Here is a 57,671-nt window from a genome sequence, read left to right on the forward strand (position 1 = left end):
ACATTTTTTATACTCGCTGTGATGGGGACTTGTCCTTGCGACAGCACAAAGCCCCTTGACCTATCAAAGATGTGTCAAGGGGCTTCGCTTTATGGTTGTTCTTCTATCTGAAGAGAACCTTAGGAAATTTTAACCAACGGAGGAAGTTCCAGCTGAACCTTTTGCATTCCCCTGTGAACCAGGGCAAGTGCCAGTAAGAACGCTCTGATCATTTCGAGCATCAGAATTAGGGTTAATAATTTGCCCATTGAATTCGAGCTGGTCGTTGTGCGATTTTGGCGTGTTCTGGAAGTTAGACCACTGAATGGTTGGGTAGCAACCCCCATTGATAATAACAGGCGTACGACGACGGTCATTAACACTAGTACCGAACCGACGAGGCGTAGTGAACCCGAGGTTGTAACTTCCACCCGCGCTAGAGGAATTGACAGTGATATTTGTCTTAGGACGAACATTTGCTCCACCGCCAGTCCAAATGAGACGGACTACGCAACTAACCTCACTTACTGGAATCTCAACATTCGCAGTCAGAGTAACGGTGAAAACGCAACCACCATTGGTGGAACCGCCAACCTCATTTACCTCTAATGACCAGCGTCCGTCCTTTGAATAGTTAGTCTCAGGCATGCTACCAGCTTCAGCTGTTACCTGCCATGTAACAGTTTCACCAGGCTTCATGGTGTCATCACCGGAGTTAACCGCAAGGTAAACACTGGTGGTCTGCATGTTAACATTTCCACCACCAAAGAACAGGCTACATACGGTACCGTACGGCTCCTGACCTGGTACTCGAGGGGTAGGAGAAGTTGCATAAGCGGGAACAACAGCAGAAGCAGCTACAACAGGAGCTGCCCATGCTGCACCCTTAGCCAGGGTACGGCGTGAAATTTGAGTCATAAGTATATTTCCTTCTCAAAAAGATGCTAAGTGAGGATAATCGGGATACGTCACCAGTTGCGCCCTCTACCTAGAGAATACGAATATGCACTAGGTGCATACTCTTTGAGACCTGCATGAGCAGGGCACTCAGCTATTTAGGGGACAGAACTGGTTTCTGACTAATAATATCAGCGAATCCCCAGAAATAAAGAGGTTCATTCTGGAAATATCCCCCGAACGGCCGATAAAAATATAACTTTTAAGAAGAATGCCGCCCCCTAAAAACCCACAACCTAGAGCGTTGGAAAGTGGGTTTTTGTAGAGAGGTTTGAGTTTATGTTAAGTATGAGCACGTCAAACGATAGAAAACCTGATGTTTAACACTGAAAGAAATTTGGGTTCAAGCACAAAAGCCGCTCATAGCACCATGGTTTACAGCGTGCTATGAGCGGCTTTGTGATTTTAATATCATTTTGGGTAGGGGTGGGTCGAGAGGCCTGGTGTTCTCTCGTTGTCTGCTTTCAGTAACCTGTTATTAAGTTCTACTATCGAAGAAGTTTTAGACTCGGCCGTCCTGATTTGGGTCCCATTTTGACGCACCGCGACGCTTGTCGGGAGAAGCCCTGTCGATAGAGTCGTAGTCTACAACCAAAGTGTCTCCTTGATATCCGCGAACAATGACCTTGTCTGCGCGCCTGTTTCCAGGGAGGAGTCCTGTAAGGCCTGTGAAAATTTTGAAACCCACGCTCAGTGTTCCGCGCTTTGCGCCACGCTTATCAACAAACTCCGGGGTGTCAAACGTAATGGTTTCTACGCCAGTCTTTGAATCGTATTGAACTGGTGAGACGTTGGTACGTGGAAATTCAGTAGGAATCGCCGATCCTCCACCGTCTCCCGCAAGGTCTTCAATCTTAAAATCACGCTTTTTGGTGATGGTCTTATCGTCATCGTTTGGCACTGGAACGATAGTAACTTCCCAGCGCATGGGTGGAATTGTTGACCCTACGGGGATAAGGAAATGGAAGTTTCCTTCTCTAATGGACGAGTGTGAGCCTGCATCTCGCTGGTCAATATAGAAAGGCCCGCATGAGCCGTCTAATTGGCATGTTGCAAGAATATTTGAACTTGCTGCGTATTGTGGCACTCCGGTTGAGTCGCGCACAGTAGGTGCTGCCCAAGCGGGGGTGGTGGCGACGGCAAGGGGTGCAGCAAGCGCTGCACCTTTTGCGAGAGTTCGTCGCGAAATGTGATGAGTCATGGTGTATTCCTTAGGATGCTCTCATTAGCGGTGCGGAAATATAAAATAATCAATAATATATTGAAATAAATATGAAATTATGGTGCATGTTATCTGTTGTTGTCGCGCGTTGTTGAGTGATTCATATACTGTCCCTTAAATATGAGTACCCTATTTGGTGGACAACGATAACACCCTCAACGCTAGTGAAGTTCTCCTCGACATTCAGCCTATTTCGTGCTTATTACGCAAGACTTAAGGGATTTTTTAATAAAAAGCAGTCTCTTTTTAGGGGACAAGTTTTCAATATAGAAAATAGTGATTGAAAATTAATATTAAGTTTCTGTGAGAATCCTCAACGTAAGTAGTGAAAAAGCATTTAAAGAATATGTAATATGTGTAAAAAATATGCATTTTTACGAAAATAAATATAAAAAATAGACTAAAAATGTATCTTTAATTACACTCATGTATATTGATTTTTGACATTGACAGCGTTAACTGGCGAATCCTGCAGCGATGACAAAGGGAAGCCTCACAAAACTCCCGCCACAACACCAAAGCGCGCTACATTAGAAAAATGGCAGAAAAACCCGCACTAGCACTCCTCGATGAATCTGGTCCCGTCATCGGAACACGTATCAAGCACCTTATCGCCGAACTACAACAGTTCCGTAGAACCGTTCACCAAAACCCAGAACTCTCCTTTAAAGAACACCACACCACAGAACGAATCATCACCCGATTACAAGTCGCCGGCATGAGCCCCCAGTGCTACAAAAACACCGGATGCTACGTAGACATTGGAGAAGGTGCCATCGCCGCCGCGCTACGGGCAGATATTGACGCCCTACCCATCAACGAATACACCGGCTTAGACTACAGCTCCACCCGCCCCGGCATCATGCACGCCTGCGGTCACGACATTCACCAAACCGTCATGCTCGGAGTCGCACTAACACTCTGGGAAATACATCAACAAAGCCCGCTCTCTCGGACTATTCGCATCATCTTCCAACCAGCTGAAGAACAACTCCCCGGCGGAGCCGTAGAAGTTATCGCTCAAAATGCTTTAGAAGGAGTCCCACGCGCCTTCGCTTTACACTGCGAACCAAAAGTGGATGTCGGAAAAATCGGAACCCGAATCGGCCCCATCACTTCAGCCTCAGATACCATCAAAATACGACTCACGGGACGCGGCGGACACACCTCACGCCCACACCTCACAGAAGACCTCATCTACGCGATGAACCAAATCGCTATCAACGTCCCAGCAGTTCTCTCGCGACGAATCGATGTGCGCTCAGGTGTACTCCTCGCATGGGGGCAAATTCAAGCAGGTGTTGCACCCAACGCCATCCCCTCTGAAGGCTACCTTGCAGGAACGATGCGTTGCCTCGACGCCCAAGCATGGTACCAAGCCGGAGAAATCCTCGATGAGGTCGTAGAACAAGTTGCAGCACCCTACGGCGTCACCATCGAACTAGAACACATCAAGGGAGTGCCGCCAGTTGTAAACACAGAAGATGAAACAACCATGGTCGAAAACGCGGCACGAGCAGAACTTGGCGAAGACTCCGTCGTCCTCGTCGAACAATCTATGGGCGGAGAAGACTTCGCATGGATGCTTCAAGAAGTTCCCGGAACTATGATACGACTAGGAACAAGAACCCCCGGCGGTATCACCTATGACCTTCATCGAGGAGACTACAACCCCGATGAAAGAGCTATCGGGTACGGGGTACAGGTTATGGCATCTACTGCACTACGAGCCGTACGCTGGGAAATCGCAAAACGTTCTGCCGAACAATTCCGAACGAGCAACACCTACTAAATAACTACAGAAAATAAGTGTTACAGGAAGAAAAAATTGAACCAGAAAAGAGATAGTGGCTAGGCTAAACCTTGAACACTCACCAACGCGGACAAATGACAGTGCCCCGCCCCACGGAGTGTGATACGACATAACCACGTGTGAGCCATTACTATATAACGTATATACCGCACTCTCATCCTCAACAGAGCTAGGACGGCAGAACCTTTCTGGCACACCATGAGTGCACCCCCACTCAACACATCATGAAGGGACGACGATGACCAATCGTAAACGTTTTGCAGCAACAGGTTCAGTCTTGGGCATCTCAGCTATGCTTCTTGCAAGCTGTGGCGCAGCACCCGAAGCATCCTCCGGCGACTCACAAGCTAAAGACTCCAACTTCAAAGGTTGCATCGTCTCTGACTCCGGCGGATTCGAGGATAAATCCTTCAACGAAAACTCCTACGCTGGACTCAAAGCAGCAGAAAAAGACTACGGCATCCAAACTGCGCAAGCAGAATCAAACTCCGATTCTGAGTTCGGACCTAACCTCACCAACATGGTCCAAGCAGGTTGCAATATCATCGTCACCGTTGGATTCTCACTAGCAGACGCAACCAAAGAATACGCAGAACAGAACCCTGATATCGACTTCACCATCGTCGACTACGGCGACATTGACGTCAAAAACGTTCGCCCCATTGTTTACGACACAGCACAAGCTGCATTCCAAGCAGGTTACCTTGCTGCCGCTCAAAGCAAGACCGGCAAAGTCGCAACTTACGGCGGTCTAGAAATCCCCACCGTGACCATCTTCATGGACGGCTTCGCTCAGGGTGTCAAATACTACAACGAACAGAAAAACGCTAACGTTCAGGTTCTCGGCTGGGACCATGATGCGAAAAGCGGAACCTTCACCGGAGACTTCACCGACCAGACCAAAGGTAAAACCAACACCCAGAACTTCCTCGACCAAGGTGCAGACATCATCCTTCCTGTCGCAGGACCTGTAGGTGCCGGTACTCTTGACGCGGTCACCGAATACAACTCAAGCCACCAAGATGCACCCGCATCCGTAATCTGGGTAGACTCCGACGGCTACGAGACCAACCCGAACTACCAGGCCATCATCCTCACCTCCATCCAGAAGAAGATGAAAGAAGCTGTAGAATCCACCATTCACGACAGCCTCGAAGGCAAGTTCACCTCCGAAAAATACGTTGGAACCCTCGAAAATGATGGTGTTGGACTCGCTCCATTCCACGACTTCGAATCCAAAGTCTCTGACGAAACCAAGTCTGAACTTGGCACCATCAAAGACAAAATCATTTCTGGTGAAATCACTGTCAACACCGACGGTACACCACAGAAATAAAACCTTATAAGGCTCAGTGGCTGGCACTAAGAGGGCAACCTCCTCGTGCCAGCCGCTCAGCACTTAAAACTCCACCACATATTCACACGGATAACCCCCGCTCATACGCTTAAGAGAACTACCCCACATCCCTCAACAGCAGAGTCTGAGCAATGACAAGAAAGCGCATCGATGAAACTCGAACTGCGAAAAGTCACAAAAAAATTTGGTGATTTTACCGCAAATGACAGCATTGATTTAGTCGTAGAACCAGGTACCGTTCACTGCCTCCTCGGCGAAAACGGTGCCGGAAAATCGACACTCATGAACGTCATCTACGGACTCTACGAACCTACTGACGGGCAAATCCTCATCGACGATAAGCCAGTCGAATTTTCTGGGCCCTCAGACGCTATGGCCGCTGGCATTGGCATGGTACACCAACACTTTATGCTTGTACCCGTCTTCACCGTTGCCGAAAATATTGCGCTCGGATCAGAAGAAACGCGCGGAACCATCCTCAACCTTGAAGCAACCCGCACCAAAATCCGTGAAATCTCTCAACGCTACGGGTTCGACGTAGACCCAGATGCCGTCGTTGAAGACCTCCCCGTAGGTGTACAACAGCGCGTAGAAATCATTAAAGCTCTCGTACGAGACGCCGAAATTCTCATTCTTGACGAACCCACTGCAGTGCTCACACCAGCAGAAACTGACCAGCTGCTAGGCATCATGGATCAGCTACGCAAAGACGGAAAATCACTGCTATTTATCTCCCACAAGCTACGAGAAGTACGTGAAGTATCAGACCATATCACCGTGATTCGGCGAGGAAAAGTCGTTGGAACAGCTGACCCTAGCGCAACCACCGACGAACTGGCATCACTTATGGTCGGAAAAGCCGTCAAACTTGTCGTCGAGAAAGACGCCCCACAACTAACTGACGCAAACTTCATCGTTGAAGACCTCAACCTCATCTCTGAACAAGGCGTGCCACTTCTCAAAAACGTCAGCTTTAACGTTCGCGGAGGCGAAATCCTCGCTATCGCCGGTGTGCAAGGAAACGGGCAGACTGAACTCGCTGAAACTATCATCGGGCTACACCCTAAAGCACACGGTTCGATGAAACTAGGAGAGACCGAACTCCTCGGAAAAAACACTCGACAAGTACTCGACGCCGGTGTCGGATTCGTCCCAGAAGACCGCAACGTCGACGGGCTAGTAGGTTCCTTCTCTATCGCAGAAAACCTCATCCTAGATCTTTATAACCGTAAAGAATTCTCACAATACGGCACACTGCGTAATAGCGAAATCGCTCATAATGCAGAAAGAGCCATTAAAGAATTCGATATCCGAGTCGGTTCACAATACGATGCAGCCTCAACGCTCTCTGGCGGTAACCAACAAAAAATCGTCGTTGCACGAGAACTCACACGAGATCTCAAACTCTTTGTCGCATCACAGCCAACTCGCGGTGTAGACGTTGGCTCCATCGAATTTATTCATCAAAGAATCGTTGAAGAACGAGACAAAGGCGTACCCGTCATCATTATCTCTACAGAATTGGACGAAGTGCACGCCTTAGCAGACCGTATTGCTGTCTTCTTCCACGGAGAACTCATGGGCATCGCACCACCGGAAACGCCACGTAACGTCTTGGGTATGATGATGGCTGGAACACCCTACGAAGAAGCCCTCAAAGCATCGGGGGAAAGCTCCACAACAGATATCAATACCCCTCAACCTCAAACCCCTGAAGCAGAAAACATCCCCTGGGCAGAAGGAGACCAAGCATGAGCGCCGAAGGAAAATCCACCGTCGCAGAAGCCACCGATACCGTGCTCACTGCCTCCGAAACCGTACCACCGGCACACACACAACCCTCCGAAAAAGAAAAACTTCCTGTACTGACTCGTATACTATCCGGCTCCGTCAGCTTGTCCTTTTTTGCACTACTTGCTGCACTTATCGTCGGCGGTATTCTTATCGCGGTCACTGACCCTGCAACACAAAAAGCCTCACGCTACTTCTTCGCCCGACCGCTAGATACACTTAGCGCCGGCTGGGACGCAGCGACCAACGCTTACCTCGCACTATTTAGAGGCGCTATTTTCAACTATGAAGCGAGCACCTTCACTAAAGCGATATATCCGCTGACTGAAACTCTCACGGTAGCAACACCCCTTATTTTTGCTGGTCTTGCCGTAGCTATCGCATTCCGTACCGGACTCTTTAACATCGGCGCACAAGGACAAATCATCCTTGGCGCAATCGTTGCCAGCTACGTTGCCATCAACTGGCACCTACCCAGCTACTTACTACTACCTTTTATCGTTCTTGGCGGTATTCTCGGCGGTAGCCTCTGGGGTGGTTTAGTCGGATTACTCAAAGCAAAGACTGGTGCGCATGAAGTCATTCTTTCTATCATGCTCAACTACATTGCTGCGAACCTACTTCTTTTCCTCCTCAAAACACCACTATGGCAACGCGAAGGAAGCTCAAACCCCATTTCACCTGTACTAGCAGATGAAGCAATCTTCCCCAGAATCTTTGGACAAAGCTTCCGTCTTCACGCAGGATTCATTCTCGCCTTACTAGCAGTATTTTTTGTTTCGTGGCTTATCAACCGTTCAACTATCGGATTCAAACTTCGAGCAGTAGGGGCAAACCCTCATGCTGCAAAAACTGCGGGCGTATCTGTTGCTAATGGATACATTATTGTGATGGCTATTGCTGGTGCGCTAGCAGGTCTTGCCGGTGTCGCCCAAGTTTCAGGAACCGAAAAAGTCCTGAGTACAGGTATCGCTTCCTCCTATGGTTTTGACGCTATTACTGTGGCGCTTCTTGGCCGAGCAACACCTGTCGGCACTCTTCTCGCTGCTCTTCTCTATGGGGCACTTCGAGCAGGCGGTGTCACCATGCAGGTCAGCACCGGAACGTCTGTAGACCTTGTCGACGTGGTTCAGGCACTTATCGTGCTCTTCATTGCTGCACCACCACTGGTACGAGCCATTTTTAGGCTTCCAGACCCCGACAAGCCCAAAAAGAAGAAAAAAACTACTCAGTCCGCGGAGGCAAAATAATGAGCACGACAGCTGTTATCGACACCGCAACGCCACAAGATACCGTGCTCGTGCGTCACTGGAAAAACACGTGGATTTTCGGCACACTAAGCGTCATCTCGCTACTAGTCCTTGCCTTGAACGCTCCTGCCTCGCGCGTGGTACTTGGCCTGTCCACCAAAGATGATGTCATTCAACTTCCAGCGCTGAACCTCTCAACGCCAACAACGGGTTGGGCTGTTACCGCCGTCCTCATTGCCGTCACCTTATGGTGTGCTAAGCTCACGTTCTCCGGTAAGAAAACACCGCTATACCTCTCAGCTATTTTCTGGTTCTCTTTTATCTTTGGCGTGCTCATCTGGGCTATCGGCTCTGCACGTATGACCGAAATATCGTTGATTACCATCCTTACCGGTGCTGTTGCTCTTTCAGTACCCATGATTTTTGGTTCGATGGGCGGACTCCTTTGCGAACGCTCTGGAATCATCAACATTGCGATTGAAGGTCAACTTCTTTTCGGTGCATTCTCTGCCGTACTTGTTGGTTCTATGACAGGAAACCCTTGGCTTGGGCTAATCGCGGCAATGATTGGCGGCATGCTGGTATCTTTCCTACTAGCAACCTTCTCCATTAAATATCTTGTTGATCAGACCATCGTTGGTGTTGTGGTGAACGTCCTCGTCTCAGGACTTACCGGATTCCTTTATTCTCGTGTACTCCAACAAGATGCGGCACACCTCAACTCTGCTCCTCGTTTACCTAGCTTTGAAATTCCGGTTCTTTCACAAATCCCTGTGATTGGTCCAGTACTATTCAACCAGTCCGTTATCGTTTACCTGATGTACATTGTGGTTGGTACGATTTGGTTCTCTCTGAACAAAACACGTTGGGGGCTTCGCACCCGCGCGGTTGGCGAACATCCCCAAGCCGCAGATACCCTTGGCGTCAACGTGAACCGTCTACGCTTTAGCAATGTCATGATTGCTGGCGCTGTTGCTGGTATGGGTGGAGCTTTCTTCACTCTTGTTGCGGTGAGCTCCTTCAACGCTGATATGACGGCAGGGCAAGGCTACATTGCGTTGGCTGCACTAATTTTTGGTCGGTGGAAACCGCTTGGTGCGTTGAGCGCCTCACTTCTTTTTGGTTTCTCGTTGCAGATGCAGTTCATCCTTTCTGGACTTGGAACGGATATTCCTACTGAACTATTGGCTATGCTCCCTTACGTCGTAACGATTCTTGCAGTGGCCGGTTTGGTCGGTCGTTCGCGTGGACCTGCAGCAGCCGGTAAAGCGTACACCAAGGGATAAATCACTCCCTGTACCACGAGAAAACACCGATGATGAGGTTTCGATAGTGCACACTGTCGGAACCTCATCGTGCCCTCGGGCGCAATACACAATACGTTTACACCCCAAGGATTCCTGCATGAGCCATCGTGAAACTTTAGAACACCGCATTAACTGGGAAAAACTCACAGAACATGCCACCTGCGCGATGAAAAAATCCTATTCACCCTATTCACAATATGCAGTAGGGGCAGCGGCTCTTACCGACGACGGCAGAATCATTACTGGCTGTAACGTCGAAAATGCGTCTTTTGGGCTTACCTTATGTGCTGAATGTTCCCTCATCTCAGAGCTTTTTAGAACAGGCGGAGGGAAAATCCTTGCCTTTACGTGTGTGGATAAAAATGGTGAAGCACTCATGCCTTGTGGACGGTGCAGACAACTACTCTACGAACACAGCACTAAAGATATGCTCATCAAAACAGTGAGCGGAATACTTTCTATCGAACAGATGCTTCCCGACGCTTTTGGGCCTGAACGGCTCTGAAAACATTCATACTAGACTTAACCGACACCTTTGACGGAGGAAAAACACATGTCGTACGAACCATTCGACGCGGTAGATGTTATTCGCGCTAAACGAGATCGCGAAGAACTTACTAAAGAACACATTGACTGGGTGATTGACGCTTACACTCGTGGAGTTGTCGCTGACGAACAAATGAGTGCACTTGCCATGGCAATTTTTCTGAACGGAATGAGTGCTACTGAAATTCAGCAGTGGACTCAAGCCATGATTAACTCGGGTGAACGACTAGACTTTTCTTCCATCGTTGGTGCTGGAAAGAAAATTGCAACCAGCGACAAACATTCTACCGGCGGTGTGGGAGATAAAATTACGTTGCCACTAGCACCATTGGTAGCAGTCTACAACGTTGCGGTTCCTCAACTATCTGGTCGCGGACTAGGCCATACCGGTGGAACACTCGATAAATTAGAATCCATCCCTGGTTGGCAAGCATATTTGAGTAATGAACGAACTCTCGAAATACTCTCGGACGTAGGCGCTGTTATTTGTGCCGCCGGAACTGGTCTCGCACCTGCAGATAAGAAGCTATACGCGCTACGTGATGTCACTTCCACTGTAGAGGCTATACCACTTATCGCAAGTTCCATCATGTCTAAAAAAATTGCTGAAGGAACAGATTCTCTGGTGCTTGATGTAAAAGTTGGTTCTGGTGCTTTTATGAAAGATGTTGACTATGCACAAGAACTAGCACGTACCATGGTGCGTTTAGGAACAGATGCCGGTGTTAAAACGACAGCATTGCTGACGAACATGGACACCCCGTTAGGGCTGACCGTTGGTAACGCGTGCGAAGTGGAAGAGTCTGTAGAAGTACTTGCTGGTGGTGGCCCATCTGATGTTGTTGAACTGACGGTGGCGCTTGCACGCGAAATGCTCCGTTCCTGTGGCATTGATGAGGACCCCGCTGAAGCTCTCGCTGATGGTCGTGCTATGGATAAATGGCGAGTAATGATTAGCGCCCAAGGTGGAGATCCCGATGCCGCATTACCTCAAGCACGTGAAACTCACACTGTTTACGCAACAGAAACTGGTGTGCTTACCCGTCTTGATGCTTTGGGAGTAGGGGTTGCTTCTTGGCGTTTGGGCGCTGGACGAGCTCGTAAAGAAGACCAAGTGCAAGCTGGTGCTGGAATCCGTCTACACGCTAAGCCAGGAGATACCATACGTGCTGGTGACCGACTCATGACACTAATGACCGACACTCCCGAACGCTTTGAACGAGCGTTAGAATCCTTAGAAGATGCTTATACTATCGGCAAAGAATATGAGCCTCAGCCGCTGATTCTAGGTAAAGTGAGTACTGAACAGCAGTAAACTACTCGTAAGAACACTCACCGTTCGCACCGAAGAAAGAGAACATCATGGGACTTTTTAGCCGTCGTAAAGACAAGAAAGCTGCTGAATCGGCAGTAACAGCACAGCCTGTTGAACAGCCTGTAGAACCAAAGACCTCTGTACAGGAACAGACCCCAAAACCTTCCGTAGAAGAAAGTGCCTCTACTTTCTCTGCCTTTCAAGAGCTCAACGAACAGAGTGCTTTGCATTCTCTAATTCGTATGATGCGCTCTAAAGGTGAAGGTCAACTCACCCTCGACCTGAAGCAAGAGGGCAACGACATGTTGTTGACCTTTGAAGAAAATGGCAAAAAAATTGAAGAAACCATTGTTGTTCCAGGAAACTCTTGGTTTGAAAACGTTGCGGCGCTCTACACCGAAGAAGAGGAAGGCTCACGCGGGGCATGGACTCGTGCGCTGATTATTCTGCTGGGAACAAACGCTCAGGTTTCTTACCTCAACTCAAAGAATGAGACCTCTTGTAACCTGCATTATCGAGTAGAGGAGATGGCGGACGAACCAGAAGAGAAAACGTCTGCTACAGAAGCTACAGAAGTAGCTGGAGCAGAAACACTGCCTGAAAATCAGCAGAATAATATCGCTGATGATTCTCCTATCGCTCGTGTTGCAGAACGTTTTGAATCCGCATTTCCTGCGGACAAAACATCGAACGCAAATATTGCTGAAGCAGACGACTCTGCTGAAGAGAATACTTCTGCACCAGTAATAGCGGATGCTCACTCACGTTCTGAGGAATCATCACCTGCTGGTGAAACTCTCAACGCTGCAAGTTCAACAGCTGAGGAAACTACAAGGGTCGATACTACGGCGGCGCAAACAGAAGCTGTTCAAAGCGGCACGAGCAATAGTGTCGAAGAAGCTGAAGAAACTTCTGAAACAGCCACTGCAGAAGCCACCGCAGGAACTGAAACTACAGCAGAAGCCACCACAGAAACTGAAACTACAGCAGAAAGTGGCGAACATGCTCCTCAGAACCTCGACGATAACACCTCGTCATCAGCACAGGACTCAAACACCGAAAAAGCGGAATCAGAAACAGACCGTTCTGAACCTCATGCACGTCTTGCTGTTGCTCGCCCCTCAACTGTAGCAACCGCTGAAACAACAACAGATACCAGCGCAGAACTCGCTGAAGAATCTTCACACGAGGCCGAAGCTTCTTGCACCAATACCGAAAACAGCGAGAACACCCACGCGAACATCGCTGACGAGTCAGACATAACTACTCATAATACCGATGCAGACACCTTCACCTCTGCACACGATATTTCACTGGTAACCGCGTCACTACCAGAACACGTTGACGACGAATGGGAAGAAGACACCGACACCCTCGTTGCTACACCAGCTACCAACGTCCGTGGAACAGACCTACCCGAAGACGCACATGGCGTAGACGTAGCACCCTCCTACAACACCCCCGTAGAAGAAGTGCAACCTCCTTCTACAACCGAATTAGCAGAAGGAAACCTCGTCCTTACCGAGGCTCAGGTCGTCGCCCGACTACTCAAAGCACAAGAACAACTTTTCGGAGAAAACGGTACCGCCCGAGACGTCTCCACCGTGTTGATACGTGTTCGTGCCCTTGGCTCCTACTACGATGCGTTAACACACGTCCGCCGTAACGGTTTCTGGGATCAACAACGAACCTTCGACCTCATCCCCGAAGACGTCCTCGCCATCTTGCAGCTCAAAGCAGATTCTTATAAAGAAGGCGTAGGCTCACCACTGGCGATGAGCCTACGCTTCACACCTGGAATCCCGCCAGTAGCATCCTTTAGCTACAACGATGAAGGGGCTTTCGCCAAATACCAAGACACTCTACCGGCGCAGCAATACGTTGAAGAGCTCAGACTCTTCCCACGTACCGGAGCAAACATCCCTGAACACATGAACAGGGCGCTTGCTTCATGGACGCTCTAAAACTTTAGGACGTAAGACGCTGTCGAGGAACTTCACTATTGGAGCTACTCGGCAGCGTTTTCGTATCAACTTCAAACACTATATTGATCAAGGAACACCGAACATGACCCAACTTGACGAACAATGGATACAAAAATTACCCAAAATTTGTTTACACGATCACCTTGATGGTGGATTGCAACCACAAACGATGATTGATATCGCACAAGAAATTGGGCATGAACTACCCAGCACAGAACGTGAAAAACTTCAAGAATGGTTCTTTGAAGCAGCAAATTCTGGTTCTCTTGAACGATACCTTGAAACATTTACGCATACTTTAGCCCTCATGCAACGAGCAGAAGATTTGCGACGTATCGCTCAAGAACACGTACTCGCGTGCGCGGCAGACGGCGTCATTTATGCAGAGGTTCGATGGGCACCAGAACAACATCAACGCGCAGGCCTAAGCCTTGAGGAAGCAATCCGAGCTGTAGCAACAGGCCTTAACGATGGTATGGAAATGGTAGCTCAAGCTGGTGGAAGAGTTCTCGTGAACCAGATACTTTGCGCGATGAGAGATCACCATCATTCACGGCAGATAGCAGAACTCGCTGTTAAATACCGTTCATGGGGCGTGGTCGGTTTTGATCTTGCCGGAGCAGAAGAAAATCACCCTGTAGAACAACATCGTGAAGCTTTAGAGTATTTAGCAGAGAACTTTATGCCAGTCACTATTCATGCCGGTGAAGCTGAAGGGCTACGCTCGATTCGCTCCGCATTATTAGTCGGGCGAGCGCTACGTATCGGGCACGGCGTACGTATTACTGAAGACTTTTCATATACGACAGCTGGAGAGCTCGACCCTGACGGGAAAATAATGCCCCAAACCCCTAAAGACCAGAAGATTCTTCAGCTTGGTGCGCTCGCTAGCTGGGTTAAAGACCGTCGTATTACTTTAGAGATTTGTCCGTGTTCGAATATTCAAACGGGCGCTGCTTATGCTGTTGAACATGGTGTTGTGGATTGTTCTCGTGTCGCTAAGAATCTTGCAGAGCATCCCGTTAACGCTTTGCGTGAGGCTGGTTTTGCCGTGACAATTAGTCCTGATAATCGTTTGATGAGTGGTAGTAGTGTGACTGCTGAATTCGTGCATTTAGCGAAGAATTTTGGTTATCAGGTGCAAGATTTCTTTGAACTAACAACTAATGCTATTGAAGGTGCTTTTATCTCGATGGAGGAGAAACAGCATCTGATGCGTGCTGTTCAGGGTGCGTATATGAGTGTTTTTGAACAACAGAATAGTGTGGAAGAGGAAGAGAACTAATCATGGCAGAGCAGCGTATTGTTCCTCAGGGTGCGTCGGAGGCCTTTGAACGGTCGATTGAGCTAATGGATGTTTTGCGTTCTGAGGGTGGTTGTCCTTGGGATGGGAAGCAGACTCATCATTCGTTGGTTCGGTATTTGGTCGAAGAATCGTATGAGGTAATTGAAGCTATTGAGGCTCAAGAGCAGGTAAATTATGAGCTTCTCAAAGAAGAACTCGGCGATGTTCTTTTACAAGTCCTTTTTCATGCTCGTATTGCTGGTGAGCGCGGTGTTGAAGAAGGTGGTTTTAGTATTGCTGATGTTGTTGAGGGGCTGAACCAGAAACTTGAGCGTCGGCATCCTCATGTTTTTGGTGATTCTTCTGTTCGTTCTTTGAATGATAAAGAGGTGACTGCTCAGTGGGAGGAGTTGAAGAAGCAGGAGAAACCGGAGCGTTTATCTGTTTTTGATGGTATTCCTCCTCATCTTCCGGCGTTGGCTTTAGCGGATAAGGTTATTGCGAAGGCTGATAAGGGGCAGGTGTCACTTGATGTGGCTGGTGTTGTTGCTCCTGATGATGAGCATGCAGCGTTTGCGGTGGAGTTGTTCGAAATGGTTCAGCGTGCTCGTGCTCAAGGGGTTGATGCTGAGGGTGCGTTACGTCGTTTAATGTATGCGGTGATTCACTCCTCTGAGAAGTAATGTGTTGTGCTGCGTTATCTGCCGTTGATGTTGTTATTCGTGGGAATATCTTTGGGTGGATAGGGGAGTGGCGTAGGAAAATATCTCAAATATATTGGTGGGAATTATTGAAAGCCTGTGTGCTTATGTGGGTTTCTTTGGTAAAATCGTAGCTGAACGTACGCTCACGTAAGTGTGCACTAGTGAAAACTTGCCTGAGCTTACTCATAGCCAACCAATCTACGCTTCAAGGAGCATATTCATGGCTTTAATTACAGCAGTTCACGCACGTCAGATTCTCGATTCTCGTGGCAACCCTACCGTTGAGGTGGAGGTTCTCCTCGAAGATGGCGCATTCGGTCGCGCAGCAGTTCCTTCCGGTGCTTCTACCGGTGAATGGGAAGCCGTAGAACGTCGTGACGAAGACAAGTCCGTTTACCTTGGCAAGTCTGTTCTTGGTGCTGTCGGTGCAGTCATCGACGAAATTGCCGAAGAAATCATCGGCATCGACGCAACTGACCAGCGCGCACTTGACGCTGCAATGATTAAGCTTGACGGCACAAAGAACAAAGGTAAGCTCGGCGCAAACGCTATTCTTGGTGTATCTTTGGCTGCTGCGAAGGCTGCTGCAGAATCTGCAGACCTTCCACTGTTCAAGTACCTCGGCGGACCTAACGCACACGTTCTTCCTGTTCCTATGATGAACATCCTCAACGGTGGCTCTCACGCAGACTCCAACGTTGATATTCAGGAGTTCATGATTGCTCCTATCGGATTCGACACCTACTCTGCAGCATTGCAAGCAGGCGTTGAGGTTTACCACGCACTCAAGTCTGTTCTCAAAGACCGCGGTCTTTCCACTGGCTTGGGCGACGAAGGCGGATTCGCTCCTAACCTAGAGTCGAACGCTGCTGCTCTTGACCTCATCATCGAAGCAATCGAAAAAGCTGGCTACAAGCCTGGTGAAGAAATTGCTTTGGCACTAGACGTTGCTTCCTCCGAGTTCTACAACGACGGTGCATACGAATTTGAAGGTCAGAAGAAGACCGCTGCAGAAATGTCCGCATACTATGCAGACCTCGTCGCTAAGTACCCACTCGTATCCATTGAGGATCCTCTCGATGAAAACGACTGGGAAGGCTACAAGAACCTTACCCAAGAAATCGGTGACAAGGTACAGATTGTTGGTGACGACCTCTTCGTGACTAACCCAGAGCGTCTTGCACAGGGTATCGAATCTGGTGCAGCAAATGCGCTGTTGGTGAAGGTTAACCAGATTGGTTCTTTGACCGAAACTCTTGATGCTATGGAAATGGCGCAGCGTCACGAATACCGTTGCATGGTTTCTCACCGTTCCGGTGAAACCGAAGACGTCACCATCGCAGACCTAGCGGTTGCAACTAATGCTGGACAGATTAAGACTGGTGCTCCTGCACGTTCTGAGCGTGTTGCAAAGTACAACCAGCTTCTACGTATTGAAGAAGAGCTTGGCGAAGCAGCTGTTTACGCTGGTACATCTTCATTCCCACGTTTCAAGGCATAGAGTTTTCGCTCCGATAGAGAGCTAAACATTTCTTGATCGTATCTCCACCAAGAGAGTCTCTGATATGGAGCTTTCTTGGTGGAGATACGTTCTTTTAAAGAATGTTTTTATGCGATACGTCTTTAAAGTAGCTGAGAAAAAACAAGGAAAAGAAGAATCCCTCGTGTGGGGATTGGAAAGCTAGAAGTGATTTAGTTTTTTGGTGGGTAGAATAGCTAATGCGAGGTACCTACCCTCTGGATAGCTGAGGGATATGAAGAACGCTATCGAGTGAGTGAAAAACGTAGTCAGGGGTAAAATGTCACAAGAAAATAAGCCACGTCGTCGCTCATGGGCAAACTTTTTTGGCACAGAAAAATATCAAAACTATCAGGATGTTAACGCCAGAGAAGATTCTGACGCTCCTGTTGCTGCGCATGCTTTTTCTGGCAGATTGGTTGCGCCTCTCATTATTTTTGCTGTTATCCTCATCTCTTCGTATGCGCCAGTATCAACATATATCCGCCAACAGTCAGAAATTCACCAAGTCGAATCCCATATTGATGCCTTGCAACAAAACCATGACAGTCTGCAAACTCAACTGAGCTGGTGGCAAGATGAAAACTACGTCAAACAGCAAGCAAAGAGCCGTCTATACTATATGGCTGAGGGTGAAACACCGTATCTTGTGGTAGGAGTAGACCCCTCCTCTCATCGTGCAGATGACACCTCAGCAGCAGCACAAAGCGCCCCTAAAGAATCTTGGACAAAAGGTTTGTGGAGCTCTTTTGAACAATCAGCTTTTGCGCAAGATCCAACTCACCAAAAACCAGCGAACAACACCTCTGAACCGGCGCATATAACATCTGCCGAAGAAATAGCTCCGGCTGATCCATCTCGCCCCGTTATAGACCCAACTGCCCCCACCACTGCACCAGCTAGCTCCGCTCCAGCACCATAAAATAACAGACTGATTGACTGACTAAAACTAGTATCACAAGGAACTTCATCATGACTAACACTACTAACCCGCAAGGTTTCGGCGTGAGCGCAGAAACCCTAGAACCTACCGAACTCGATCTTCACGTACTTTCTGAACAATTGGGTCGAAAAGTGCGTGACGTTGCAGAAATCCCTGCTCGCTGTCGCTGCGGAAACCCTCTCGTTGCGGCAACTGCACCACGACTATCAAACGGTTCGCCCTTCCCCACGGTCTTCTACCTAGCACACCCTGCGATTACTGCAGCTGCTAGTCGTCTAGAAGCTGAGGGAAAAATGTACGAGATGACAGACCGTCTTGCTGAAGACACCGAATTAGCTCAGCAATATCAGCAAGCACACGAAAACTATCTTCGTGAACGTGAACGTATCCGTATCAAGACCAACACCGAAGAAGTTCCTGAAATTGACGGTATCTCTGCCGGCGGTATGCCAGTACGCGTTAAGTGTCTTCACGCGGTACTTGGACACACCCTCTCTGTCGGACGCGGAATTAACCCTATGGGGGATGAGACGCTCGAACTGATTGCACCTTGGTGGACTCCCGAACAATGCGCGTGTGACCCACAATGGCGCCATAGCTTTGTCTCAACCGACCAAGAAACCGCTCAATAAGAGAAAGAAGACTTCGACGTGCGTATCGGTGCTATTGACTGCGGAACGAACTCCCTACGACTCCTCATTGCAGACGTTGAGACACAGAACGGTGTGAGCACCCTTCACGATGTCGTACGTCTTATGCGAATTGTACGCCTTGGAGAAGGCGTTGACGCTACGGGCAAGTTTTCAGAAGAAGCCCTCGAAAGAACTTTTAAAGTTGCCCGCGAGTACGCACAAATTATCTCTGAGCACGGTGTTCAGTCTCTTCGTTTTGGGGCGACAAGCGCCACAAGAGACGCCACGAACAAAGATGTTTTTATTCAAGGAATACAAGACATTTTAGGGGTCACACCAGAAGTCATCACTGGTGACGAAGAAGCAGAGCTATCTTTCTATGGGGCGCTTTCTTCTCTTGGAACGAACGAAGGAAAAACACTTGTTATCGATTTAGGTGGCGGATCTACAGAATTCGTTTTAGGGGATAGGCATTCACTGATTGCTGCGCGTTCAGTGAATATTGGTTGTGTACGTCTTACTGAACGGCATCAGGTGACGGCCCCGATGAGTGAAGAACAAAGACAACGGATTATTGCTGACGTCGATGAAGCTCTCGAAGAAGTTCTTAACTACGTTCAATTATCTCAAGCGCAACGAGTGGTTGGGGTTGCTGGTACCGTTACCACCATTGTTGCAGAACATTACGGGCTTGAAAGCTATGATCCTCAGAAAATCAACGGCGCACAGCTTAACGTTCAAGAGATTGAACAGGCTTGTTATCGTTTGGCTCAAATGACTGCTCAAGAACGCGCTGAACGCGGGTTTATGCACCCCGGCCGTGTAGATGTCATTGGTACTGGTGCTGTTATTTGGGCACATATTATTCGACGTTTAGAACAGCTCACAGATGGAGCTGTATATAGCGCTACCGCTAGTGAACACGATATTCTTGATGGGTTGGTACTCTCGCAACGATAATGCGTTTAGGTATTCAACAGCGTTTTATCATGATGTTTGTTGTCTTTTCTTGAGATAACATTCTTTGAGGAGAGCCTATGCCTAAGCACATAACGTCTACATCTTGCTCTTCTGTGCCTGCATCTTCTCGACGAATGAAAAGATACGCTTGTTTTGTGGCGACCTTATCTTTGAGCGTTCTAACCGTTTCTGTGTCGCTAGCCCAGCCTGTGGCCGCCCCTACACCTACCCCAAAGGTATCTGTTTCACCTGCGCCACAACCACCAACTGCACCATCACAGCAACCGGGTGTTCTTCCCTCTATCCCGACCATTGACGTACCTAAAGGAGACGCGGTTCGCGCCCGAGAATACTGGCTTAAAGATTATGGTTTCAGCTCCGTCTGGAAAGAAGCTACTGGGCGTGGGGTCACTGTCGCGGTGATTGACACCGGCGTAGACCAAAGCCACCAAGACCTGAAAAACAATGTTCTACCTGGGACGGACGTTTCGGGTATTGGCTCTGCTCGAGGCTGGAAAGGTCTCGGCGTTGAACCTGAACACGGAACAATGGTCGCTTCGTTAATTGCAGGGCACGGGCACCGCGACCCAAACACGCCAACCTTCTCCGGCGTCGGTGGTGCACGTCCAGCTGGAATGATAGGGGTTGCTCCAGAAGCTAAGATTCTTCCAATTTCTTTAGAGATTGGTGGTATCTCTGAGGGTGCAAAAAATATTGATGAGCAGCTTCCTGAAGCGGTCCGGTACGCGGTAGACCACGGTGCTGATATCATCAACCTTTCTGTTGGCTCAGATAGCACAAACTGGCCAGAACAATGGGATAGTGCCTTCGCCTATGCCGAAGAAAAAGGCGTCATTATTGTAGCTTCTGCCGGTAACCGAGGCTCTGGAATTACTCAAGTTGGTGCCCCTGCAACGATGCCGGGGGTGCTAACTGTTGGGGGAGTGAACCAGAATAAGCAAGATTCTTGGTCTTCATCCTCTCAAGGTATTTCGATTGCTGTTGCTGCACCCAGCGAAAATCTTATGGGCGCGACCCCCGATAATAAATATGCGGTATGGTCAGGCACCTCTGGGGCAGCACCTATTGTCTCGGGTTTGGCAGCTCTCATTAAAGAAAAGTATCCAAACCTTACTGCTGCTCAGGTTATTCAGCGTATTATTTCTTCGGCTGATGATGCTGGAGAAAACGGACGAGATGCATTGTACGGGTACGGGATTATTAACCCCGCAAAAGCCTTGAATCCTAAAACTTCTGATGAAGCTGAAGAGAACCCGTTGGGGTCGATGCGTCAGTGGATACAGGTTCATCGTAAGAATGAGAGCCAACCGACTCCTCGTTCGAGTGTTCCAACACATCACGCTGATGAGCATATTCCGGTGGCTTCGCCGCCAACTCCTCGCCGTCCAGCTGAAGATTCTGGCATCTTGCCTTTTATTGTGGTGGGTGGATTTTTTCTGTGGACGTTTATCATCACAAGATACTCCATTCGCTCGCTAACTCAGCTAGTCAGAACACAGAAAAAGAGGCGTAGGCCACAAGGGTAGCCGAAATAAGAATCAAGAAAAGCTAAATCCTTGAAGAAAAAAATGCCCTGTAGAGTAGGAAAAGTTCGGCTTAAGTGGCAAGATAGCATATTGAGCAATTGTCCTCCCACCGCGCTGTTTTGCGCTCTAAAGGATGTTGTACTTTTAACAGTTAAACATGCGGTGCAGATACAGGTACGAGTGCATAGACAGCTCTCATATCTCAACCTAAGGAAGTAGCAAAATAAATATGGCATTCACCAAACTAGCTCAGGATCGTCCTCGAGTTCTCATTGTCGGCGGTGGCTACGTAGGATTCACCGTCGCCCAGAAAATTCAGAAGACCATTAAAGAAACTGGCGGTATCGTTACCGTTGTAGACCCTAACCCCTATATGACATACCAGCCCTTCTTGCCAGAAGTTGCTGCAGGTTCTATGGAAGGTCGCAACGCTACCGTTCCTCTACGTCAGCACCTCAAGAACTGCGAAGTTGTTGGTGGTCGAGTCACCGCAATTAACCATGCAACTCGCACCGCAACTATTGAACCTATCGACGTAGGAGAGCCTTTTGAGGTTACTTACGACGAAATCGTCATTGGTGCAGGTGCAGTAACCCGCGCATTCCCCATTCCGGGGCTTGCCGAAATTGCTATCGGCATGAAAACCGTAGAAGAAGCAGTATCTGTTCGCAACTGGGTGCTTGAACGCATCGAAGTTGCTTCTATGCTTGATGATGCAGATGAACGCCGTCGCGCCCTCACCTTCGTTATTGTTGGTGGCGGTTTCGCTGGTGTCGAGACAATCTCCGAACTTGAAGATATGGCTCGTGTCGCCGTAGAACGCAACGGTCGCCTTCGCGTATCTGACCTTCGTTTTGTTCTCGTTGAAGCTGCACCCCGTATCATGCCTGAGGTCCCTGCAGAGCGCGCTGAAAAGGTCGTTGAAGAGCTTCGCGGCCGCGGTATTGAGGTTCTACTCAATACTTCTTTGGCAGATGCTACCGACGGTCATCTTGCGTTGATTAACATGGGAGACAAGTCTCCTGCTGGTGAGCTTGACACCGACACTCTTATCTGGACTGCTGGTGTTGCAGCATCCCCCATGCTCAAGAACACCGACCTTCCTCTGGACGAGCGCGGTCGTGTGCGTGTCGGCGCAGACCTACGAGTTACCGGTGATGACGGCGTCATCGAGGGTGCTTGGGCAGCTGGCGATAACGCTGCTGTTCCTGACCTTTCTGGTGGCGGAGTTGGCGGCTTCTGCGTACCTAACGCACAGCACGCTTCCCGTCAGGCTGTTAAGCTTGCACAGAACCTATTGGCTTCTCGTCGCGGTGAAGCACTCACCGACTACTACCATGAGACCATCGGTGTTGTTGCTGGACTCGGCTTGTGGAAGGGCGTCGCGAACTTCAAGGGTAAGACCATCGGCGGACCTATTGCATGGTTGATGCACCGCGGATACCACGGCATGGCTATCCCCACCGCTGAGCGTACTGTACGTGTTATGAGCATTTGGGCGTTGAACCAAATCTTCGGCCGTGACACCTCTTCTATCCGCCATCAGCGTTCTCCACGTCGCGCATTCCAAAGCGCAACCGGAACTGCTCCTGAAAAGAGTAAGGCACGCCTGTAATAAAAAGTGCGTTCAACGCAATTTTATGGCTATAATAATGTCCTGTGCCTAGAGTTATCTATGTACAGGACAACACTATTCGTTCTATACGGTATAGTGGTAAGGCAGTTGTTTTCTAAAATCTAGCTGCCGATATTGCTCCTATAGCCCAATTGGCAGAGGCAGAGGACTTAAAATCCTTGTGTTCTGGGTTCGAGTCCCAGTAGGAGCACATACGAGAATGTGGTCTCATCAGTGAATACTGATGAGACCACATTTGTTTATACGGTAGAAGTACCGTGAGTATTGTCGCCATGATACTCAATATTTCTGAAACTGTTAGAACCCTAGGAAATACTGTGCTTTTCACCAAAAGTCCCCACGAATATCACGGTTCTCCGATAGTCTGGTAGAGACAGAATTATAGAACTAAAGGAGATTGTTCTCGTGGCAGGCAACCCCCTCATCAATTCCATGCTAGATTCTCAAAAGAAGGATTCTCGCTTTGGACAATTCGGCGCTGGTGGCGCATACTCCAACGGTCAGAGCTCTTCCGCACCGTACGGATATACACCTACCTCACCTCGTGAGGAGACTCCTACCGCCGCTGATCTCAACGCAATGTATCAGTCCCCCAGCGCAACAAGCGCTCAAACGGGGCAGATGAGCATGAACGACGTCATCGTCAAAGTTGCTATCAACTTTGTCATCCTACTGGTTGGCGCAGCCGCATCGGTGATGTTCCCCATACTCGTTGTAGCCGGTTTAGTCGGTTCTATTGTTCTGGGACTTGTTAACGGTTTCAAAAAAGAGGTTTCTCCCGTACTTGTGATGGCATACGCCCTAGCACAAGGTATGCTCCTTGGCGGTTTCTCTGCCATGGCAGAAACACGCTACCCGGGTATCGTTGGGCAGGCTGTTCTTGCAACCTTCATCGTCTTTGGTACACTTCTGGTTCTTTTCCGTAACGGTAAATTGCGTGAATCACCTAAGATGACGAAATTCTTCACCATCGCAGCTATCTCATATGCAATTTTCTGTCTCGTCAACCTTGGCATGACCCTCTTCGGCGGAACAAACGTTCGCAGCATTGAAGTCATGGGTATTCCTCTCGGCCTCATTATTGGGCTCTTTGCTGTTGCTCTTTGCGTGTACTCCCTCATTCTTGACTTCACCCACGTCAGCGAAGCTGTACGATACGGTGCACCAGAACGTGAATCATGGCGTATGGCATTCGCCCTAACCTCATCTCTGGTATGGCTCTACATCGAGATTCTCCGTATCCTCATGTACGTTCGTGAAATGATGGAACGCTAAAAATCACATCCTAACCACGAAAGTTCAGGGCGCACGAGAGATCTCGTGTGCCCTGAACGTTTATATGCAACCTTTTCTTACGTTTATTTCTCCCCGAAAATAACGACTTGTCTAAAGATGTGGAAGAATAGTACGCATGAGCGAAACTACCCCCTCACCAGCACCGAAAAATCATATTGAACAAAGTTCTTGGTACCACGGCGATGAACGATACATTCCATTTGCCCTACGCACTGCTGCCGCTTGGTCGTGGAGACTTCTCATAGTTCTCTTCGCATTAGCTTGCCTCCATTGGGTTGCCGCAAAAATTAGTATCATCATTGTTTCTATCGCGGTAGCGGTACTTCTTGCTGCGCTCATCTCACCAGCGGTATTTTTCCTGCGCAAATACGGTCTTAGACGAGGATACGCAACAGCCATTGTTGAGCTCGGGTTCATCGCGGTTGTTGTTGGACTGCTCACTCTCGTCGGGCAACAAATTACCTCTGGATTCTCCTCCCTATCAGACGAAATTGTGCAGGGATACCACACTGTTCTCGGGATGATTGACCAATCTCCAATTGCTTTAGACCTCAAAGAAATAGACTCACATTTTTCGGAGTTTACACAATTCATCAAAAATAACTCTGGCTCCATCCTCTCGGGTGTTGCCTCCCTCGGCTCTACCGCAGCAGATATCGGAACAGGTACTGCTCTTGTTCTCTTCACCCTGATTTTCTTCCTCCTTGAAGGCGAAAGAATCTGGATCTTCTTGGTAGGTCTCTTCCCTGAAACTGCACGTGAAGCAGTTAACGGTGCCGGACGTCGTGGCTGGCGTTCTCTCGTAAGCTACGTTCACGTTCAAGTTTTTGTTGCCTTCGTGGATGCTCTTGGTATCGGTTTAGCAGCGTTCTTCCTCGGAGTCCCGCTAGCTATTCCGCTGGGTGTACTCGTATTCCTTGGCTCTTTTATCCCTATTGTGGGTGCTCTCGTAACCGGTGCGATTGCGGTACTCCTTGCTCTCGTCGCTAACGGCTGGTTTAACGCTCTGATTATGTTGCTGATGGTTCTTCTCGTACAGCAGATTGAATCGCATATCTTGCAGCCCCTAGTTATGGGTAAAGCCGTCTCCTTACATCCTCTCGCCGTCATTTTTGCGGTAGCTAGCGGAACTATCCTTTATGGGCCTCTTGGTGCGTTATTCTCTGTTCCAGTTCTTGCTGTGATGAATACTATCGTGCGTTATCTGGCCCGACGTGAGTGGGAAAAAGACCCAGAAATTCGTACTAAAGAGTTTCTCTACGAACATGAAATTGCTCGTAAAAAACGTAAAGCTGTGGCTGATAAAGTCAAAGAACGTCTTGAACGGCTTAAAGAACACGAACAAGAAGAATCAACACTATAACTGCACTACTCTTGAGATAGTTTTTGTTTCTTAAACTATTCTTCGGATATTCTCTAACGCATAAAGGAAACACCTGTGTCCACTGTTTCAACACAATTACCTGTTCAATATGCAGATATTGAACAAGCCGCTCATCTTCTCAAACCGGTCATTGAACGCACACCGGTGGACCACTCCTTAGCACTATCAGAAATGATTGGCTCAGAAGTTTACTTTAAATGTGAGAACCTACAACGTTCTGGATCTTTTAAAGTACGCGGAGCATACGTCCGTATGGCAAAACTTACTGAGGACGAAAAATCGCGTGGAGTAGTCGCCGCCTCAGCAGGTAATCACGCACAAGGTGTCGCTTTAGCCGCTCAACAACTAGGCATCAAAGCACGTATCTACATGCCTTTAGGTGCAGCACTTCCGAAAGTTGCTGCAACTAAAAGTCGTGGGGCACAGGTTATCTTGCACGGCGCCACCGTTGACGACGCCCTAGCAGAAGCAAAACGTTATGCCGAAGAAACTGGTGCCGTTTTTGTTCACCCCTTCGATAACCCTGATATTATCGCAGGCCAAGGAACTATCGGTATTGAAATCCTAGAACAAGTACCTGATGTTGAAACTATCATCGTTGGTGTTGGCGGGGGAGGGTTACTGGCTGGTTTATCTGTTGCCGTTCGAGAACTTGAACAGAAGACGGGCCGAAAGATTCGCATTATTGGTGTTCAAGCAGAACATGCTGCAGCGTACCCGCTCTCTTTAGCTGCTGACGCTCTGGTCCCTTTGAAAAAAGTCTCTACAATCGCTGACGGCATCGCTGTCGGTAGACCTGGGCAAATGCCTTTCTCCATTATTAAAGAACTGGTTGATGACGTACATACCGTCTCTGAAGATGATATTGCTAGAGCATTAATCTTTTTGATGGAGCGTAACAAGTTGGTGGTAGAGCCGGCAGGGTCTGTTCCTGTTGCTGCTTTGATGGATGGAAAACTTCTCCAACAATACGGAAACCTTGGGACAACAGTATGTTTGCTCTCTGGTGGAAATATTGACCCAATGCTGATGCTCAAAGTGATTCAGCGCGGTCTTTCGGCTGCTGGACGGTATCTAACCATCAAAATGATGTTGAACGACCGTCCCGGCGAGCTAACAACTATCTCATCCATCATTTCTTCTTTGGACGCGAACGTGACGGGTGTGGACCACACCCGTGTCGGCGGTGCACTTTCTATGGGAGATGTTTCTATCACTATTGATATGGAAACTAAAGGGAATGAACATATTCAGCAGGTACTTGATGGGCTAACAGAAGCTGGTTATAAACCGATTGTTGTGTACTAAATATCATCGGTGGTAATGCTTTGAATATCAGTGATGCCATCGCATCTCACCCGTTATCGGGAGAGATGCGATGGCATCACGTTTTCTGAGCCTATGAGAATGACAAAGAGTCTTCTATCATTCAAAAGGAACGACAGAGATAATCTTGACGTCAATCGTCTTACCGGTTGGGGCAACATACGACGTTTCATCACCGGCACGGCAACCCAAAATAGCAGAACCCATGGGGGAGCTTTCAGAGAAGACCTGAAGACCAGAATCACCGACCAAAGAATCTGCAACTTCGCGTGATCCAAGAAGGAATTTGAAAGGTCGACCGGCAAGCTCTGCTTCAACGACCATTCCGGAATCAACGACCCCGTCATTGTGCGGTGCTTCGCCAATTTGAGCGTTCTCTAGCAACTGAGTTAACTGAGCAATACGTGCTTCATTTTTGCCTTGCTCTTCACGTGCAGCATGGTATCCGCCGTTTTCTTTGAGGTCTCCCTCATCGCGAGCTGCCGAAATACGTTCAATAATTTCTTGACGGTACGGGCCAGAGATATGTTCTAACTCTTTTTTAAGGCGGTCATATGCCTCTTGAGTTAGCCAAGCACCTTCATGAGCGCTCATGTACTTTCCTTTCATAAAACTTTTGAGGTTAAGGATTCACCAAACGGTTATCCTGACACTCAAAATTAGAGTAGTTGTAGCGAACTTTACCCGTTCTAACATACAAGTGCTAGTTTGTGGTGTGAATTCTAAACCTTATGACGAGGTTCGCATACTCCAACAGGTATCAACGGTCGCGGTGACAGCGGGGGAGAGAACCCGTATTTTAACAGTTTGAACATGCACTCGAGACGAGCTCTCACCGGCGGTATCTGCCGGAATAATGACCTCTTTCCAGCCGACTGGGGCACGTGAAGAATTCAACGCTTTAATCGCACAGACAGCTTCTACGTGAGGGTCTTTGAGCACCTCAAAAGTCAGAGATACTTCATCGGCGCTTGTGAGCTGATGTGAAAGATCACGAGCCTGAGGAGACGTCGCTGAAGAATCACTTTGTACCCACCACCCAAAAAGCATTGAGATGACGGTAACACAACCAGCTAAAAGAACCCATACCCACGTTGGTATGCTCCTTTGAGTAGGTTTTCTGCCGTAGCGTGAATCTAAGCTAGTTGTCACGACATCCTTCGTTCATATTCGTTAACCTAGATTGGGTTATCGCCACCAGATATTCGCTAAAATAGAGTGTCTTCTTCAGACCGCATCATCTGCTGACGTTCTAGATGTACTATTTTAGCTACTCTAACGAAAAAATATTGGAGTTCTTCGTGACCGACTCAAAACACTCTCACAGCATCCTCAAAGATATGGTGCCTTCACCCTTAGCAGAGAACTATGCAGGACTACGTATTCTAGCGGTACACGCACACCCCGATGACGAATCTTCTAAAGGCTCTGCAACAATGGCAGCATACGTGCATCGTGGGGCACGAGTTATGGTAGCAACGATGACAGGCGGAGAACGCGGCGATATTCTCAACGAACAGGTGAATGAAAACCCTAAAGCCCACCGAGACCTCCCCGGTGTCCGACGTGAAGAAATGGCAGAAGCTGCCAACATTATTGGTATTGAGCATCGTTGGATAGGGTTTGTGGATTCTGGACTACCTGAAGGCGACCCACTACCAGAACTTCCTTGGGGCTCTTTTGCAACACTGCCTCTAGAACAAGCAGCTGCACCGTTAATCCAACTCGTTAGAGAATACCGTCCACATATTATTCTGAGCTACGACGAACGAGGCGGATACCCTCACCCCGACCACATTATGACCCACCGAGTCGCAATGGAAGCTTACGAAAAATCCGGTGACGAAAAAGCATACCCACAATTAGGGAAACCATGGCAAGTTCAAAAAATATACTATGACCGTGCTTTCAACCCAGAACGTATTAGAACCTTCCACCGATACCTCACTAGCACCAAAGGTGAAAGTCCTTTCACCCAGTGGGTGGCTCGTCTTGATGAGAGAGAAGAAGACGAAAAACGTCATCCTTCGCCGTACCCCTCCCACCACACAACGACACGTATCTCGTGTTGGGAGTTTTTTGAAACCCACGACCGTGCACTTCTTGCGCACCGCTCACAGGTTCGCCCAACCGACGCATTCTTCGCGCTCACACCTGAACAGCAAAAAGAAATCTGGCCTTGGGAAGAATACGTATTAGCAAAAAGCAGAGTCCACTCAGAACTACCAGAATGGTGCTTTGCAGAAGGAATCGACTATAAGAGTTCCGAACCTAACGCGTAGAATAAGAGACAGCTCTTCTACTGACAAGACTATCCTTAGAACAACAACGACCAAGAAAAACTGGTGTAACGCATGACGTATCTTTTTGCTGTTGTGGAGACAGCCCAACTTCTGGCAAACTCAACCACACAATATAATCAGGACGGCTCACCAACGGGTTCTCCAGGGTTCCTTGGATTTGTTGCAACTTTTACCGTAGGTGTTTTCATCATCTTGTTGATGTTGGATTTTACGCGCCGTGTACGTCGTATGAGGTACCGTAACCAATACGCTATGGAACAAGAAGCACAACAACGTCAGCAATCCCAGACGGGCGATAACGATACTTCGTCTAAGTCCTCACCAACAGAAAAATAAATAAAGTGCGCGCTGTCTTCGCCAGAATATTCTTATGCGTAGATGGAGAACACCACTGCGATATAGTGCAGAATAAAACCGATAACCGTGCACACATGGAATAACTCATGAAACCCAAAAATATGGGGAGCAAGATGAGGTCTTTTCGTCCCGTAAAAAACGGCGCCAAGAATATAGAAAGCGCCACCAGCTGCGATAAGAATCGTTGCAATGACAGAAACCTTCCAAAAATCTTGAAGGTAAAACACTGCCATAAGACCCATCACCACATAAATAGGGGTATAAAGCCAGCGTGGAGCGTACGTCCATAACACCCTAAAAAGAACCACACCCAAGGCACAGCCCCAAATACTCCATAAAAGAATCTGACGCTTTGGGCCGTTAAGGAGCGTAAACGCAAACGGGGTATATGTTCCGGCAATAACCAGCGCAATGTTAGCGTGGTCAAGACGCTTGAGAAGAAGACGCACCCGATCTTCCCAATATCCTCGGTGGTACATTCCAGAAACACCGAAAAGTATGACACCCGTCAACGAGAAAATAGCGCATGCAACTGCTAAAACACCACCGCCAGAGAGCACCACAAGAACAATCCCCGCAATAAAAACAATGGGAGAAAAACCGGCATGTATCCAGCCACGCAGAAGAGGTTTCTTCTCAAAAGGACGATGAGAAGTAGCTGACGATAAAGAAGTTGAAGAAGATGAACGGTGTGTCACTGGTGAACGCCAATCCTAAAAATGTGGTTTCCTCCATTATCTCTGCGATACTCATTAAGGACAAGAGGCAATAAACATTGTGGAACGACTTCAGCACGGTACGATGAAAGAAGACGTTGTTTGCTCAAACCAGAAGAAAATATGACATAAGGAGCTATAGGTGGAAGATTCCTCATCAACTCAAAGCCTTGAACAGCTTCAGATGTTTCAGAACATTCCGCCCCAGAAACTTCCACAACACGTGGGTGTCCTTGTCGACGGCAACAGAAGATGGGCCGCGCAACAAGGCAAAAACACCAAATACGGGCATCAATGTGGAGCTCAACGCATTATCGACTTCCTCCAATGGTGCCAAGAACTCAACGTCCCCATGGTCACCCTCTACATGCTCTCCACTGAAAACCTCAAACGAAAACCAGAAGAACTACAAGACCTCCTCGACGTTATCGAAAACCTCCTTGAAGAGCTCACCCACAAACACCTTGCAAAAATACATGCAGTAGGCAGACTTCACGCCTTACCAAAAACTCTGACACAGAGCATCAACAAAGCAACAGAAGCAACTCAAGACATCAACACACTACAAGTCAACATTGCCGTTGGATACGGTGGAAGACAAGAAATCGTCGATGCCGTCAAAGAACTTCTACGACAAGCGCAGCAGAGAGGAACCTCTCTCGAAGAACTAGTGCAACAACTAGAAACTTCAGATATCAGCGAACACCTCTACACCCGTGGACTACCCGACCCCGATCTTTTAATTAGAACCTCTGGAGAACAACGCCTCTCAGGATTTCTCACCTGGCAATCTGCCTACTCAGAGTTCTACTTCTGTGAAGCGCTCTGGCCAGATTTTACTCGAACAGACTTCGTTCACGCCCTAGCCGACTACGCGCTCAGACAACGACGTTTCGGCTCCTAAACACCATAGAAGAACCACCATGCTGAATATCATCGTCGAATACTTTCATCGTGGAACAGTGCTCAGTAACACGCAAGGAACCATACTAAGCCTAACCCTCATATACTTCATCTATCGAGCTATAGAACTGAGCATCATCGACATACGAGAACACCGACTACCTAACCGTATCGTTCTTCCGCTATACCTGACGATTATGCTACCGCTCATAGCGGTCTACCTCCTTGAACACAACATCATCGGCGTTAAAAATACCCTCTACTCAGCCGTGCTCTTAACACTTTTCTACTACGTACTACGAGTATTCTCCCGCGGTGGACTGGGTCTAGGCGACGTCAAACTCTCCGGAATCCTTGGAGCGCTCACCGGCTTTATCTCACCCCTGACCCTATGCTGGGCAACATTGCTCACCTTCACCCTCGGCGGCATCTATAGCCTTGCCATCCTCCTCCTCCTACGTACCAAAACACCACAACAACACATAGCATTTGGTCCATTCATGCTCCTTGGCACCACACTTGCAATACTTTTCCCACCATCAAACACCCTTTTCTAAAACCCAAAGGAACTCTAAAACACTATGCCAACACCATCATTCATCACCAAACTACGTGAAAAAATTGGCAACGACATGCTATGGCTCTCCGGCGCAACAGCCGTCATCCAACGACAAAGCGACCAAAAGATTCTACTGGTTCAACGAAGTGACTCCGGAGCATGGACACCCATTACCGGAATCGTCGACCCCGGAGAAAACCCAGCCCTAACCATCCGCCGAGAAGCTCAAGAAGAAGCGAACGTCAGCATCGAAGTTATCGCCTTAGCACAGCTTAAAGCAGACCCTCCACACACCTTCAACAACGGTGACCAATGCCAATTCCTTGACCACACCTTCTACTGCCACTACATCAGTGGAGAAGAACGCGTCAACGACGAAGAAAGCACACAAGTTCGTTGGGTGAGTCTTGAAGAAGCCCAAGAACTCTGCTCCCCAAGGATGCTTGACAGAATAGACGCCGCCTTGCACTGGCAAGACGGCGTCCGATTCGGCTACGAACAAGTCTAAAACGCTAAAGACCGTTCACAAACCTAAAGAATCTGCCTCCAAGCACTCATATTACGCAGATTCGAACGAGCCATAGCAACAGCCTCACCAGCACCACGATTGAGAGCAATCTTCGACAACGACGATGCAAAACCAATAATCTGTTTTGCCTCAACTTCTGGAGGCATCGAAAGAGCATTAGGATCTGTCACAACATCCACCAAAGATGGGCCACGATGCTCTAACGCCTTTCGATACGCCCCCTCAAGATCATCCGGATTCGTAACACGTTGAGCCTGAAAACCCATTGCCTGAGCAATATCAGCATAATTAACCTCAGGAACGTCTACACCATAATCCTCAAAACCTTGAACTAACTGTTCAAGCTTGACCATACCCAACGTCGAATTGTTAAACACCACCACGGTCATCGGCAGGTTATACATCTTGGCTGTGAGCAAGTCTCCAAGAAGCATCGACAAACCACCATCACCCGAGACAGAAATTACCTGACGTTCAGGATGAGAAATCTGGGCACCTAATGCCATCGGCATCGCATTAGCCATCGACCCATGCAAGAACGAACCTAAAAGACGACGCTTCGGACCTGGGGTAATATAACGAGCCGTCCACACATTACACATTCCCGTATCAGCGGTAAAAATAGCGTCCTCAGCAGCAACTTCATCCAGTACTGTAGCAGCATATTCGGGGTGAATGAGCGCAGAAGTATTAGGATCCTTCGCATAAGCATTGACAACTTTCTCCATAATCTTCTGATTCTTCTTCACAAGATTCTCAAGAAAACTACGGTCTTCTTTTCTCGAAACCAACGGAAGAACACCGTTGAGAGTTGTCTCAATATCGCCTTCAACAAGCAACCCCACATTAGTACGTCGGCCCATCACCTCAGCACGACGATCAATCTGAATCGTCTCAGTATCAGGCAAGAATTGGTCATAAGGGAAATCCGTACCCAAAAGCAACATCAGGTCAGCTTCCTTAAGACCCTCAGCGGCCTCCCCATAACCTAACAGCCCAGTCATTCCTACATCGTACGGGTTATCGTATTGAATGAACTCTTTACCCCTCATCGTATGTCCGATAGGAGCACCGATTTTTTCGGCAAGTTCAATCACGCGCTCGCGTGCTTGAGCCACCCCAGCACCGGCAAAAATAGCGACTTTTTGTGCTTTATTGATGCGTTCTGCAATTTCTTCAAGCGTCTCAGAGGTTGGTGTTAAGGCTGCTCGACACAAAGTACCCCATTCGGGAATTGCTTCGACGGCATCTTCTGAAGCAATATCGCCGGGGATAGAGACGACGGCAACACCGTTCCGAGCAATTGCGTGACGCATAGCTGAATTGACAATGCGTAATGTTTGTTCGGGGGAGACAGCCATCTCGTTATAAACAGAGCACTCTTCAAAGATTCTTTCGGGATGGGTCTCTTGAAAATAACCGGTGCCGATTTGTCCCGAAGGAATATGCGAGGCAATAGCAAGAACTGGAGCCTGAGAACGATGCGCGTCGTATAACCCGTTGATGAGGTGAGTATTTCCCGGGCCGCAGGAACCTGCACAGACCGCTAGTTTGCCGGTGAGTTGTGCTTCAGCCCCAGCGGCGAAAGCTGCAACTTCTTCATGTCGGACGTGTATCCAGTCGATTCCTCCATTATCTGAACCGCCGGATGCTCGTACTGCATCAACAATCGGGTTCAGAGAATCTCCTACCACACCATAAATTCTTTTAACCCCAGCGTCGATGAGTTGCTGGACAATCTGTTCTGCTAACTTCACGGAAAACCCCTCAATATTTATCAGTATTCTTACTATTAACGATAGACCTGTTTCCTAAGAACATCTAGAGTCAAGAACTGAAAATCTCAGAATAAAAAAGACCCTCAACGTTTAGAAAAAACAATATGCCGTTGATACAGATACCTTGTGTACCTGCACCAACGGCATATCATGCTCAGTCTCTTGAGCCGACTTAAGAGACTAACGATAAGAACCAATCATGCTCATCACATCTAACGCCTGATCTAACTGTTCTTCTGTAATTTCTCCGCGCTCAAGATATCCAAGAGCTAATACTGCTTCACGAATAGTGCTCTGATGAGCTACCGCATATTTGGCAATCTTCGCAGAAGCTTCATAACCGATATATTTATTGAGCGGGGTTACGGTAGAAGGCGAAGCCTCTGCTAAGAAACGAGAGCGCTCAACATTAGCTTCTAAACCATTAATCATCTTGGACGCCATCACCGTTGAAGCATTAGAGAGTAGACGAATTGACTGTAAAAGGTTAGCAGCCATGACGGGAATACCAACGTTAAGTTCAAATGCGCCGTTGGTAGACGAAAGCGCAATCGTTGTATCATTACCAATTACTTGAGCAGCTACCTGAATCACTGCTTCACAAATAACAGGGTTTACCTTTCCAGGCATAATAGAAGATCCCGGTTGCAAATCTGGAATATGCAATTCTCCTAGACCCGTATTAGGGCCAGAACCCATCCAACGAATATCGTTGCAAATTTTCATTAACGAATAGGCAATAGTACGCAAATGCCCTGAGGCTTCAATCAGAGCATCACGGTTTGCCTGCGCCTCAAAATGGTTACGAGCTTCAGTAATCGGTAAAGAAGTCTCCTTCGCAAGTAACTCAATGACTCGCGCAGAAAAACCTTCTGGAGTGTTAATTCCCGTACCGACAGCAGTTCCGCCTAAAGGAACTTCTGCAACACGCGCCAAAGAACTTTCGACACGCTCAATGCCATACCGTACTTGTGCGGCATAACCAGAGAACTCTTGTCCGAGCGTTACGGGGGTTGCATCCATAAGATGCGTACGACCAGATTTCACAACATCTTTGAATTGCTCAGACTTTTGCTCTAAAGATGAAGCCAACGTATCCAAAGCTGGAATGAGATTGTTAATCAGAGCAGAAGTAGCTGCCACATGAACCGATGTAGGGAAAACATCGTTAGAAGATTGTGAAGCGTTGACATGGTCATTGGGGTGAACCTCAAGACCTTGCTCCTTGAGACGACGTGTTGCAAGAGTTGCTAGAACCTCATTGGTGTTCATATTAGAGGAGGTTCCCGATCCCGTTTGAAAAATATCAATGGGGAAGTGCTCATCGTATGCCCCGGTTGCGACGTCATCGGCGGCTTCACGGATAGCTTGAGCACGCTGGGAATCAAGAACACCTAGTTCTTCATTGGCAGTAGCAGCAGCCTTTTTAATGAGCGCTAAAGCGCGAATATGTGCAGATTCTAAACGTTGCCCTGAGATAGGAAAGTTTTCTACTGCTCGTTGGGTTTGTGCACGGTACAGCGCCTGTGCTGGGACTCGCACTTCACCCATAGTGTCATGTTCAATACGGTATTCGATATGTTCAGCCATGACTACCAGCTTAGCTTCCATAAAGTGACTTACAGCTCACTTTGCGGGTTTTTGACAAGAAAAAACCAAAAATTAAGAACCACACAAACCCTTAAGCTAAAAACCTCATCGCAGCATTCTTATCGATATTCTGTGAACAATACACCAACTCAACTTTGCCATCTGCAAGATGATAAAACATCCCCACAACAGCAGTACGTCCCTCATCAACCGCCTTAGCGATAAGACGTGACTGCTCCAAAATACGTTCTGACACCTGAACAGTATGCTCCCGAACTATTTCATTCACACTCGGAGTAGACGACAAATGGGCAGAGATTGCTGAAGGAATAATTCGCTCAACCAAATAACGAATAAAGCCACCGGGGAAAACACCCGTCTTCAAAGCCTTTTGAGTGACCGAAACAGCTCCACAAGAATCATGACCAAGAACAACAACTAACGGAGTATGTAAATGTGCAATCGCATACTCTAAAGAGCCGGTAATCGCACTTTCCATCACATGCCCCGCCGTTCGTACCACAAACATATCGCCTAGACCCTGATCAAAAATTACTTCAGCAGCAATACGAGAGTCAGCACAACCAAACAAGGTCGCATAAGGGAACTGTCCACTAACTAAATCATTGCGACGTTCTGCATCCTGATTAGGGTGTTCCACCCGACCGTGTACAAAACGCCAGTTCCCTTCAAGTAACCGTTCAAGAGCCTGCTGCGGAGTAAAAACTCGTTCATTACTGTTCATCATTCTTCTTTCCCGAACACTGATGCTGCTCCGTTTTACTGGATACCTGAAGATGACGTCGGTTCAGCAGTTTTTGTAGGGTTCTTCTCGTAAGCGATAACAGCTTGAGCTAATTGAATAATTTCGTCCTCGGAACTTTGTCCATTAAGAATGACGGTTGTTCCTGAAACAGTACCTACGTATGAAATTGTTGGTTCACCATCTTTAGGTGTGTACACGCGAACATCCCAGAGCACACCAGCGACCTCCTGCGTTCTTTGCACAGCAGCATTATTGACTCGCTGCGCAATCCACGTAGGGTTAGTATTTTCGGCTTGAATCAATTCAATGTACCCTGCTTGAGCAGTAAGCTGACCGGTGTTCCAGAAGCTAATACCATCTGCTTGGTGGCTCTTCCATCGGGCAAAGTTATAACGCCATCCGTCTAGCTCTGGTGCAGCCACAGGATAACCAGCCTCTTGAGAAGACAGATATGCAGTGGAATCTAAATCAACCTGTGGATTGTAATGATTCTTATTGGACGTTAAAGCAGGGGATAACCAGAGAATAGGAATCAGAATAAGAATCATCACCGCCATCGAAATAATCATATTTCGAGCCGGAGCATGAATACGTTGTGCCTGCTTCTGAGTAATGAGGGGAACTACCGGTTCAGAAGATTCTTCGGCAGAAACAGTGTCTTGAGATGAAGGATATTGTTCTGTGCTCACCTAACTATTTTCCCCTATCTTCCTCATAAAAACCTCAAGACAACCTTATCCACTCAGAAAAACTCAGGTAATAGAGAGAAAAATTTAGCAATTTGAATCACAAGAATCAGTATATGGAACTAAGCTTATAGAATGATGACGGAAAAAGGGAACCAGTCATGACGATGACGTAATGACTGACCTATGACCACATCTTGAGTACATATCATCTACCTCGAAGGTCAGGGCACATGTCAGAAAAGCTGGCGCAGAACGATACTTACCACACCGATCGAAACCTCGCACTAGAACTCGTGCGTGCAACCGAAGCTGCTGCTATAGCAAGTGGCCCATGGGTGGGAGCAGGAGACAAAAACCTTGCCGATGGTGCAGCCGTAGACGCTATGCGCTATCGACTATCTACCGTCAACTTCAGCGGCACTGTCGTTATCGGTGAAGGAGAAAAAGACCAAGCACCCATGCTTTTTAACGGCGAAAAAGTTGGCGAAGGAGTTGGAGCGTCCTTTGATATTGCCGTAGACCCCATCGACGGCACCCGACTAACCGCCCTTGGAATGGATAACGCGCTATCCGTTATTGCTGTTGCAGAAGCCGGCTCCATGTTCGACCCATCTGCCGTGTTCTATATGGAAAAACTCGTTGCTGGACCAGAGGCTGCAGAACTTGTCGATTTACGACTACCAGTTAAACAGAACCTTCACCTCACCGCAAAAGCGTTAGGTAAACCAGTTAGCCAGCTCACCGTCTGTGTACTTGACCGCCCCCGCCACGAAAAACTGATTCAAGAAATCCGTGACGCTGGTGCCCGTACCCGAATCATTCTTGATGGTGATGTCGCCGGTGCTATCGCCGCATGCCGTGAAGGAACCGGCGTAGACCTCATGATGGGAACTGGCGGAACACCAGAAGGAATCGTTGCTGCCTGTGCTATTAAATCTACCGGTGGAATCATTCAAGGACGGCTTGCTCCAATCGACGATGCAGAACGCGAAAAGGCCCTCGAAGCTGGACACGACCTTGACCGTGTACTGACAACAGACGACCTCGTCACCAGCGATAACTGCTTCTTTGCGGCAACAGGAATCACCGACGGAAAACTCCTTCGCGGTTTACGCTACAACGGAAACACTGTCACAACCCAATCACTGGTTATGCGTAGTAAATCAGGAACCGTGCGTATCATCGACGCAGAGCATAACTTAGAACGTTGGGAACGCATCCTTCAACGTAAAGCAAGCGTGCGCCGATAACCGTAATAGAAGGCTCTATGAGCAAAAAACTGCGGGTGGGTGGAAACCATACTATATTTCCACCCACCCGCAGTCTGTTAAGAAACTTTGAGCAGAATACTTCAGCGCAAGAGCCTAGGACTTTTGGCGAGCTGAACGAACCTCAGCAACTTTAGTCTTCAGCTGTTGAAGACCCTCACGAGCAGCGCGGATACATTCGTAAGCACGGTAACCTACCGCAGAGACTGGTAAATCCCAAGTTCCAGGATACGCAACTGAACGTCCACCAAAAGACTTCTTAAACTCCGTAAAGCCTGCCCACTCGTGGTTTGGATCATCATTAGGAGCAATTCCGAACAAGTCAACGTATTTGAGACCTTTTTCTTTTGCATCCATAATCATCCACGAAACAAGAGGCTTATTAATGCGTAGCTTACGGTGCTCCCAAGAAGTTCCAGTATGCGCATAGGTACGTGTATCGTCAGAATCGTAGACGAAAGTTGCCCCAATAGCTTCGCCTTCAGCGGTTCTTACAATAATCAGGCGAGCAGCATCTTCTGGCATAAGAGTTTGAGCAACACGTTTAAGATAATCATCTTGCTGACGTTTAAACTGATTACGTTGCGCTGTCTGCTCTAGATATTTAGTAAGAATATCGATATCTTCAGGATTATGCGAGACCTCAAATGTAATACCCTTTTTATGGATGTTACGGTGCAAATTGCGGTTAGTAGACTGCATCTGTTGCAAGAGCTCGTCTTCAGATACATCTAAATCAATAATCTGAGTATGTCCGGGCTGAATTTGCCGTGGAGACAGTTTAAAACCGCGTGCAGACAAGAACGTCTCTGCCGAACGAGAACCCCAAATTGCTTCTTGCGTGGGCTCAACACGAATAAACCAGCATTTATTCTCGGCAGCAACCTTCTTCATATCTGCGATTGCCTCATCAAAAGCTTCCGCGCTATCGGCAACAGGCCCATAGGGGGAGTAGAGGTATCGTCCAGTTTTGCCACCTTCTAGCGTGGCAAGATAGCTCCACCCATCTCCGCTACCACGGAACACCTGGTGACCATTTGCTGTTTGGAACTTTGCCCAAATATCTGATTGCAGGATATTACTCATGGTTTTCAGCATACCGAACCATAGGCCTCTTTGCTCACTCTATACCAGCTGAGTTATCCCACATTTAATGAAGAATCAGAGAAAAGAACAATGAGGCCCCTCCAACATCCTGAAGAGAATCATCAGGGCGCATAAGGTTTATCACGCGGTAAATCTTCTACTGGTAATGCCTCTGCCGAATCATTTTCTTGCTGTTGGGTGCGTGATGAAACTTTAGCTCGAAGAGCTGTACCCTTATCTTGTGCGGAACGTTTGAGATTCTGTGCAAATTGTCTAATGTCAGCCTGAATCTGCTGTGCCTGATCATCAACGCCAGCACCTAAAATCCGTAAAGCAAGAAGACCAGCATTACGTGCACCATTGATAGATACCGTTGCTACCGGAACACCCGCTGGCATCTGCACAATAGACAGCAAAGAGTCCATTCCCTCAAGGTTTTTTAAACGTACTGGAACACCAATGACAGGCAACGGTGTAACAGAAGCTAACATTCCTGGAAGATGTGCAGCACCACCAGCTCCGGCAATAATGACGCGAATACCGCGCTCATGTGCACGGAGCCCGTATTCAATCATTTCTTCAGGCATGCGATGAGCCGAAACCACATCAGCTTCATATGTGATACCAAACTCCTCAAGGACAGCAGCAGCTTCTTCCATGACCGGCCAATCAGAGTCAGAACCCATAACGATACCAATAATTGGTTGGGTGTTCTCGTACGATGAGAGCATGATATTACTCCTTTGAAGAGGTGGGTGTCTCTAAACCTGTGCGGAAGAGACGAGATATTTTTTCGGCGGCTAGTTGTCGCTGAGATAATGATTGTTCAGTGCCGGTGATGTTAACATGGCCAATTTTTCGTCCGAAGCGGACGTCTTTACCGTAAAGATGTATTTTTGCTTGAGGCTCAAGCGCTAATGCCTGCGGGTAAAGCTCCCCAATATTCTCGTAAGTACCGCCGAGGATATTCTTCATCAGAGCATTAGATTCTGTCAGTTGTGTGTCTCCTAACGGAAGATTGAGCACCGCACGTAAATGTTGTTCAAACTGGCTAGTTTTTGATCCGTTTTGAGTCCAATGCCCAGTATTGTGCGGGCGCATTGCTAACTCGTTGATATAGAAACCCTCTGACGAATCTGGAACTTCAAATAACTCAACCGCCATAACACCCGTTACGTTAAGTTCACGGGCAAGAGTCTGCGCGGTATCGCGTATCTTTTGTGCTAGGTGCTCGGATAATGCTGGAGCTGGGGCAATGACTTCATCGCAAACGGAGTTGACCTGCCGTGATTCACTGATATCCCAAAGACGGATCTCTCCGCTGTCATTGCGTGCAACAAGAGCTGATAACTCCCGTGTGAAGGGAACTTTCTCTTCAACTAAGAGAGATGAAAAGGCGGTGTTGCTCTCAAGCTGAGAGAACCATTGCAAGACTTCTTCGCTGCGTGCTTGTTCTGGTGAACTAATGACCATAACGCCTTTGCCGTCATACCCACCGCGCGGAGTTTTGAGCACAATATCCCACTGATGTTTTTCTCCAAAACTCACAAGTTCTTCAAGGGTACGTACCTCAGCCCACGGTGGGTTAGCTAACCCTAGATGACGAACTGCCTGCCTCATCTGTAACTTGTCTTGGGCATAGATAAGAGCTTGAGGACGCGGCTGAACATTAACGCCCTCGTCGATAAGTTTCTCTAAGAGATGCGTCGGGACGTGCTCATGGTCGAAGGTTAATACATCAACGTTCCGCGCAAAATTGAGCAGTTGTGTGTAATCGGTGTAATCACCAACAGGTGCTTCGGGGATAGTCTGACGCGCACACGCGTTTTCGTCTTCTGCCATAACTTTGAGACGAAAACCTAATTCATGGGCGGGAGTTGCCATCATACGCGCTAACTGACCGCCACCAACAATGCCAACGATGGGAGAGTTCACACTCATAAGGCTACCTTCTTTTTCTGCAGGGAAGGGAAAAATGTCTTTTCATGAAATTCATTCGTGAACAAATGCCTAGAGCCAAGGGGAACATACCGCTTTTTCGTCATGATGAATACGATGGATTTCTTCTGTAACCCAGTGAACAGTCGGATCCCGTAGAATAACGGCTTTTGCCTGAGAAAGACAACATAGCACTTGTTGAAGGTAATTAGCGTTGAGCATGGGAGGAGCACTAATGTCGTAGGCCTGTTCCGATAACGGTTCTTGCTGTGTGAGAACAATACTGTTTAGAAGCTGCTGATAGCTGGTATTCTCCCACGCTGTATCCGTAAGAGACGGCGTTGAAAGTCCATGGTAAACGTCGCCATAAGAACGAACAAGAGCGCAATAATCCATGGTGTCATCGGGTAGAACACCCATAAAGCGTGGGGCTAGAGGGCTTTTTTCCACGAGTAGACGGTATTCAGTAGAGCTCTTAGGAAGTTCGTCGATGTTGTCGGTACAAAAAATGTCTGCGCAGTCTTCTTCCTCCGGTACGAAATGCAAGTGTGCGCCAATACGAAGAGCCGCTAGCGCGATGATAATAGAACGCCAATGAGTGGTAGTGCTGATGTGTATTGGCTCTGAGCTATCGAGTTCACATTCTTCGCTGAGAAGGTTTGCTGTTTTGCTCACCCAATTTTCGAGAACTCGCCCAGAAAGTTCAATACGTTCGGAATGGTCGCTATACCAGATGAGAGCTGGGCTTTGACGTGCTTTGAGGGTGGTGAAAAATTTTTCAAAAGAATAGTTACGGGAAGGGTTTTGGGTGAGCATGCACATAACTTTAGCGAAAAACTCCTCAAAACATAATGTATATCACTTAACTTTTGAGATAAGAGCCATACTTTTTAGTCGATATGGAAAAACATCGCATAACACAGTAGGGTAGATACCACATTGAGGGCACAAAAGACGCTGTTTCAGTGAATAAAATATAAAAGTTTTTGCTCTCAGCTTGACTAAACCGGTATTACACGCGTGTAATTAGGTTCAAGGTTTATTGCACTTTTGATTTTGCTTCAGCATCGTTGCGAGCTATACAGTGTATGAGTGTCAATAAACCACGCCAATCAAGAATCAGCAGATTGGTCAATAGAAAACCTCCACGATATAGGGACACGGAAGGGACGAAAATGGGTCTGTATGCTCACCGCAACTACGGGAGCGAATCGCAATATAGCGGAACACAGCCCCAACGTTATACTATGCAATCCGCTCAATACCTTGAAGAACGAGCAAACGCTTTACTAGCTGCCGCCGACGCTAAAGAAAAAGCAAAACAGCCTCCACAGCAAAAAAAGAACCTTGACCCGTTCTCTGCAGAAGCGCTTTCCCTCTGGGAAGCTGCCGCTGGCCTATACAGCACTGAAGGCGACGACGGAGAACTCGCCTGGCAAGCAGATGCGCTCTGCGCACAAACAGACCCAGAAGCGTTCTTTCCTGAAAAAGGTGGCTCAACACGCGACGCAAAGCGCGTTTGTAATGAATGCCCCGTACGCGAAGCATGTCTAGAATATGCAATGGATAATGACGAACGCTTTGGCATCTGGGGTGGACTATCCGAGCGCGAACGTCGTCGTCTGCGTAAACAGACTATTTAGCAGAAAAGAGAAACGCTGTGATGGCACAAGTTCGCCTTTGTTCACGACAAACCTGCCAACGTGAAGCAATCTTCACACTGACCTATGCATACAGCCAATCAACGGCAGTTATCGGTCCGCTCTCAGCACACCGTGAACCACACGCCTACGACCTCTGCGAATTCCACGCAGAGAAACTCACCGCACCTCAAGGGTGGGACGTGATGCGTCTAGACAGTCCTGAAAACCACACTCAAGAACCTCAAAAAGCTGAAAACGCATACCCAACACTGCGTAGCGTACAAGACTAATCTTGCTGCTTTTATGAGTTTCGAACTTTACATATCAAATTACTTATCAGTAGACTGTTAACTTCGAGTGCAGTTTTAGCCTGCACCACCACAACACACACAGACTCACCTCAACCCCAGCGCAAGATACCGCCACATAAAAATGGCGGATATTCACGCGCATAACTCTCGGTAAGTCTCTCACCGTCGTATGTTCTTCAGTAATCACAAACACAGTAACTAAGGTGGATAAACTTCGTGAGTCAAACACGACCAAACTCTTCTCGTGCCTTCACTCGACGCCCGTTCCTCAGCGCATCGGCGGCACTACTCGGAATCGCTACATTGAGTGCATGTGGAGCACCCAAAAATAATGCATCACAGGCAAATAGCTCAACCAACCCGACACCAAGCACGAGCCCCAGCCCCAAAAAATTTACAGGAACAGTAGAAGTCGTCCCTGTAGCAGATACTACTGAATACAACCCTACCCATCCGGTAACACTCACCGCCACCGGAGGAACACTCAACAAAGTTAACCTCAAAAATGAAGAGGGAGAATCCATCAACGGCGAATACAACGCAGAAAAAACCGTATGGACCTCCACCGAAAACCTCAACTTTAAAAATAAGTACACTATCAGTTGGACAGCCGAAGACCCAGAAGGTGGAAAAACTAGCGGAAGCTCAACCTTCTCCACAGTCTCCGCTGCATATGAGGCCGACGCAAACACTAACATCATCAACGAAGCCACCTACGGCGTCGGAATGCCTATCGAAATCAGATTCTCAGAACCTGTCATCGACAAAACAGCCATAGAAAAAGCTATTACCGTCACCACCGACAAAGAACAACCCGGAAAATTCCGCTGGTACTCCGACCAGATGGTACGCTATCGCCCAGAAAACTACTGGGCGCCAAACTCTACCGTCACAGTGAACATCGATATTCTCGGTATCGACTTCGGTCAAGGAATGATTGGCAACGGAAACATCAAGCGAACTTTCTATACCGGAAACAAACAGTATGCGTTAGCTGATAATGCCACCAAACTACTCACCATGTATGTTAATGATGAGCAAATATACCAAGCTCCCATCACTCTGGGCGATGCAGAATGGCCTTCCGTCACAGGGCAGCTCGTTATTATGGAGCAAGCTAGTAAATACTTCTTTGACTCCGCCTCACTAGGACTCAAAAAAGGCGATCCACACTACTACGAACCCTTCTGGGCTACAAACGTCTCACGCATCACCGCAGGGGGAGCCTTCGTCCACCAAGCCTTACCTAGCGCATACCCTTACATAGGAAACACCAACGTCTCCCACGGTTGCATCGGACTACTACCAGCAGATGCAAAATACTTCTTCGACACATTCCGTGTCGGCGACATCCTCGAAACCATCAACACCGGATACCCCAACGCCGACCCTGATGACGGCTACGGAGACTGGAACATCCCCTTCGAACACTACGACGACGAATCATACGTCGGCAACTGGTAAAAAATACCTTATACATCAAGTCCCTCACCCCACACCGGTGAGGGACTTGATACTATCTGAGCTGACCTATACTTATTGCAAGTACAGCAAAAATAAGCGCGCACGAGCAGGAGCTACAAAATGACAACCCCTCCGCAACGACGGAACGAATGGGCAAAACTATCCCCAGCTATCTCCCAAAAGGTAGCTAACGCCGAAGAACTACTCTCCGCTCGCAGGCAAGAAATCCAAGAAAAAAACAAAAACTCTAACACCTCCACACCCTGGTCAACAGAAAAACACCCAACACCAGCACCTCACACCAACCCCACCCCAACACCAGTACCTCACAACACACAAGAACACACCGACCCACCCGTCACTCACACCATAAAAGAAACCACCACAACCGAACCCCCCACACAACACAACACCCAAGAACAACCACAACGCAACACCCGACGTGCAGCGCTCGCAGAAGAAAACCCAGAACAACAACAAAAACGCCTCAACACACGAGAAACCGCCGCCGAAGATAAACCCAAACTGCTCGCCCTACGAGCAACACTCATCGGGCTGAGCGTACCACTACTCACCTTCTTCCTCAGCCTCAAACTCGTAGCCTCCTCAACCTTCCTCTGGATTGAATACCACCGCAGCGCATTCCCCAAAGACCGCTACGGATTCGACACACAAGACCGCCTAACCTACGGCAACTACGGGCTAGACTACATTTTCAACCTCGCACCAGCTAGCTACCTCAGCAGTATCAAAAACCTCGAAGGGAAAAAACTCTTCCTCGACAGCGAAGTGCAACACATGACGGACGTCAAACATCTCATGCTCACACTCACCGTTCTTGCCATCATGAGCATCATCAGCGCACTACTTTGCGCACGAACCCTGAGCCTTAGAGCACCAGGAATCATCCGCCGTAGCATCTGGTACGGAAACCTCTTCACTGCACTAATCCTCGCCGTGCTAGCCATTATCGCCATCACCGGATGGGACGTCTTCTTCACCCAATTCCACCACATCTTCTTCCCCCAAGGAAACTGGCAATTTAGAGAATCAGACACCCTCATCCGACTCTACCCACCACAATTTTGGGTTGACGCAGCACTCGTATTCTGCACCCTATGCCTGAGCACTATCGCCGCTCTAGCAGCCATAACCTGGCCCACCACATACCGCAAAATACAAGAAGAAAAACGCAAACAAGAACGCCAAGAACTCCGCCAAAAACTAGCTGGATAAACAACACCCCATGAACCAGAATCTCAGGGAGCAAGAGTGACAGCCCCACAAACACCCATAGCTTTAAAAAAAGGCTGGAATCTAGAAGAAATGTATACCCGACTCCACGTCGAATACATTGCGCTACCACGCTACGGCTGGATTGCCCCCACCCTTATCGTCCTCCTTGCCGGAGCACTACGGTTCTGGAACCTTGCCCACCCCAACGCCATCGTCTTTGACGAAACCTACTACGTCAAAGACGGCTACTCCCTTCTCCATTACGGATACGAAAGAAACTGGTCAGAACACGCTAACGAAACATTCGTTGCCGGAACACCCACCGGAATACGAGACACCGCAGAATACGTCGTTCACCCGCCAGTTGGAAAATGGATGATTGCCTTCGGAATGGCACTCTTCGGGGACAACAACCCCTTCGGATGGCGTTTCGCAGCAGCACTCACCGGAACACTCAGCGTTGGGCTCATCGCCTTCGCCGGATGGCTCATCTTCCGATCTGTTACCGTCGCAAGCCTCAGCGCACTACTACTAGGTATCGACGGGCTAGCTATCGTCCAATCAAGACTTGCCCTACTCGATATCTTCCTCATGTTTTGGCTCCTTGCCACCTTCGTCTGCCTCCTCCTCGACAGAGAACAATCACACAGAAAACTCGCTCAAGCCTTACACCACAACGCCCAACAAAACGGGGGAGAACCCACCAACAAACTACTGCAATACGGACCTAAAATAGGCATCCGTCCATGGCGTATCCTCGCCGGAATCTGTGCAGGACTAGCCGTTGGCACAAAATGGAACGCACTATTCTTCATCGCAATATATGGTGTTATTACCGTCCTTTGGGACAACCGTGCACGCCAACTACTCGGTATCAAAAAATGGTGGATACGCGGTATCTTCGACGACGGGATACGAGCCTTCCTCTCCATCATCGGTATTGGACTCCTCACCTATATCAGCACCTGGTCAGGGTGGTTCCTCTCCGAGAACGCCTACCACCGACACTGGGCAGAAAAACACCCAACAGAAGGACTGCTCTGGTTACCCCCAGCGCTACGCTCCCTCTGGGAATACCACGTCTCCGCGTACTCTTTCCACATCCACCTAGACAGCCCTCACACCTACCAGTCACCAGCATGGCAATGGCTCATCCTTGGACGCCCTACCTCCTACTACTACGAGTCCCTCCACCTCGGAGAAAACGGATGCCCCGTAGCCAAATGCTCAGAAGCAATCCTCAACATTGGAAACCCACTCATCTGGTGGTCTTTCATCGTTACTATGGCACTCACACTATTTATCATCATCCTCAAAAGAGACTGGAGATTCCTTACCCTCTGGGCAATCTTTGCTATCGGCTACTTCCCATGGTTTGCATACCCAGAACGAACCATGTTCTTCTTCTACGCACTATCTTTTGAACCCTACGCCATACTCTTACTTGCAGGAACGCTAGGACTAGCACTAGGACGCCCCAACGACACCCCACAACGCAAGAAAAAAGGCCTGATTATCGTAGCCCTTTTCGTTATCACTGCACTACTCATCACCATTTTCTACCTCCCCATATGGACCGCCGAAATAATCCCCTACGAACACTGGCGCTGGCGAATGTGGTTCAACCGCTGGATATAAACTCAAATCTCTCATTACCATTGAAGACAAGGGCAACACCCCGATGACACACAACACAGAAACCAACACCCCGCAACACACCACAACACCAGAACCTGCCGGAGTGCTCATCCTCGGAGCAACACCCATCGGAAACCTCTCTGACACCACAGACCGGCTCAAACACTACCTACAAACAGCAGACCTCATCGCAGTAGAAGACACCAGAACCCTCCGCCGACTACTAAGTGGACTAGGACTCCAAACCCACGCAAAAATCATTACCAACCACGACCACAACGAAACACAAAAAGCCGAAGAAATCATCCACGCTGTACGCTCTGGAGAAACAGTCCTCCTCCTATCTGATGCAGGAATGCCCACCATCTCAGACCCCGGATACATCGCAGCCCAAGCCGTAGCAGCCGAAGGACTCCCCGTATCCGTCGCGCCTGGACCCTCCGCCGTACTTAGCGCTCTAGCAGTCTCTGGCCTTCCCAGCGGACGATTCACCTTCGAAGGGTTTCTTGCCCGTAAAGGAAGCGAACGCACCAAACGCCTCAACTCCTTAGCCACCGAAGAACGAACTATGATCTTCTACGAATCCCCACATCGTCTGGCAAAAACGCTACAAGACATGAGTGAAACCTTTGGCGCGCAACGACAAGCAGTCGTCTGTCGAGAACTCACAAAACTCCACGAAGAAGTCCTCCGTAACTCTCTTGCCGAACTGACAATATGGGCACAAAATACCACTATCCGCGGAGAAATCGCACTCGTAGTAGCAGGGGCAGAAACACCAGAAACACCAGAACCTGAAGGCCTCGTCGACCAAGTCCAAACACTCGTCGACCAAGGCCTGCGACTCAAACAAGCCTGCGCACACATCGGAAAACAACACGGCGTCTCAACCAAAGAGCTATACAACGCCACCCTCGCCTCACGAAACTAACACCCCACAACCCCTATCTACTGTTGAAAAGAGACCCCAATGCGCACCTCAAAAACTCAACCTAACGATAGAGACTTCACCACCGAAGAACTCACACACTACGCCCAAAAACTCGGTATCCACCTCCCCACCGAAGAAACCCAACACAGCATCTTCACCAACACACCAGACCTAACAACAGGGCAAACACCACCAGCATACGAAAGCTCACACTACAACCTTCACAACGTCGAAACAGGAGAAGGCACCGGACGCAGATCAAATACCGGAACGAACGGAAGCACCCGCAACCTTGTCTTCCCTCCCGCGCCAGAACCCTTACCCGCACCTGTTATCGACAACCACACCCACATGGATCTACTCGATGGAAATGTCAACATTAGCGTGCGTGACGCCTTAGATACAGGGGAGTCCCTCGGCATTTCACATGTTGTTCAGGTGGGCTGTGACGTTGAGTCTTCTCTCTACTCATTAGCCGTAGCGAATATGGATACACGAGTGTTAGCTGCTGTCGCCTTGCACCCTAACGAAGCACCACGCCTGCATCAGCGCGGAAAACTAGAAGAATCTTTAGCTATTATCGATCGTTTAGCTCAACAGACACGAGTCTGCGCCATCGGAGAGAGCGGACTAGATTACTTCCGAACGGAAGAAAACGGACGTTGCCCACAACACGAAAGTTTTCGAGAGCATATCCGTATCGCTAAAAAATACGGTAAAGCACTGCAAATACATGATAGAGACGCTCATGAGGACGTCGTACGTATCCTCCTAGAAGAAGGCGCACCCGAGAGAACTGTTTTTCATTGTTTTTCAGGTGATGAACATCTAGCTAAAATCTGCATGGAACAAGGATGGTATATGAGTTTTTCAGGAACCGTCACCTTCAAAAACTCTCATGGCATCCAAAAAGCACTAGAAATAGCAGACCCATCTCTCATACTGGTCGAAACAGACGCCCCATTTTTGACACCTCACCCTTATCGTGGACGTCCTAACGCCTCTTATATGACGAACTATACGGTACGTTTTATGGCAGAACGCAGAGAATCTGAGCTTGAACAATTCTGCGAACTACTGACCCAAAACTCACATACTGTCTACGGCTCATGGGAAAACAAACTAAGATAAACCCTGCTATGAAATAGGGGGGAATCCTGCCAACATTATGTTCTTCTTGGCATAGATTGCTAAGATAAACGATGTGAACGAACAGCAACTATTAGGTCCTCAAGAGATTCGTGAACTTGCAGATACTCTTGGTATTCGCCCCACAAAAACTTTAGGACAGAACTTTGTGATTGACCCGAATACGATTCGTCGTATCGTGGCAGCAGCACATATTGATCCTCATGAAACTGTCCTTGAAGTTGGGCCTGGGCTTGGGTCTCTAACCCTCGGTCTTCTAGACGCTGCTGCTGCTGTTGTTGCAGTTGAGATAGACCCTCCACTGGCACAACAACTCCCACACACAATAGAACGGTTCAGACCAGAAAAGGCAGAAAACCTTAGCGTTATTCACAGTGATGCAATGAAGGTATACCAGCTTGAGCAAAACCCTACTGCACTGGTTGCAAATCTTCCCTATAACGTTGCTGTTCCTATCCTGATTCACTTGTTCACCCATATTTCTTCACTACGTCATGCTTTGGTCATGGTTCAAGAAGAAGTTGCTCAACGTCTTGCCGCAGTGCCCGGCTCAAAAATTTATGGTGTGCCCTCGCTCAAAGCCAACTGGTTCTGTGAAGTCTCTCAGGCTGGAATTATCGGTAAGAATGTCTTTTGGCCCGCCCCTAAAATTAATTCTGGGTTAGTGTCCTTTACTCGACGTGAACAACCTTTATCGGATGTTCGTCAAGAACTAGTTTTTTCTATCATCGATGCGGCATTTGCTCAACGTCGTAAGACTCTACGCGCTGCCTTGGGTGTTTGGGCCGGTTCGCCGGCTCAAGCTGAAGAGATCCTTAACCATGCTGGGATTGATTCATCATTGCGTGGTGAGAAGCTTTCTATTTATGATTTCGTTCGTATTGCCGAATCGGCTCGCGATTTTGGCTATGACCACGGACTAATGACTCGCGGACAAGCTCACTAAGGGCAGAAGAGGTTAGAACCTATGAGTGCTTCCCAACTATCAGTTGTTGCTTACGGACACGGCAAAGTTAATATGTATTTTGCGGTAGGTGCCCCCGAAGCTAACGGCTATCATCCTGTTGCCAGCTTGTACGCTTCGACTTCGTTAAAAGAAACTATTAGTATTCATAGCGCTAAAAATGCCGGCATAACGCTCAGTGCAGAAGTTGCTTCTGATTCATTACTAGACCAAATGCAACAAGACGGGGAGTTCGACTTATCTGTTGTTCCTTTAGATTCTCGTAATCTTGCGTATCGTGCTGCTGAGGCCGTTCTTCACGAACATGGGTTAGGAACACATGACGTTGCATTCCGTATTCATTTGGTGAAAGCTGTTCCTGTTGCTGGTGGTATGGGTGGCGGTTCAGCTGATGCTGCAGCAGCAATTTGCGCCGTAGATGAGTTTCTCCTCAAAAGTTCTATGACAACGTCATTACTATCTGATGGCACATACCACCGTATTGCGGCATCTTTAGGCGCTGACGTTCCTTTTGCCCTTCACTCAGGTATTGCTATTGGAAGTGGGGTAGGAGATCAGCTTCAACCGCTGGAGCTGCCTTCTACCGTGGAGCCTTTACCTGTTGTGTTGGTTTCTTCAGCTCGAGGGCTTTCTACACCAACCGTCTTTCATGAGTTGGACAGGGGCCGTACGCACGGAGATTATCAACCTGCAGAAGATGTTTTAGCGGTTCCCGACGGTCTTTTAGAAGCTTTGGTTGCTGATACAGCTCCTATTGCTCGTCTCTATGAAATTTCACGGTATATCCGTAATGATTTAGAGGCGCCTGCTTGCGCGTTGGCTCCAGAGCTAACGAAGGTATTAGGGATAGAGTCTGAAGGGCTGATTGCAAGTTTTGTATCAGGCTCTGGCCCTACCATTGTTTTGCTGATGGATTCGTCTGAAGAAGCTCAAAAACTTGCATCGTCTTTGCGAAGACGTGGTGGTTACGCTATCGCTGCATACATTCAATAACATAAAAATGGGGTGTACGAAAATTCTTAGTTTCGCACACCCCATTTAGGTTCTTACCGGTAGAACCTGCGAGGCAGGTCATACATGAAAGGAGCCACTTTATATGTCATCTTCCAGATAATAAGGCATATAAGAGTAATGATAATTGTAAGGAACCATGGTAATAGAATATATTCTAAAGTCGAAAAATTTGTTCCGAGGATTTTCCCCACCAATGGAATAACTGCTTCTAAGAGAATAAAATGCAATGCGTATATTGGTAACGTTCTAAAACCTAAGAACCTCGTTAAACTGTTAACTGGAATAATATCGTCGATTTTAGAACACATCCAAATGAACCAGAACAATGCGATGGGTCCAGCGATAGTTTCTATCCAAGGAAAGTACTCTCGATTTCCTGCAATTATATAGAGTGTAAATATTCCAAAGACTATTGAGGTAAGAATTGCCCCGTAAATGTAAGATAATTTCGGTACGGTTTTGAGTATCTTGGGTCCGAACCAAGCCCCAAACATGAAATATAGAAGATATTGAAATGTGTGATCCCAACCCCATGAACTTGTTACGATGGTATCTGAAGCATAAAGAATGTAGAAAATAATGATAACGGGGAGCTGCACTAATTTTGGTATTTTGAGAGTAACGCGCCAATATGCGTAGAAGAACATAAGCGCAAAGAAATACCAAAGTTCGGAGTGAAGAGTAACAGTGATTTTTGCCCAATGTAGAAATTCTTTTGTAACATTTTCCTGTGGGCTAGTTGCAGCAAAGGCTACATGTGCAATGATATAAACCATGCTCCATATAAAGTATAGGTAGCCGAGTCTAAGAACTCGATTAACCCAGTATTTATCTTTGGGTTCACTGACTTTTTTATAGAGGAAGATGCCAGATACCAAACATAACGTGGGCATTCTAAAGAGGATTAAGAAATCCCCGAATAAAAGTAACCATTGGGGAAGTTTGATTTCTAGACTATTTTTTAAAATGATTAAGCTATGTTGAAAAACAACAAGAAACACGGCTATCCCCCGTGCCGTATCGATCCATTGTGCTCGTGTTGTTTGAGGTTTTTTAGATATCTGAGCAGAAGATATCGAATTAGAATGAGACATGCGTTCTTTCCAAAATTATCTACTGGGTAATTATTTTTGTAAAATTTACTATTTATCTATAATGCTATGGACTATGACTTTGAAGTCATAAACTACTCAAGAATTTCGGAGAGGTCGAGCCAGCGTAGCTCCAGCTCTTCGATGGCAGCGTCAAGTTCACTGATTTCTTGCTGTAGTTTTCCTAACCCTGCAAAATCGGTAGGGTCGTGTTCTGCCATGATGGAAGAAATCCGTTCTTTTTCTGAACTGAGTTTAGACATCTTACGATCTATCTGGTTCATCTCTTTTTGAGCTGCTCGAAGTTCTGCCCCAGAAATTTTGGGTTGGCTTTCATCTTCTGCAGAATTTTTGTGGAGTGCGTATGCTCCAGAGCCGTTTCCAGCAGAGCTTCCGCCCTTTCCCATAGTAGAAAGATTCACGTATTCTTCAACCCCGCCGGGTAGATGGCGGAAGTTTCCATCAATAATGGCGTATTGCTGGTCGGTTACACGTTCCATAAGATATCTGTCGTGTGAGACAACAAGTAGTGTTCCTGGCCAGGTATCGAGTAGGTCTTCCATGGCTGCGAGCATGTCCGTATCAAGGTCGTTAGACGGTTCATCGAGGATGAGGACATTTGGCTCGTCTAAGAGAATGAGTAAAAGTTGTAAGCGTCTTTTCTGCCCACCTGATAAATCTTTAACAGGGGTAGATAACTGTGCTGTTGTGAATCCTAAACGTTCAAGAAGCTGCCCAGGCGTCATCTCTTTACCGTCGGCAACATAGGAGGTTTTTTTACGAGAGATTACTTCTGAAACTCTGTCATGTTCAACTTCTTTGAGTCCCTCTAGTTGCTGAGTAAGTGTAGCAATTTTAACGGTCTTTCCGTGCTTTACTTTTCCGCTAACCGGTGTAACGGCACCCGTAACTAGTCCTAGAAGCGTTGATTTTCCGGCACCGTTGACGCCGAGTATTCCGGTGCGTTCTCCTGGCGCAATGTGCCAAGTGATATTTTTGAGGACTTCTTTTTGTTGCTGTGGGTTTTCTGGTTCAGGGTAGCAGACAGAAACATTTTCGATATCGACAACGTCTTTTCCTAAACGTGAAACTGCCATCCGCGATAGTTCGATAGTGTTGCGTGGGGGAGGGACATCGGCAATAAGCTCGTTGGCTGCTTCAATACGGAATTTTGGTTTTGAGGTTCGCGCTGGTGCACCTCGTCTTAACCACGCAAGTTCTTTACGCATGAGGTTTTGACGTTTTGCTTCGGTAACTGCTGCTTGTCGGTCTCTTTCGACTCGTTGCAGGATATAAGCTGCGTAACCACCTTCAAATGGTTCGACGATTCCGTCATGCACTTCCCATGTGTCAGTGCATACTTCGTCAAGGAACCATCGGTCGTGTGTGACGGTGAGTAATCCACCAGCGTGTTTGGACCACCGATTTTTGAGGTGGTTTGCTAGCCACGTAATAGCTTCTACATCGAGATGGTTGGTCGGTTCGTCGAGCATGAGGACGTCCCAATCTCCAGCTAATAGTGCGGCTAGTGCGACACACCGGCGTTGACCTCCTGAGAGAGAAGAGACATTAGCATCCCAATCAAGGTCATTGACGAGGCCGTTAATGACATCACGAATTTTAGGGTTTGATGCCCATTCATATTCTGGAGTGTTGCCAACAATTGCTTCACCGACGGCGTGCTCATTGTTGAGAGTGTCGGCTTGGGTGAGAAATCCGATGCGTGTTCCAGAGCGGACGGTTACTTTCCCACTATCTGGTTGTAGTCGTCCTGCAAGAAGGGATAGCAAGGTTGATTTTCCGTCACCGTTTTTGCCGACGATGCCGATACGGTGTCCCTCGTTAACGCCTACGGTGATACCTTCAAAAATAGTGCGTGTAGGAAACTCTAAATGGAGTGATTCTCCGCCAAGTAAATGTGCCACATATATAGCCTACATAGTTTGCGGTCTTTATGCTTCGCTTTAAGTAAGTGCAGGAAGAGTGTTTTTAGTGTGAGTATTTTCTAAACGATGGGTAATACACTGTTTAGGGGACAGGTAATGATTAGTCGGTTGCGTTAAAGAAGTCTTGCTAAAATTAGACTCTGAGTCAAAATATCTTATTGGCACAAGAACGTATCTTAAGGAAATGAGGAGCATGGCGAAATTTGGCTTAAGGGCGCTGAAGAACCTCTTGGGGGGAAACAAGCGGCGCAAGCATGAGGTTCCTTCACCTGTCAAGCGTGAAGCTCCCAGCCCAGTTACGGAACAGATTTCTACTATCTCGGAGGAGACTCCTAAGACTTCGATTACTCCTGCCGCGCCTATTCCGCGAAAGGTTCCTGATAACGCAAAAAAGATTCTTTTTGTGTGTACCGGAAACATCGCGCGTAGTGCTTCTGCTCAGTATCTTGCGCAGTCTATGGTTCCTTCTGATTCGCCGTGGATTTTTGATAGTGCTGGAACTGGTGCTGTTGTTGGAAGCTCAGTCGCTTCACATATTGACAAAGAACTAGACCGTCGTGGAGTGCCGTATCTTGGGCATCAAGCAAAGCAGATTAATACCCGACTCTTAGCTGAGTCGGAATTAGTATTAGTGATGGAGCGTGCCCATCTTGACTGGATCGTGCAGGAATGGCCGCAATACCGTTCTAAAGTTCGTTTGTTGCGTGAGATGTCTCGCCTGCGTGAGGGCGCTGGACGTCGTTCAGACCCTATTTCCTATATGAAACAGCACGATAGCGAACCCCTCGCTAAAGACGATATCGCTGACCCCTATCGTCGTGGATCTAAAGCTGCAGAGAAAGCTGTGAAAGAAATCGAAAAATCTCTTGAAGTGATTATTGCGTGGCTAGGACACTAAGAATAATAAAAGTGGGATAAATCAAAGCGAGGGAATTTTGATATTCGCTCAGCTTTGGTATGATAGTGAATCGTCTGGTTGATTCAAGGTCTACAAACCGAGAAAATACTGACAATCCGCCATGGTGTAATAGGCAACACAGCGGCCTTTGGAGCCGTTATTCTAGGTTCGAGTCCTAGTGGCGGAGCAAGGTTAACTTCAGCTATATAGATAACTACATTGAAGTAACCGTTTCCCACCCTCGAGGAGTCCTAAACTGTGAATATCGCAGAAAAACTCGCCCCGTCCGCTGTTATTGTTCTAGCCGCTGGGGCTGGGACTCGCATGAAATCTGAGAAGCCGAAAGTCATGCACGGCATCGGGGGGCGTTCAATGGTAGAGCACGCAATTGCCGCGGCTCGTGAACTCAATCCTAAAAAATTAGCTGTTGTTGTTCGACATCAACGAGATCGCGTCGCCGAACACGTTGTTGCGTTCGACAGTGACGTGCATATTGTAGATCAAGATGACATTCCTGGCACTGGTCGTGCTGTTGAAGTTGGTTTACTTGGTCTTGACGAACAAGGGGAAGTTTCTGGAACTGTTGTAGTTACTTACGGAGACGTTCCCCTTTTGCGTGCTCAGACACTGCAAGAGCTAATTGCTTTCCATGAAAAAGATCATAACGCGGTTACCGTTCTGACTGCGCACCTTGATGAGCCTGGTGCTTATGGGCGTATCATCCGTAATCAGGCTGGTGAAGTTACCGCCATTGTCGAAGCGAAGGACGCTACCCCCGAACAGCTGGCTATCACCGAAATTAACTCGGGTATTTATGCTTTTGACGCTAAAGTTCTTCGTGAATCTCTTGCACAGGTAACAACCGATAATGCGCAAGGCGAAAAATATATTACAGATGTTCTTCACATCGCTCGTGAAGCAGGACATCGCACTGCTGCCCTTGCGATTGAAGACCGTTGGGAAGTTGAAGGTGCAAATGACCGTGTACAGCTAGCTCAGCTTGGACGAAAACTTAACGACCGTACCCTAGAACTTCATATGCGTAACGGCGTCACTATCGTAGACACTCAAAATACATGGATTGACTCCACTGTAGAAATTGAGTCAGACGTTACTATTCTTCCTGGCACACAGTTACACGGTACAACGCGTATCGGAACTGGGTCCATTATCGGACCTGATTCCACCCTGGCGGATGTTACTGTCGGTCAGCATGCTCAAGTGTCACGCACTCATGGTTCAGAAGCAACCATCGGCGATGATGCTACTGTTGGGCCTTTCGCATACCTTCGTCCCGGAACTGTTCTCGGCGAATCTGGTAAAATCGGCACATTCGTCGAAACAAAGAATGCAACCATCGGTAAAGGTTCAAAACTTCCTCACCTCTCATATGCCGGTGACGTCACCATCGGAGACCACTCCAATATCGGTGCCGCCTCTATTTTTGTCAATTACGACGGCGTCAATAAACACCGATCAACTATCGGATCATATGTTCGCATGGGTTCAGATAACATGTATGTTGCTCCGGTTAATGTCGGCGACGGCGCGTATTCCGGCGCCGGAACAGTTATTCGACAGGATGTTCCTGCCGGTGCGCTAGCTGTTAACGTAGCTCCCCAGCGTAATATCGAAGGCTGGGTTGTCAAAAACCGCGCAGGTACGGAGGCGGCTGAAGCTGCTGAAGCTGCGGGTGCAGAAGCGAAAAACTCTTCCGAGGAGAGCAATAAATAAAATGACTGCAATTACTAATCCTGGCGAAAAGAAGATGGTTCTTGTTTCAGGACGAGCCCACCCCGAACTCGCCAAAGAAATTGCTCAAGAACTCGGATGTGAGGTTCTTCCTACTTCCGCATATACTTTTGCGAACGGTGAAACATACGTGCGCTATGAGGAATCTGTTCGTGGTGCAGATGCTTTTGTGATTCAGTCTCACCCTGCTCCTATTAATGAGTGGGTGATGGAACAGCTCATCATGATTGATTCCCTTAAACGTGCTTCTGCCCGTTCTATTACGGTTGTCTCACCTTTTTACCCCTACGCTCGTCAGGATAAAAAGCATAAGGGACGTGAACCTATCTCTGCTCGTCTTGTTGCAGACCTATACAAAACTGCTGGTGCAGATCGTCTCATGAGCGTTGACTTGCATA

52 protein-coding genes and 2 tRNA genes (1 of these 54 running past the window's edge) are annotated in these 57,671 nt (G+C 48.0%); 39 read left to right on the plus strand and 15 right to left on the minus strand.

Annotation, left to right across the window (positions count from 1 at the left end; genetic code table 11):
- Positions 1–129: 129 nt before the first annotated feature.
- Both ACN084_RS06795 and ACN084_RS06800 read right to left on the minus strand, forming a co-directional pair.
- The gene (locus tag ACN084_RS06795; protein ID WP_419106334.1) at positions 130–897 is read right to left on the minus strand and encodes a hypothetical protein; all 768 of its coding nucleotides are present in this window, start codon (positions 895–897) and stop codon (positions 130–132) included.
- Positions 898–1,438: 541 nt separating this feature from the next.
- Positions 1,439–2,137, minus strand: a complete 699-nt coding sequence (locus ACN084_RS06800; protein WP_419106335.1) for a hypothetical protein — start codon at positions 2,135–2,137, stop codon at positions 1,439–1,441.
- Between the two features lie 559 nt (positions 2,138–2,696).
- Here ACN084_RS06800 and ACN084_RS06805 point away from each other — a divergent pair.
- From ACN084_RS06805 to ilvA, 20 genes are all read left to right on the plus strand, one after another.
- Positions 2,697–3,950, plus strand: coding sequence for an amidohydrolase (locus ACN084_RS06805; protein ID WP_419106336.1), 1,254 nt, complete (start codon positions 2,697–2,699; stop codon positions 3,948–3,950).
- Between the two features lie 259 nt (positions 3,951–4,209).
- Positions 4,210–5,307, plus strand: coding sequence for a BMP family lipoprotein (locus tag ACN084_RS06810; RefSeq protein ID WP_419102017.1), 1,098 nt, complete (start codon positions 4,210–4,212; stop codon positions 5,305–5,307).
- A gap of 171 nt (positions 5,308–5,478) precedes the next feature.
- Positions 5,479–7,083, plus strand: a complete 1,605-nt coding sequence (locus tag ACN084_RS06815) for an ABC transporter ATP-binding protein (RefSeq protein WP_419106337.1) — start codon at positions 5,479–5,481, stop codon at positions 7,081–7,083.
- The gene (locus ACN084_RS06820) at positions 7,080–8,369 is read left to right on the plus strand and encodes an ABC transporter permease (protein ID WP_419102019.1); all 1,290 of its coding nucleotides are present in this window, start codon (positions 7,080–7,082) and stop codon (positions 8,367–8,369) included. The genes ACN084_RS06815 and ACN084_RS06820 overlap by 4 nt, the downstream gene beginning before the upstream one ends.
- Positions 8,369–9,655, plus strand: coding sequence for an ABC transporter permease (locus ACN084_RS06825; protein ID WP_419102020.1), 1,287 nt, complete (start codon positions 8,369–8,371; stop codon positions 9,653–9,655). Before ACN084_RS06820 ends, ACN084_RS06825 begins: the two co-directional genes overlap by 1 nt.
- A gap of 91 nt (positions 9,656–9,746) precedes the next feature.
- Complete coding sequence (locus ACN084_RS06830) at positions 9,747–10,181, plus strand: cytidine deaminase (protein ID WP_419102222.1); 435 nt, start codon at positions 9,747–9,749, stop codon at positions 10,179–10,181.
- A 48-nt stretch (positions 10,182–10,229) separates the two neighbouring features.
- A complete protein-coding gene (locus ACN084_RS06835) occupies positions 10,230–11,537 on the plus strand; it encodes a thymidine phosphorylase (protein WP_419106338.1) in 1,308 nt (435 codons plus the stop codon).
- 47 nt (positions 11,538–11,584) lie between these two features.
- Complete coding sequence (locus tag ACN084_RS06840) at positions 11,585–13,501, plus strand: hypothetical protein (protein ID WP_419106339.1); 1,917 nt, start codon at positions 11,585–11,587, stop codon at positions 13,499–13,501.
- Complete coding sequence (locus ACN084_RS06845) at positions 13,482–14,807, plus strand: adenosine deaminase (RefSeq protein ID WP_419106340.1); 1,326 nt, start codon at positions 13,482–13,484, stop codon at positions 14,805–14,807. Before ACN084_RS06840 ends, ACN084_RS06845 begins: the two co-directional genes overlap by 20 nt.
- 2 nt (positions 14,808–14,809) lie before the next feature.
- Positions 14,810–15,490, plus strand: a complete 681-nt coding sequence (locus ACN084_RS06850) for a MazG family protein (RefSeq protein WP_419106341.1) — start codon at positions 14,810–14,812, stop codon at positions 15,488–15,490.
- Positions 15,491–15,731: 241 nt separating this feature from the next.
- Entirely contained in the window at positions 15,732–17,012 is a 1,281-nt protein-coding gene (gene eno, locus ACN084_RS06855; RefSeq protein WP_419106342.1) for a phosphopyruvate hydratase, read from the plus strand.
- 298 nt (positions 17,013–17,310) lie between these two features.
- Complete coding sequence (locus ACN084_RS06860; protein ID WP_419102026.1) at positions 17,311–17,952, plus strand: FtsB family cell division protein; 642 nt, start codon at positions 17,311–17,313, stop codon at positions 17,950–17,952.
- A gap of 50 nt (positions 17,953–18,002) precedes the next feature.
- Positions 18,003–18,605 (plus strand): DUF501 domain-containing protein, encoded by a 603-nt coding sequence (locus ACN084_RS06865; protein WP_419102027.1) that lies wholly within the window; start codon positions 18,003–18,005, stop codon positions 18,603–18,605.
- Between the two features lie 18 nt (positions 18,606–18,623).
- A complete protein-coding gene (locus tag ACN084_RS06870) occupies positions 18,624–19,565 on the plus strand; it encodes an exopolyphosphatase (RefSeq protein ID WP_419106343.1) in 942 nt (313 codons plus the stop codon).
- A gap of 77 nt (positions 19,566–19,642) precedes the next feature.
- Positions 19,643–21,112, plus strand: coding sequence for a S8 family serine peptidase (locus tag ACN084_RS06875; RefSeq protein ID WP_419106344.1), 1,470 nt, complete (start codon positions 19,643–19,645; stop codon positions 21,110–21,112).
- A gap of 229 nt (positions 21,113–21,341) precedes the next feature.
- Positions 21,342–22,727 carry an NAD(P)/FAD-dependent oxidoreductase gene (locus tag ACN084_RS06880; RefSeq protein ID WP_419102030.1) on the plus strand — a complete coding sequence of 462 codons (1,386 nt, stop codon included), beginning with the start codon at positions 21,342–21,344 and terminating at the stop codon, positions 22,725–22,727.
- Between the two features lie 137 nt (positions 22,728–22,864).
- Positions 22,865–22,938, plus strand: a tRNA-Leu gene (locus ACN084_RS06885).
- A 215-nt stretch (positions 22,939–23,153) separates the two neighbouring features.
- On the plus strand, positions 23,154–24,023 hold the full coding sequence (locus ACN084_RS06890; protein WP_419106345.1) for a Bax inhibitor-1/YccA family membrane protein: 870 nt from the start codon (positions 23,154–23,156) through the stop codon (positions 24,021–24,023).
- Positions 24,024–24,159: 136 nt separating this feature from the next.
- On the plus strand, positions 24,160–25,407 hold the full coding sequence (locus ACN084_RS06895) for an AI-2E family transporter (RefSeq protein ID WP_419106346.1): 1,248 nt from the start codon (positions 24,160–24,162) through the stop codon (positions 25,405–25,407).
- A 75-nt stretch (positions 25,408–25,482) separates the two neighbouring features.
- A complete protein-coding gene (gene ilvA / locus ACN084_RS06900; RefSeq protein ID WP_419102033.1) occupies positions 25,483–26,736 on the plus strand; it encodes a threonine ammonia-lyase in 1,254 nt (417 codons plus the stop codon).
- A gap of 117 nt (positions 26,737–26,853) precedes the next feature.
- Here the strand turns inward: ilvA and greA are convergent, their stop codons facing one another.
- Together greA and ACN084_RS06910 are read right to left on the minus strand one after the other, a co-directional pair.
- Positions 26,854–27,348, minus strand: a complete 495-nt coding sequence (greA, locus tag ACN084_RS06905) for a transcription elongation factor GreA (protein WP_419102034.1) — start codon at positions 27,346–27,348, stop codon at positions 26,854–26,856.
- A 135-nt stretch (positions 27,349–27,483) separates the two neighbouring features.
- Positions 27,484–27,906 carry a DUF4307 domain-containing protein gene (locus tag ACN084_RS06910; RefSeq protein WP_419102035.1) on the minus strand — a complete coding sequence of 141 codons (423 nt, stop codon included), beginning with the start codon at positions 27,904–27,906 and terminating at the stop codon, positions 27,484–27,486.
- A gap of 188 nt (positions 27,907–28,094) precedes the next feature.
- On the opposite strand from ACN084_RS06910, the gene mca reads away from it, so the two are divergent.
- Together mca and ACN084_RS06920 are read left to right on the plus strand one after the other, a co-directional pair.
- The gene (gene mca / locus ACN084_RS06915; RefSeq protein ID WP_419102223.1) at positions 28,095–29,036 is read left to right on the plus strand and encodes a mycothiol conjugate amidase Mca; all 942 of its coding nucleotides are present in this window, start codon (positions 28,095–28,097) and stop codon (positions 29,034–29,036) included.
- A 72-nt stretch (positions 29,037–29,108) separates the two neighbouring features.
- On the plus strand, positions 29,109–29,393 hold the full coding sequence (locus ACN084_RS06920) for a hypothetical protein (protein ID WP_419106347.1): 285 nt from the start codon (positions 29,109–29,111) through the stop codon (positions 29,391–29,393).
- 32 nt (positions 29,394–29,425) lie between these two features.
- On the opposite strand, the gene trhA is transcribed toward ACN084_RS06920, so the two are convergent.
- Positions 29,426–30,112 carry a PAQR family membrane homeostasis protein TrhA gene (gene trhA, locus ACN084_RS06925; RefSeq protein WP_419102037.1) on the minus strand — a complete coding sequence of 229 codons (687 nt, stop codon included), beginning with the start codon at positions 30,110–30,112 and terminating at the stop codon, positions 29,426–29,428.
- Positions 30,113–30,314: 202 nt separating this feature from the next.
- On the opposite strand from trhA, the gene uppS reads away from it, so the two are divergent.
- Genes uppS through ACN084_RS06940 form a run of 3 tightly spaced genes read left to right on the plus strand, consistent with a single transcriptional unit; the run spans position 30,315 to position 32,100 of the window.
- A complete protein-coding gene (gene uppS / locus ACN084_RS06930) occupies positions 30,315–31,034 on the plus strand; it encodes a polyprenyl diphosphate synthase (protein WP_419106398.1) in 720 nt (239 codons plus the stop codon).
- Positions 31,035–31,053: 19 nt separating this feature from the next.
- Positions 31,054–31,590, plus strand: a complete 537-nt coding sequence (locus ACN084_RS06935) for a prepilin peptidase (RefSeq protein ID WP_419106348.1) — start codon at positions 31,054–31,056, stop codon at positions 31,588–31,590.
- Positions 31,591–31,614: 24 nt separating this feature from the next.
- The gene (locus ACN084_RS06940) at positions 31,615–32,100 is read left to right on the plus strand and encodes an NUDIX hydrolase (RefSeq protein ID WP_419106349.1); all 486 of its coding nucleotides are present in this window, start codon (positions 31,615–31,617) and stop codon (positions 32,098–32,100) included.
- A 23-nt stretch (positions 32,101–32,123) separates the two neighbouring features.
- Here ACN084_RS06940 and ACN084_RS06945 read toward each other — a convergent pair whose 3' ends face one another.
- From ACN084_RS06945 to ACN084_RS06960, 4 genes are all read right to left on the minus strand, one after another.
- Complete coding sequence (locus tag ACN084_RS06945) at positions 32,124–33,878, minus strand: pyruvate dehydrogenase (RefSeq protein WP_419102041.1); 1,755 nt, start codon at positions 33,876–33,878, stop codon at positions 32,124–32,126.
- Between the two features lie 201 nt (positions 33,879–34,079).
- Positions 34,080–35,489: a class II fumarate hydratase gene (locus ACN084_RS06950; RefSeq protein ID WP_419106350.1), complete on the minus strand. Its 1,410-nt coding sequence runs from the start codon at positions 35,487–35,489 to the stop codon at positions 34,080–34,082.
- Positions 35,490–35,580: 91 nt separating this feature from the next.
- Positions 35,581–36,237, minus strand: a complete 657-nt coding sequence (locus ACN084_RS06955) for a carbonic anhydrase (RefSeq protein WP_419106351.1) — start codon at positions 36,235–36,237, stop codon at positions 35,581–35,583.
- 32 nt (positions 36,238–36,269) lie between these two features.
- On the minus strand, positions 36,270–36,944 hold the full coding sequence (locus ACN084_RS06960) for a DUF4245 domain-containing protein (RefSeq protein ID WP_419106352.1): 675 nt from the start codon (positions 36,942–36,944) through the stop codon (positions 36,270–36,272).
- A 230-nt stretch (positions 36,945–37,174) separates the two neighbouring features.
- Here ACN084_RS06960 and glpX point away from each other — a divergent pair, with 230 nt between their 5' ends.
- Positions 37,175–38,194, plus strand: coding sequence for a class II fructose-bisphosphatase (gene glpX, locus ACN084_RS06965; protein ID WP_419102045.1), 1,020 nt, complete (start codon positions 37,175–37,177; stop codon positions 38,192–38,194).
- 114 nt (positions 38,195–38,308) lie between these two features.
- Here the strand turns inward: glpX and ACN084_RS06970 are convergent, their stop codons facing one another.
- The 4 genes from ACN084_RS06970 to ACN084_RS06985 all read right to left on the minus strand — a co-directional run bounded on the left by ACN084_RS06970 (position 38,309) and on the right by ACN084_RS06985 (position 42,052).
- The gene (locus ACN084_RS06970) at positions 38,309–39,298 is read right to left on the minus strand and encodes a lipid II:glycine glycyltransferase FemX (RefSeq protein ID WP_419106353.1); all 990 of its coding nucleotides are present in this window, start codon (positions 39,296–39,298) and stop codon (positions 38,309–38,311) included.
- Positions 39,299–39,420: 122 nt separating this feature from the next.
- The gene (gene purE, locus ACN084_RS06975) at positions 39,421–40,029 is read right to left on the minus strand and encodes a 5-(carboxyamino)imidazole ribonucleotide mutase (RefSeq protein ID WP_419106354.1); all 609 of its coding nucleotides are present in this window, start codon (positions 40,027–40,029) and stop codon (positions 39,421–39,423) included.
- Positions 40,030–40,033: 4 nt separating this feature from the next.
- Entirely contained in the window at positions 40,034–41,239 is a 1,206-nt protein-coding gene (locus ACN084_RS06980; protein ID WP_419106355.1) for a 5-(carboxyamino)imidazole ribonucleotide synthase, read from the minus strand.
- 69 nt (positions 41,240–41,308) lie between these two features.
- Positions 41,309–42,052, minus strand: a complete 744-nt coding sequence (locus ACN084_RS06985; protein ID WP_419106356.1) for a TIGR03089 family protein — start codon at positions 42,050–42,052, stop codon at positions 41,309–41,311.
- 359 nt (positions 42,053–42,411) lie between these two features.
- On the opposite strand from ACN084_RS06985, the gene ACN084_RS06990 reads away from it, so the two are divergent.
- The 9 genes from ACN084_RS06990 (at position 42,412) to ACN084_RS07030 (ending at position 51,565) form a co-directional block, all read left to right on the plus strand.
- Positions 42,412–42,879, plus strand: a complete 468-nt coding sequence (locus ACN084_RS06990) for a WhiB family transcriptional regulator (RefSeq protein ID WP_419102050.1) — start codon at positions 42,412–42,414, stop codon at positions 42,877–42,879.
- A gap of 20 nt (positions 42,880–42,899) precedes the next feature.
- A complete protein-coding gene (locus ACN084_RS06995) occupies positions 42,900–43,169 on the plus strand; it encodes a DUF3499 family protein (RefSeq protein WP_419106357.1) in 270 nt (89 codons plus the stop codon).
- A gap of 237 nt (positions 43,170–43,406) precedes the next feature.
- Positions 43,407–44,654: an Ig-like domain-containing protein gene (locus ACN084_RS07000; RefSeq protein WP_419106358.1), complete on the plus strand. Its 1,248-nt coding sequence runs from the start codon at positions 43,407–43,409 to the stop codon at positions 44,652–44,654.
- A gap of 120 nt (positions 44,655–44,774) precedes the next feature.
- On the plus strand, positions 44,775–45,890 hold the full coding sequence (locus ACN084_RS07005; RefSeq protein ID WP_419106359.1) for a TIGR01906 family membrane protein: 1,116 nt from the start codon (positions 44,775–44,777) through the stop codon (positions 45,888–45,890).
- Positions 45,891–45,926: 36 nt separating this feature from the next.
- A complete protein-coding gene (locus tag ACN084_RS07010) occupies positions 45,927–47,528 on the plus strand; it encodes a dolichyl-phosphate-mannose--protein mannosyltransferase (protein ID WP_419106360.1) in 1,602 nt (533 codons plus the stop codon).
- Between the two features lie 43 nt (positions 47,529–47,571).
- Positions 47,572–48,459: a 16S rRNA (cytidine(1402)-2'-O)-methyltransferase gene (gene rsmI / locus ACN084_RS07015; protein WP_419106361.1), complete on the plus strand. Its 888-nt coding sequence runs from the start codon at positions 47,572–47,574 to the stop codon at positions 48,457–48,459.
- Between the two features lie 39 nt (positions 48,460–48,498).
- Positions 48,499–49,590, plus strand: coding sequence for a TatD family hydrolase (locus tag ACN084_RS07020; protein ID WP_419106362.1), 1,092 nt, complete (start codon positions 48,499–48,501; stop codon positions 49,588–49,590).
- A 73-nt stretch (positions 49,591–49,663) separates the two neighbouring features.
- Positions 49,664–50,554 carry a 16S rRNA (adenine(1518)-N(6)/adenine(1519)-N(6))-dimethyltransferase RsmA gene (rsmA, locus tag ACN084_RS07025; protein ID WP_419106363.1) on the plus strand — a complete coding sequence of 297 codons (891 nt, stop codon included), beginning with the start codon at positions 49,664–49,666 and terminating at the stop codon, positions 50,552–50,554.
- Positions 50,555–50,575: 21 nt separating this feature from the next.
- A complete protein-coding gene (locus ACN084_RS07030) occupies positions 50,576–51,565 on the plus strand; it encodes a 4-diphosphocytidyl-2C-methyl-D-erythritol kinase (RefSeq protein ID WP_419106364.1) in 990 nt (329 codons plus the stop codon).
- Between the two features lie 53 nt (positions 51,566–51,618).
- Here the strand turns inward: ACN084_RS07030 and ACN084_RS07035 are convergent, their stop codons facing one another.
- Positions 51,619–52,680, minus strand: coding sequence for an acyltransferase family protein (locus ACN084_RS07035; protein WP_419106365.1), 1,062 nt, complete (start codon positions 52,678–52,680; stop codon positions 51,619–51,621).
- 92 nt (positions 52,681–52,772) lie between these two features.
- Positions 52,773–54,602: an ABC-F family ATP-binding cassette domain-containing protein gene (locus tag ACN084_RS07040; RefSeq protein ID WP_419106366.1), complete on the minus strand. Its 1,830-nt coding sequence runs from the start codon at positions 54,600–54,602 to the stop codon at positions 52,773–52,775.
- Between the two features lie 214 nt (positions 54,603–54,816).
- Here ACN084_RS07040 and ACN084_RS07045 point away from each other — a divergent pair, with 214 nt between their 5' ends.
- From ACN084_RS07045 to ACN084_RS07060, 4 genes are all read left to right on the plus strand, one after another.
- Positions 54,817–55,521, plus strand: a complete 705-nt coding sequence (locus tag ACN084_RS07045; protein ID WP_419106367.1) for a hypothetical protein — start codon at positions 54,817–54,819, stop codon at positions 55,519–55,521.
- A 115-nt stretch (positions 55,522–55,636) separates the two neighbouring features.
- Positions 55,637–55,708, plus strand: a tRNA-Gln gene (locus ACN084_RS07050).
- A 77-nt stretch (positions 55,709–55,785) separates the two neighbouring features.
- On the plus strand, positions 55,786–57,255 hold the full coding sequence (glmU, locus tag ACN084_RS07055; RefSeq protein WP_419106399.1) for a bifunctional UDP-N-acetylglucosamine diphosphorylase/glucosamine-1-phosphate N-acetyltransferase GlmU: 1,470 nt from the start codon (positions 55,786–55,788) through the stop codon (positions 57,253–57,255).
- 1 nt (position 57,256) lies between these two features.
- Positions 57,257–57,671: the 5' end (the start) of a ribose-phosphate diphosphokinase gene (locus ACN084_RS07060; RefSeq protein ID WP_419106368.1), read on the plus strand. Its footprint extends 572 nt past the window's final position; 415 of the gene's 987 nt are visible here — the first part of the coding sequence; its start codon is at positions 57,257–57,259; its stop codon lies beyond the right edge, outside the window.

Origin of the sequence: Rothia sp. P7208 (assembly GCF_048512915.1) — a bacterium.
In the GTDB taxonomy this organism is placed as follows: Bacteria; Actinomycetota; Actinomycetes; order Actinomycetales; family Micrococcaceae; genus Rothia.

Excerpts from the sequence above, each read along its gene's own strand:
- ACN084_RS06795 (WP_419106334.1), bottom strand. The coding sequence starts at position 897 with ATGACTCAAATTTCACGCCGTACCCTGGCTAAGGGTGCAGCATGGGCA.
- ACN084_RS06800 (WP_419106335.1), bottom strand. The coding sequence starts at position 2,137 with ATGACTCATCACATTTCGCGACGAACTCTCGCAAAAGGTGCAGCGCTT.
- ACN084_RS06805 (WP_419106336.1), top strand. The coding sequence starts at position 2,697 with ATGGCAGAAAAACCCGCACTAGCACTCCTCGATGAATCTGGTCCCGTC.
- ACN084_RS06810 (WP_419102017.1), top strand. The coding sequence starts at position 4,210 with ATGACCAATCGTAAACGTTTTGCAGCAACAGGTTCAGTCTTGGGCATC.
- ACN084_RS06815 (WP_419106337.1), top strand. The coding sequence starts at position 5,479 with ATGAAACTCGAACTGCGAAAAGTCACAAAAAAATTTGGTGATTTTACC.
- ACN084_RS06820 (WP_419102019.1), top strand. The coding sequence starts at position 7,080 with ATGAGCGCCGAAGGAAAATCCACCGTCGCAGAAGCCACCGATACCGTG.
- ACN084_RS06825 (WP_419102020.1), top strand. The coding sequence starts at position 8,369 with ATGAGCACGACAGCTGTTATCGACACCGCAACGCCACAAGATACCGTG.
- ACN084_RS06835 (WP_419106338.1), top strand. The coding sequence starts at position 10,230 with ATGTCGTACGAACCATTCGACGCGGTAGATGTTATTCGCGCTAAACGA.
- ACN084_RS06840 (WP_419106339.1), top strand. The coding sequence starts at position 11,585 with ATGGGACTTTTTAGCCGTCGTAAAGACAAGAAAGCTGCTGAATCGGCA.
- ACN084_RS06850 (WP_419106341.1), top strand. The coding sequence starts at position 14,810 with ATGGCAGAGCAGCGTATTGTTCCTCAGGGTGCGTCGGAGGCCTTTGAA.
- eno (WP_419106342.1), top strand. The coding sequence starts at position 15,732 with ATGGCTTTAATTACAGCAGTTCACGCACGTCAGATTCTCGATTCTCGT.
- ACN084_RS06860 (WP_419102026.1), top strand. The coding sequence starts at position 17,311 with ATGTCACAAGAAAATAAGCCACGTCGTCGCTCATGGGCAAACTTTTTT.
- ACN084_RS06865 (WP_419102027.1), top strand. The coding sequence starts at position 18,003 with ATGACTAACACTACTAACCCGCAAGGTTTCGGCGTGAGCGCAGAAACC.
- ACN084_RS06875 (WP_419106344.1), top strand. The coding sequence starts at position 19,643 with ATGCCTAAGCACATAACGTCTACATCTTGCTCTTCTGTGCCTGCATCT.
- ACN084_RS06880 (WP_419102030.1), top strand. The coding sequence starts at position 21,342 with ATGGCATTCACCAAACTAGCTCAGGATCGTCCTCGAGTTCTCATTGTC.
- ACN084_RS06895 (WP_419106346.1), top strand. The coding sequence starts at position 24,160 with ATGAGCGAAACTACCCCCTCACCAGCACCGAAAAATCATATTGAACAA.
- greA (WP_419102034.1), bottom strand. The coding sequence starts at position 27,348 with ATGAGCGCTCATGAAGGTGCTTGGCTAACTCAAGAGGCATATGACCGC.
- mca (WP_419102223.1), top strand. The coding sequence starts at position 28,095 with ATGGTGCCTTCACCCTTAGCAGAGAACTATGCAGGACTACGTATTCTA.
- ACN084_RS06920 (WP_419106347.1), top strand. The coding sequence starts at position 29,109 with ATGACGTATCTTTTTGCTGTTGTGGAGACAGCCCAACTTCTGGCAAAC.
- uppS (WP_419106398.1), top strand. The coding sequence starts at position 30,315 with ATGTTTCAGAACATTCCGCCCCAGAAACTTCCACAACACGTGGGTGTC.
- ACN084_RS06935 (WP_419106348.1), top strand. The coding sequence starts at position 31,054 with ATGCTGAATATCATCGTCGAATACTTTCATCGTGGAACAGTGCTCAGT.
- ACN084_RS06940 (WP_419106349.1), top strand. The coding sequence starts at position 31,615 with ATGCCAACACCATCATTCATCACCAAACTACGTGAAAAAATTGGCAAC.
- ACN084_RS06950 (WP_419106350.1), bottom strand. The coding sequence starts at position 35,489 with ATGGCTGAACATATCGAATACCGTATTGAACATGACACTATGGGTGAA.
- ACN084_RS06955 (WP_419106351.1), bottom strand. The coding sequence starts at position 36,237 with ATGATGAACAGTAATGAACGAGTTTTTACTCCGCAGCAGGCTCTTGAA.
- glpX (WP_419102045.1), top strand. The coding sequence starts at position 37,175 with ATGTCAGAAAAGCTGGCGCAGAACGATACTTACCACACCGATCGAAAC.
- ACN084_RS06970 (WP_419106353.1), bottom strand. The coding sequence starts at position 39,298 with ATGAGTAATATCCTGCAATCAGATATTTGGGCAAAGTTCCAAACAGCA.
- purE (WP_419106354.1), bottom strand. The coding sequence starts at position 40,029 with ATGCTCTCATCGTACGAGAACACCCAACCAATTATTGGTATCGTTATG.
- ACN084_RS06980 (WP_419106355.1), bottom strand. The coding sequence starts at position 41,239 with ATGAGTGTGAACTCTCCCATCGTTGGCATTGTTGGTGGCGGTCAGTTA.
- ACN084_RS06985 (WP_419106356.1), bottom strand. The coding sequence starts at position 42,052 with ATGCTCACCCAAAACCCTTCCCGTAACTATTCTTTTGAAAAATTTTTC.
- ACN084_RS06990 (WP_419102050.1), top strand. The coding sequence starts at position 42,412 with ATGGGTCTGTATGCTCACCGCAACTACGGGAGCGAATCGCAATATAGC.
- ACN084_RS06995 (WP_419106357.1), top strand. The coding sequence starts at position 42,900 with ATGGCACAAGTTCGCCTTTGTTCACGACAAACCTGCCAACGTGAAGCA.
- ACN084_RS07005 (WP_419106359.1), top strand. The coding sequence starts at position 44,775 with ATGACAACCCCTCCGCAACGACGGAACGAATGGGCAAAACTATCCCCA.
- rsmI (WP_419106361.1), top strand. The coding sequence starts at position 47,572 with ATGACACACAACACAGAAACCAACACCCCGCAACACACCACAACACCA.
- ACN084_RS07020 (WP_419106362.1), top strand. The coding sequence starts at position 48,499 with ATGCGCACCTCAAAAACTCAACCTAACGATAGAGACTTCACCACCGAA.
- ACN084_RS07030 (WP_419106364.1), top strand. The coding sequence starts at position 50,576 with ATGAGTGCTTCCCAACTATCAGTTGTTGCTTACGGACACGGCAAAGTT.
- ACN084_RS07035 (WP_419106365.1), bottom strand. The coding sequence starts at position 52,680 with ATGTCTCATTCTAATTCGATATCTTCTGCTCAGATATCTAAAAAACCT.
- ACN084_RS07045 (WP_419106367.1), top strand. The coding sequence starts at position 54,817 with ATGGCGAAATTTGGCTTAAGGGCGCTGAAGAACCTCTTGGGGGGAAAC.